We start from the raw sequence: 56,295 nt of genomic DNA, 5'->3' as shown, positions 1-56,295 counted from the left end.
GCTGCGCGAACACCTGGGAGCCGTGCTCCCGTCGTACATGGTGCCCGCCGCGTTCGTCGCCCTGGACGCCCTGCCGCTGACCGCCAACGGCAAGCTCGACCGCAAGGCCCTGCCCGCCCCCGAGGCCGCCGTGACAGCCGGCCGGGCGCCGCGCACCCCCGTCGAGGAGCAGCTGTGCGCGCTCTTCGCCGAGGTCCTCGGCCTGCCGCAGGTCGGCGCGGACGACGGGTTCTTCGACCTGGGCGGCGACAGCATCGTCTCCATCCAGCTCGTCTCCCGGGCCCGCAAGGCCGGACTCCTCTTCACCCCGCGCGACGTCTTCGAGCACAAGACGGTGGAAGCCCTCGCGGCCGTCGCCGGAACCGTGGCCGAAGCGGTGCGCGAGAGCGAGGACGCCGGCATCGGCGAGGTCCCGCCCACCCCGATCATCCGCTGGCTCGCCGAACAGGGCGGCCCCGTCGACCGGTTCAACCAGTCGATGCTGATCCAGGTCCCGGCCGGCGCCGACGAGGAGCGGCTGCTGCGCGCCGTGCAGGCCGTACTCGACCGGCACGACGCCCTGCGGATGCGGCTCGGCCGCACCGAGGCCGGCTGGACGCTGACCGTGCCCGGACGGGGTGCCGTCACGGCCCGGTCCGTGGTCACCCGGGTACCGCTGACCGCCGACGACGCCCATGGGGTGGCCGAGGCCGTCGGCGAGCACGCGGAGGCGGCCTGGGACCGGCTCGCGCCCGAGGACGGCGTGATGGTGCAGGCGGTCTGGTTCGACGCCGGCCCCGACCGCCCCGGACGGCTGCTGCTCGTCGCCCACCACCTGGTGGTCGACGGGGTGTCCTGGCGGATCCTGCTGCCCGACCTCGCCGAGGCCTGGCAGCGCGCCGGAGACGGCGCCGTCCCCGCCCTCGACCCGGTCCCGACCTCGTTCAGGACCTGGGCGAACCGCCTCGTCGAGGAGGCCAGGCGGCCCGAACGGGTCGAGGAGCTGGCCCTGTGGACCGGTGTCCTCGGCAAGCCGGAGGCGCCGCTCGGCGGCAGGCCGCTCGACCCCGCCGTCGACACCCGCGGCACCGCCCGCACGCTCACCCTGGCCCTGGAGCCCGAGCACACCGCGCCGCTGCTCACCACGGTCGCCGCCGCGTTCCACGCCACCGCCAACGACGTGCTGCTCACCGGCTTCGCCCTGGCGGCAGCCGAATGGCAGCGCGGCCTCGGCCGGACCGCCGACGGCGTCCTGATCGACCTGGAGGGACACGGCCGCGAGGACATCGTCGAGGGGGCCGACCTCTCCCGGACCGTGGGCTGGTTCACCAGCCTCTACCCGGTCCGGCTGACCACGGGCCGCCAGGACTGGGACAACCTCTCCGGAGCCCGCCTCGGCGAAGCCCTCAAGCAGGTCAAGGAACAGCTGCGGAAGGTCCCCGACAACGGCATCGGCCACGGCCTGCTGCGCTACCTCAACCCGCGCACCGAGACCGTGCTGGCCGCCCACGCCCACCCCCAGATCGGCTTCAACTACCTGGGCCGGATGGGCGGTTCCCAGACGGCCGCGGAAGGTCCCGCGAGCCGGGACTGGGAAGCGGCCCCCGAGTCCGGCGGACTGGGCGGCGGCGCCGACGACGCGATGCCGCTGCCGCACCCGCTGGAGGTCAACTCGCTCACCCAGGACGGCCCCGACGGGCCCCGGCTGGTGGCCACCTGGACGTGGGCGGACGGGCTGCTGACCGAGGAACAGGTACGCGCCCTTGCCGAGGGCTGGCTGCGCATGCTGCGCGCCCTCGCCGAACACGCCGGCAGCCCGGCCGCCGGCGGCTACACCCCGTCCGACCTGCCGCTGGTCTCGCTGAACCAGCACGAGATCGACGGCCTCGAGGACTTTGACGACGAGTGGGAGATCTGATGACGACCAAGCCGGGGCTCGAAGACGTCCTGCCGCTTTCCCCCCTCCAGGAAGGGCTGCTCTTCCACGCCCTGCTCGACGAGCAGGGACTGGACATCTACACCGTCCAGCTGGTCCTCGAACTGGCCGGGCGGGTCGACGGGGACGTGCTGCACGCGGCCGTCGCGAAACTCGTCGAACGGCACACCACCCTGCGCACCGGATTCCGCCACGAGGGCCTCGAGCGCCCCGTGCAGGTCGTCCGGCGCCGGGTGCCCGTGCCCTACGCCGAGGTCGACCTGACCGGGGTCGCCCCCGACGGGCGCGCCGCCGAGCTGGAGCGGGTGATGGCCGAGGACCGCGCCCGCAAGTTCGACCTCGCCCGCCCGCCGCTGGTCCGCTTCACCCTCGTCCGGCTCGGCGAGCACGAGCACCGGCTGCTGGTGAGCAACCACCACATCCTGCTCGACGGCTGGTCCACGCCGCTGATGGTGAGCGAGCTGCTCACCCTGTACAAGGAGCGCGGCGACGACACCGCGCTGCCCCGGGTCACCCCGTACCGCGAGTACCTGGCCTGGGTGGCCCGGCAGGACCGGGCGGAGGGCGAACGGGCCTGGCGCGACGTCCTCGAAGGAGCCGGCGAGCCCACCCTCCTGGCGCCCGAGGACCCGGCCCGCAAGCCGATTCGGCCGCGGCACCACACCCTGGACCTGCCGGAGGACTTCACCGGCGAGCTCATGGCCCAGGCCCGCAGGCACGGACTGACCGTGAACACCCTGCTCCAGGGCGCCTGGGGGATCCTGCTGGGCCGCCTCACCGGCCGCGACGACGTCGTCTTCGGCGGAACCGTCTCCGGCCGCCCGCCGGAGGTCCCCGGCATCGAGAACATGATCGGCCTGTTCATCAACACCCTCCCGGTCCGGGTCCGGCTCGACCCCGCCGAGTCCCTCATCGGGCTGCTCGCCCGGCACCAGAAGCAGCAGGCCGGGCTGATGAACCACCAGCACCTCAGCCTGTCCGACGTACAACAGCTCGGCGGCTGGAAGGACGGCATCGGCGAGCTCTTCGACACGCTCACCGTCACCGAGAACTACCCCGTCGACCCCTCCGCGCTCGCCGAGGAGAAGACCGACCCGGACGCGATGCGGGTGGTCGGCCTCGACGGACAGGACGCCAACCACTACCCGTTCAGCCTGGCCGCGGTCCCCGGACCCCGGCTGCACCTGCGGCTGAGCTACCGCCCCGACCTGTTCACGCAGGAGACGGTCGCCGCGCTCGGCACCCGCCTGGAAGACCTGCTGCGCCTGGTCGTCGAGGACCCGGAGCGTCCCGTGGGACGGCTGGACGTCCTCACCGGCCCGGAGCGCGAGGCCATCGCCGGATGGTCGGCCGGACGCACCGCGCCCGCCGGCCGGACCCTGCCCGAGCTGTTCGAGGCGCGGGCCGCCGCGGCACCCGCCGCGACCGCGGTCGCCGCGGAGGGCGGCGAACTGAGCTATGCGGAACTGGGCGCCCGCGCCAACCGGCTGGCCCGCGAGCTCGTGGCACGGGGCATCGGACCGGAGCAGGTGGTGGCGCTGCTGCTGCCCAAGTCCGTGGAGATCGTGGTGGCCCGCCTCGCCGTCCTCAAAGCGGGCGGCGCCTACCTGCCGGTCGACCCCGCCTACCCGGCCGACCGGATCGCGTACATGCTCCAGGACGCGGCCCCCGCGCTCGTGGTCACCCTCACCGGGACCGACGTCCCGGCCTCCGGCGCCCCGGTGCTCCTGCTCGACGAGCCCGCCGTCACCGCGGCCGTCGCCGGCCGCCCGGAGGGCGACCTCACCGACGCCGAGCGCACCGCGCCGCTCGACGCGCGCCACCCCGCCTACGTCATCTACACCTCCGGATCGACCGGCCGCCCCAAGGGCGTGGTGGTCCCCCACACGGGACTGGCCGCGTTCGCCGAGGCCTGCGCCGAGGGCTTCGCCGTCGACGCCGACAGCCGGGTGCTGCAGTTCTCCTCGCCCAGCTTCGACGCCTCCGTACTGGAGCTGTGCATGAGCCTCACGGCCGGGGCCGCCCTGGTCGTCCCGCCGGCCGGCCCGCTCGCCGACGAGGCGCTCGCCGAGGCCCTGGCCGAGTGGGGGGTCACCCACGCCCTGATCCCGCCCGCCGCGCTCGCCACCGTGCCGGAGAGCGACCTGCCCCTGTTCCGCTCCCTGGTCGTCGGCGGCGACGCCACCGGCCCCGAGCTGGTCACCCGCTGGTCGCGGGGCCGCCGGATGGTCAACGCGTACGGCCCCACGGAAGCCACGGTCGCCGCCACCTTCAGCGACCCCCTGGCGGCGGGACCCGGCGCCCCGCCGATCGGACGGCCGCTGCCCGGCACCACCCTCCACGTGCTCGGCACCACCCTGCGCCCGGTCCCGCCCGGCGTGCCGGGCGAACTGTACGTCGCGGGGGCCGGCGTGGCCCGCGGCTACCTCGGGCGCCCCGGACTGACCGCCGAACGGTTCGTCGCCGACCCCTTCGGCGAGCCCGGCCGGCGGATGTACCGCACCGGCGACCTGGTGCGCTGGACCGAGGACGGCCAGCTGGAGTACCTGGGCCGCGCCGACGACCAGATCAAGCTCCGCGGCTTCCGCATCGAACTCGGCGAGATCGAGTCCGTCCTGGCGGCCCGCGAGGGCGTCGCGCGGGCGGTCGTCGTGGTCCGCGACGGCGCCGACGGCACCCCCCGGCTGCTCGGCTACGCGGTCCCCGAGGGCCCCGCCCGGCCGGACCCGGCCGAGCTCCGCGCCGAACTGGCCGGACTGCTGCCCGACTACATGGTGCCCGCCGCGATCGTCGTCCTGGACGAACTGCCCCTCACCCCGAACGGCAAGCTCGACCGCAAGAACCTGCCAGATCCCGAAGTCACCGCCGTCGGCGGCACGGGCGCGCCCCGCACCCCGCAGGAAGAGGTCCTGTGCGGCCTGTTCGCGGAGGTCCTGTCGGTGCCCAGGGCCGGCATCGACGACAACTTCTTCGACCTCGGGGGCCACTCCCTGCTCGCCACCCGGCTCATCAGCCGGGTCAGGGCCGCCTTCGGCGTCCGGCTGTCCGTCCGCAGCCTGCTGGAGAACCCCACGGTGGCGGGCCTGGCCGCCGAACTGGCCGCCGGGGAGGAGGACCACGACCCGTTCGACGTCCTGCTGCCCCTGCGCCGGCACGGCGCCAAGCCGCCCCTGTTCTGCATCCACCCGGGCGCCGGCATCAGCTGGGGCTACTCCGGCCTGATGCGCCACATCGGCCCCGACCGCCCGCTGTACGGCCTCCAGGCCCGGGGTCTGGCCGGAGACGCCGACCTGCCCTCCTCCATCGAGGAGATGGCCGAGGACTACCTGGACGAGATCCGCAAGGTCCAGCCGCAGGGCCCCTACCACCTGGCGGGCTGGTCGCTGGGCGGCATCCTCGGACACATGATCGCCACCCGGCTCGAGGCGGCGGGCGAGACCGTGGCGCTGCTCGCGATCCTGGACACCGACCCGCACATCCGTTCCGAGGAGCACGCCGACCTGAGCTACGACGCCCAGGACGTGCTCACCACCCTGCTCGACCTCGGCGGGCACGACCACTCCCGGTGGCCCCGGCCGCTGGTGTACGCGGACGTCATGGAGGCACTGCGCGGCGGGGACAGCGCGCTGGCCGGGCTGGAGGAGCACCGCGTCGAGGCGCTGGCCAGGGTTGGCACCAACATGTCACAGCGCATCATCCACCCGTATTCGCCGGGCAAGCTGGGTGTACTGCGGGCCGATGTGCTCGTGACCGTTGCAGGCCGCGACCACGAGGACCCCGGAGCGATGGTGGACGCCTGGCGTCCCTACGTGACGGGCCGGCTCGACTCGCAGGTGATCGACTGCGGTCACAACGAGCTCACCCAGCCGGGACCGATCGCACAGATCGGGCAGGCGCTGGCCGCCCGCTTCCGCGAGCGCAGGTAACTCCGCCGTACCGCAGCCTCCGTTGCCGCCATCCCGTACGACGCTGGAGAGAACGCAGTGACCACAGCAACACAGAGCCCGGTGCGCGAGGTCGAGGGAGCGGAGCTGGACTCCTTCGACCTCACCGACCCGCGCACCTACCAGGAGACCGACATCCACGCCATGTGGCGGCGGTTCCGTGCCGAACGGCCGGTCCACCGCCACCCGGAGACCGAGGCGGGCCCGGCGTTCTGGGTCCTCTCCCGGTACGCGGACGTGATGGCGGTCTACAAGGACGACGACCGGTTCACCTCGGAGCAGGGCAACGTCCTGGCCACGCTGCTGTACGGGAGCGACTCGGCGGCGGGCAAGATGCTCGCCGTCACGGACGGCCCGCGCCACGCGGCCATCCGCAAGCTGATGCTGAAGTCCTTCTCGCCGCGCGCCCTCTCGCACATCTCGGAGCAGGTGGTCCGGCGCACCCGCCGGCTGCTCGCCGAGGCGGTCGAGCGGGGCGAGGCGGACTTCGCCAAGGACGTGGCGGAGCACATCCCGATCAGCACCATCTGCGACCTGCTCGGCGTGCCCGAGTCCGACCGGGGGTTCCTGCTCGGCCTCAACAAGCAGGCCCTCAGCTCGGACAGCGCCGAGCAGACGGCGCAGGACGCCTGGCTGGCCCGCAACGAGATCCTGATGTACTTCTCCGAGCTGGCCGAGGCCCGCCGGGCCCGCCCGGTGGACGACATCATCAGCGTCCTGGCGACCGGCGAGGTCCAGGGCGAGCCGCTGTCCGAGGACGAGATCGTCCTCAACTGCTACAGCCTCATCCTCGGCGGCGACGAGACCAGCCGGCTGTCGATGATCGGCAGCCTGGTGGCGCTCATGGAGCACCCGGAGCAGTGGCGGCGGCTGCGGCAGCGCGAGGTCACGGTGGAGAGCGCCGTCGAGGAGGTGCTGCGCTGGACGAGCCCGGCGATGCACTTCGGCCGGCGGGCGCTGACCGATGTGGAGATCGGCGGCGAGACCATCGCCGAGGGCGACATCGTGACGCTGTGGAACACGTCGGCCAACCGCGACGGGAGCGTCTTCGAGAATCCCGAGTCCTTCGATCTCGGACGCACCCCGAACAAGCACACGTCCTTCGGATACGGACCGCATTTCTGCCTCGGCGCCTATCTGGGCCGGGTCGAGATCAACGCAATGCTGGACGCACTGCGGACAGCCGTCGCGCACGTCGAAAGGACGGGTCCGGTCGAGCCGGTCTTCTCCAACTTCCTCAACGGTCTCGGAAGGCTTCCGGTGCGGTTCGAACCAGACGCCCAGGGCATGGGTCAATGGCGGTGAAAATCGTCAACTATGCTCGGCGTGAACCGAGTTCGAGTTGCGGGAGGAAATATGGGATCCGAGGGCCGGCAGGTAATTCAGGACACCGTGACGGGAAACCGGACACCTCTTTCGGACAGCGTTCCCGTATCCCGCTGGGAACGCGTGGCCGGCTGGGGCGCGGCCGCCGGAGCCCTGGCCTACGGGCTGCCGCACGCCTGGTGGGGACTGGGCTTCATGTACGGGTACCCCGGTTCCCCGGACACCATTCCGGACGTGGCCTGGCAGCGGGCCGTCGGATTCTGGGGAATGGGACTGCTTTCGGTCGGCGCCGCCGTATTCGCCCTCGCACTGTTCCAGCCGTGGGGCCGCAGGTTTCCCCGCTGGCTGCTGCTCATTCCCGCCTGGCCGGCCGGAATGGGACTCGCACTGTGGGGTCTCGGCTACGCGTACTTGAGGTTCTTCATCGCCACCGGCCGGGTCGAGCCCAGCGCCGAGGTGGCAAAGGCGACCAGCCTTTGGAACTACTACTGGTATCCCGTCTTCCTGATCTGGGGGGTCTCGCTCGTCTTCGCGGCCTACAACCTCCAGCGCAGGCCGCGGGCGCCCAGGACCAACTGACACGGCTCGGTTCGAGCCCGAGGCTTTCCCCGGTGAGGTGGGACAGGTGACAAACGCCATCGAGGCCGAAGGCCTCGTCAAGAACTACAAGACGCACCAGGCACTGGGCGGTGTGGACCTCGCGGTGCCGGAGGGCACCGTGCTCGGCCTGCTCGGTCCCAACGGCGCGGGCAAGACGACCACCGTCCGCATCCTCACCACCCTCCTCCAGCCCGACGCCGGCTCGGCGCGGGTCGCCGGGTACGACGCGGTGCGCAAGCCCAAGGAGGTGCGCCGCCGGATCGGCCTCACCGGCCAGTACGCCGCCCTCGACGAGCGCCTCACCGGCCGGGAGAACCTGCATCTGATCGGCACCCTGCTCCACCTGGGCCGTCGCAACGTACGGGCCAGGGCCGACGAGCTGCTGGAGCGCTTCGCGCTCACCGACGCCGCCGGCCGGGTCGTGCGCACCTACTCCGGGGGCATGCGCCGCCGGCTCGACCTCGCCGCGAGCCTCCTGGTCGACCCGCCGGTCCTCTTCCTCGACGAACCCACCACCGGCCTGGACCCCACCAGCCGCATCATGCTCTGGGGAATGATCAAGGAGCAGGTCGACCGCGGTGTCACCGTGCTGCTGACCACCCAGTACCTGGAAGAGGCCGACATGCTGGCCGACCGGATCGTCGTCATCGACGCCGGCAAGGTGATCGCCGAGGGCACCGCGGACGAGCTCAAGCTGAAGGTCGGCGGCGAGCGCCTGGAGGTGGCCCCCGCGGACGCCGCGAACACCGCGCTGATCGTGTCGGCCCTCGCGGCGGGCAGTGTCTCCCCGCCGGTCGTCGGCGACGACGGCCGCACCGTCTCCGTCCCGCTGACCGGCGGCATGGGCGACATCACCTCCGCCGCCGGAGCCGTGGAGGCACTCGGCATCGACATCGCGGAGTTCGCCGTCCGGCGGCCTTCGCTCGACGACGTCTTCGTGACGCTGACGGGCCAGACGGCCGACAGGGAGAAGCAGACCGCATGATCGAGGCACTCAGCGACACCAGGGCGCTGGTGGGCCGGCACTTCCGGCACATCTTCCGCATCCCCGAGCAGCTGCTCAGCGTCACCGTGATGCCGATCGCCTTCGTGGTCATCTTCGGCCTGCTCTTCGGCAGCGCCATGAAGGTCGAGGGCAGCAGCTACGAGGAGTACATCATGGCCGGCATCTTCATCCAGGTGATGATGTCGAACGTCTCCACCACCGCGCTGGGCGTGGTCGGCGACCTCAGCAACGGCCTGGTGGACCGCTTCCGCTCGCTGCCGATCTCCCGCTCCGCCGTCCTGATCGGCCGGACCACCGCGGACATGGCGCTCGCCGCCTGGTCCTGCGCGCTGATGGCCGGGGTCGGCTACCTGATCGGCTGGCGCATCAACAACGGCATCCTGTCCGCGCTCGGCGGCTTCGCCCTGCTGCTCCTGCTCGGCTTCACCATGTCCTGGCTGGGCGCCCTGCTCGGGCTCGCGCTGCGCAGCCCCGAGGCGGTCAACTCGCTCGCGTTCATGGCCATGATGCCGCTGATGTTCCTGTCCAACGCGTTCGTACCGCTGGACGGGCTGCCGGCCTGGCTGCGCGCCATCGCCGAGTGGAACCCGGTCAGCTCGGTGGTCACCGCCTGCCGCCAGCTGTTCGGCAACCCCACGGTCGGCAGCGGCACCGGGCTCCCCGCGGAGCACCCGGTCATCATGTCGCTGGTCCTGATCGGCGCCGTGCTCGCCGTGGTCGTCCCGATGTCCGGCCGCGTGTACCGCACCGCGGTCGCCCGCTGACCCCCTCGGGCACCCGCCCCGCGCCCCGGCCCGCCGTCAACCGGTGGGCCGGGGCGCGTTCGCCGTCCGGGGCCGGGCCTCAGCGTTCCGGCTTGGTGATGGTGAACAGCACCCGCAGCACCAGCACCGAGCTGACCAGCAGCAGGTTGTAGCCGAAGAACTCGTACAGCCTGATCGAGCCGGACAGCGCCGGGCCGCCCTGCGTCGACAGCAGCATCACCCCGAGCACACCGGTCATCCCGCCGATGAACGCCAGCAGCACGTCCCTGACGATCCGGCGCACGAACCGCCGGTCCCGCTCGTCGGCGAGCAGCCGCACGTTGAAGCTGAGCCTGCCGTGCTCCAGCGCGTTGGTGATCCGCTCCACCCGGCGCGGCAGCCTGCGCAGCATCGGGAGCACCGCCAGCGCCTCCCCGAACAGGGCCTCGGTCAGCTGGGGCGGGCTGAGCCGGCGGGTGACCTCGTCGGCGGCGAAGGTGCGCGCGTGGTCGATGATGTCGAAGCCGGGCACCAGGCGGTCCAGCGAGCCCTCGACCGTGGCCAGCGCCCGGAACGCGGCGGCGATCTCCGGCGGCACGGTCAGCCCGTACCGGGCCACCAGCAGGAAGAGGTCGGCGAACATCTCGCGGTCGGGACGGGTGCCGGGCGTCAGATGGCGGGCCATGAACCGGCCCAGGGCGCGCTTGAGACGCTCCTCGTCTATCTCCTCGGGGCGGTCCACCAGTTCCAGCAGAGCGTCGGAGAGCGCCAGCGGATCGCTGCGGTCGATGGCCAGCAGCAGATTGCGCAGGCTGGAGCGGAGCACCTGGTCGATCCGGCCCACGGAGCCGAAGTCGAGCAGGCCGATGCGCCCGTCGTCGAGGATCAGGATGTTGCCCGGGTGCGGGTCGGCGTGGAAGACACCGCCCGACATGATCTGCCCCAGCAGGCAGGCCAGCAGGTCGCGGGCGAGCGCCTCGCGGTCCAGGCCCCGTTCGTCGATGACCTTGTCCGCCCGGTTGAGGGTGACACCGTCCAGCCACTCCACCACCAGCACCCGCGCCGTGCTCAGTTCCTGGTGGATGGTGGGCATCCGGACACCGCTCCCGGCGGACCCGGCCCCGCCGGAGGAGGCGTCGGCCGCTCCGCCGCGTCCCTCCACGGCCGCGGTCGCGGCCACCACCAGCGTGTTGCGGGCCTCCGTACGGAAGTCCAGCTCCTCCTCCAGCGAGGTGGCGAAGCCCTGGACCAGCTCGACGGTGCCCATGGCGCGGCCCCAGTCGGTGTGCTGCTCCAGCTTGGCGGCCATCCGGAAGAGAATGTCCAGATCCCGCTCCACCACCTGACGGGCGCCGGGCCGCTGCACCTTCACCGCGACCACCTGCCCGTCGCGCAGCCGGGCGCGGTGGACCTGCGCCATCGAGCCGGCCGCCAGCGGCTTGGGGTCGAACTCGTCGAAGACCTCCTCCGGCGGCGCCCCCAGCTCCTGCGTCAGCACCTGCTGCACCTCGGGCCAGTGCTCCGCGGCCACCTCGTGCTGCAGGGAGCTGAGTTCGTCGATGAAGACGTCGGGGAGCAGGTCGTAGCGGGCCGACAGCACCTGCCCCAGCTTCACGAACGTGGCACCCGCCTCCTCCAGTGCCAGGCGCAGCGATCTGGCCAGCGCCGCCTGGCCCTTGGCGTCGGTGGTGCCCCGGCGGGCCTTGCCGCCGAGGAACCGGCCGAGGCCGTGGCGCACCACGATCCGGCTCAGCTGGGTGTAGCGGCGGCCGCGGGCCATCCGCCGGCGCAGCGAGCCCGGCAGCTGGAGCAGGGCGCGCAGCGAACCGCTCGGGACCATGGCCTCCGAGAGCGCCAGGAAGATCATGGCGGCCAGTAGGGCGCTGCCCAACTGGACGCTCACCAGAGGGGTGTTGCCCGCCTCGGGCCCCATCGCGGCGCTGACCACTCCCGCGGTCAGCAGACCGACGGCGCCGGTCAGCAGGGCCCGCAGCTTGCCGATCCGCAGCCCCAGCAGTCTTCGGGCCACCCATGCCATGACGACGAGTCCGAGCACGATGGTGGCGACGGCGGTGACGATGACGAGGACTGGATTCACCTGGCTGATCGTATGCATTGCGTACCGTCCACAAACTGGTCTCGGACATGCGAGTTGGCGTGCCCGGGAACGCGGCACGCCAACTCGCCGGGGCGGGAGTCCGGGCGTTCGGCCCGGACTCCCGTACTGCTCGGCACGGGGTCGCCCGTCGCGCCTACCTCTGCCCGGCCGGCTCGCGCTCGGCCTGCGGCGCGGGCGTCACCTCGGCGGCCCGCTCCGGCCGTCCGCGCCCCGGGCGGCCCGGCAGCCAGGCCCGGTGGCCGAGCAGCGTGGTCACCGCCGGCACCAGCAGCAGCGCCATCACGAACGCGGTGAGCAGGATGCCGAACGAGACGGCGAAGCCCATCTGCTGGAGCATCGAGTTCTGGGCCAGCATCAGGACGGCGAAGGTGCCGGCCAGGATGAGGCCGGCCGTGGCGATGGTCGGCATCGAGTGGGCGACCGCGAGCCGGGTCGCCTCCTTCGGGTCCCGGCCCCGGGCGGCCTCCTCCCGCAGCCGGGCGACCATCAGGATGTTGTAGTCCGTGCCGATCGCGACCACGAACAGGTAGGCCATCACCGGCAGCATGAACAGCAGGCCGTGCTGCCCCTGCACCTTCTGGAAGAGCACGACGGTCGCACCGAGGGTCGCGCTGAATCCGAGGCCGACGGCGGCCATCAGGTACCAGGGCGCCACGGCGCTGCGCAGCAGCAGGCCCAGGATGATCATGATGGCGACGCCTGCGGCCGGGAACACCACGGAGTAGTCGCGGTTGACGGCGTCCCTGATGTCGGCGAGCAGCGCCGTGGAGCCGCCGACCAGTGCCCGGCTGCCCTCGGGCGCCGCGCTGTGGGCGGCGTCCCGCAGCGGGCCCTCCACGAGGGCGAGCGCCTTGTCCTCGGCCGGCTTGTGGTCGAGGATCACGCTGAACTGGGCCACCGAGCCGTCCGGGCTGATCCGCGGCGGGGAGACCTGGCCCACGCCGCCGACCTGGCCGATCCGCTCGCCGAACGTCTTCAGCGCCGCCTCGGGGATCGCCTTGCCGCCCCGGTCCTCCACGTAGACCAGGGTGGGCTCCGTGGCGCCCGCGGCGAAACCGCGCGCGAGGTCGTCCTGGGCCCGTACGGACTCCAGGTGCTTGGGCAGCGAGCTGTTGGAGTCGTACTCGGCGGTGAAGCCGAACAGGCCGATGGTCAGGGCGATCAGGATGCCGCCGGACGCCGCCGTGACCACACCGGGACGACGGGAGACGAGCCGGGCGGTCCGGTGCGACAGGGCGTTCTTCGGCTCGTGCCGCCACGCCTTGGACGGCCAGAAGGCCTTGGTGCCGAGCAGCGCGAACACCGCCGGTACGAGGGTGAGCGAGGCGACCATGGTGACACCCACGGAGATGGCGAGCGCCGGGCCCATGGTCCGCAGCATGCCCATGGAGGACAGCAGCAGCGCGAGGAAGGCGACGATCACCGCACCCGCGGCCGAGGCGATGGTCTCGCCGACCCGTTCCACCGCCTGCGCCATGGCCTGCCGCGCCGGCACCCCGGTGCGCAGCTGCTCCCGGTAGCGGAAGAGCAGGAACAGGATGTAGTCGGTGCCGACGCCGAACAGCACCACGATGAGGATCGAGGAGACGGAGGCGTCGGCCTTGAGCCCGCCGATCTTGCTCGCGGTGGCGATCAGGCCCGTGGCCACCGCGAAGACCAGCGTGATGATGAGCACCGGGAGCAGGGCGATCAGCGGGCTTCGGAAGATGATCAGCAGTAGTACGACGATGAGGCCGAGGGTGGCCAGCATGATCATGGAGTCGGTGTCGCCGGCCGACTCCATGGAGTCCACCGCGGAGGCCGCCTGCCCGGTGATGCCCATCGACAGGGCCCCGCCGCCGAGCATCTCCGTGCCGTCGAGGCGCATCTGCTTGACGGAGTCGAAGACGTCCTGGGTGAAGACGTTCTTCGTCGAGGCGGTGACCGCGGCCAGCATGATCTCGCCGTTCGGCGAGATCATCGGCGGGCCGGTCACGACCTGCTTGATCTCCTTGTAGTTCTTCGCCGTCAGATCGGACGCCACTTTCGTGACGGCGGCCTGATCCGCCTCGGACAGCTTTCCGCCGTCGGACCGCTTGAAGACGATGGTGGCGGCCGGCGGGTCCTCACGCGGAAATGCCCGCTCCTCCACCTTCATAACCTGCACCGTCTCGTATTTCGACGGGAGGAACTCGGCCTGATCGGTCGTCGACGGAAGTTTCGGAGCCAGCATCACCGTGGCCAATGTGACCACGATCCAGGCGGCGATGGTGAGCCATGGGCGGCGTACGGCAAGCCGCCCAATCCCTCGGAACATTGCAGACTCCTTCAGCTGTCCTGTAGGGGGAAATCCCCACGGAGTTTAGAAAAGAGGGAAGCTCTGATTCCTGCCGGTGACAGCTTGTTGACAGTGATCACTCTTGACGTGGCGAGGGATGTCACACAGCACCCGGACGGTTGGCCACAACCTGCCAGCACCCGTTTCCCCGGGCCGCTGTCAGCAGCCTGCAAGCAGCCGAGGAGCCGGTGGCACCATGCTGACAGCACCGTTGTCCGCTGCGTTTCCGATTGCGACTTTATTTCGCGGAAGTGCTCGCCGAGTGCTTCATTCATGATTTCGACCGAGAGGAATTAATCATGGCCAAGAAGGCTGTTTACGAGGCGCCGCTCTTCTCCGCCGCCGGTTCCTTCCGCACGATGACCGGCCTTTGGGGCCCGCGCGGCAACGACTGGCTCATGCCCTACGCGATGGTCTGAGCCGGACCCCCTGGAGTGAAGTGATGTCAGGCCACACCATGCCCTTCTTCTTCGCGTTTCCCGACTGCGAGGCCGCAGGGGCCGTGGCCCGGCGCCTGTGTGCGGACCACCCCGGTCTCGGGGTGGTCCGGCACGACTCCGGACGGCCCTGGATCGTCGGCCACTGGCCCGACGGTGCACCCCTGGTCGTCCGGCACCGCGACACCGCCATCGCTCTCATCGGGTCCTTCGCCGCGGACGAGGCCGAGCTGTCCCGCCGTACCCGGGCGGTCCGCACCCCCACCGACCTCGATCCGGCGTCGGCCGCCCTGCCCGGCCAGTTCCACCTGGTCGCCACGGTCGCCGGAGCCCTGCGCGTCCAGGGCACGGCGTACGGCACCCGGCGGGTCTTCCACGCCCGTACCGGCGGAACCGTCATCGCCGCCGACCGGGCCGCCGAACTCGCCGGCTTCCTCGGCGCACGACCCGACCGGGCCCAGCTCGCGCTGCGCCTGCTGCACCCGGTGCCCGCCCCCCTCGACCAGCGCTCCATGTGGCACGGCGTCGAGGCCGTGCCGCCCGGGAGCTGCCTGGTCGTCACCGACGGCACCACCCCGCGCGAACACCGCTGGCACCGGCCGCCCGAGCCCCACCTCGGGATGGCCGAAGGCGCCGCCGCCGTACGCGCGGCCCTGCTCTCCGCGGTGGCGGTGCGCACCGCCGGCGGTGGCCTGATCAGCGCCGACCTCTCCGGCGGCCTCGACTCGACGTCGATCTGCTTCCTCGCCGCCCGGGAGACCGGGGGCGCGCGCCTGATCGCCTGCACCTCCACCGGCGACGAGACCGAGAACGAGGACGGCCACTGGGCCCGCCTCGCCGCGGACGCCCTGCCCGGCACCGAGCACTACGTCATCCCCGAGCCCGACCTGCCGCTGTTCTACAGCGGGGTGTTCGACGCCCGCGACCGCTGGGACGCGCCCTCGCCGTTCGCCGTCAGCCGCCACCGGGCCACCGCGCTCGTCGCCCGCATGGCGGAGCGCGGCTCCCGGCTCCACCTCACCGGCATCGGCGGTGACCACCTCTTCTTCGGCGGCGCGGTGCACTACCACTCGCTGCTGGCCCGCAAGCCCCTGCTGGCGCTCTCCCGGCTCCGCGGCTACCGCACGCTCTACGCCTGGCCGTGGCGCGAGGTGCTGCGCGAACTCGCCGACCGGCGCGGGCACCGGGCCGCCTTCCGTGGGCTCGGCGTCCGCGCCTCCGGCTCGCTGTCCCTGAGCCGGCCCGGCTTCGGCTGGGCCCACCCGCCGATGGTGCCGCCCTGGCTCACGCCCGACTGCCTGGACACCGTGGAACGCCTCCTGGCCGACGCGGCCGGCTCCGTACGGCCCTACGCCCCCGACCGCGGCCGGCACGTCGAACTCGCCGCCCTGTACAGCGGCACCCAGGACGTGCGGGCCTACGACGACTCCGCCCGGCAGGCCGGTGTCCCCGTCGCCCACCCGTTCTTCGACGACCGGGTGGCGGACGCCGCGCTCAGCGTGCGCCCCGAGGAACGCGTCACCCCCTGGGCGTACAAGCCCCTGCTGGCCCGGGCCATGAGCGGCATCGTGCCCGACCGGAACCTGACCCGCAGCACCAAGGGCGACGGCACCCCCGACGCCGTGGCCGGCCTCCACCGGCACCGCGAGGAACTGGCCGCCCTCTGGGAGGACAGCGCACTGGGCGGCGCGGGCCTCGTCGACGCCGCGGCGCTGCGCCGGCTCTGCCTGGCCCCCGGCGCCGCCGAACTCGCCGACAACGCCCTCTACTCCACACTCGCCGGCGAGGCCTGGCTGCGCACGGCACGACCGGCCAGACCGGCATTCACCGCATCCACCGGGAGCACGACATGAAACTGCGCAACCGCGAGCACCTCAGCGTCGCCGACACCGAGTACGGGGGAGTGCTCCTCGACGCCAGGAGCGGCGAGTACTGGCAGCTCAACCCCAGCGCCGCCCTCGTCGCCCGCACCCTGCTCGACGGCGGCGGCCCGGCCGAGGCCGTCGGCCGCCTCACCGAGGCCTTCGAGGTGGACGAGGAACGCGCCGCCGCGGACGTGGACGCGCTGATCGCGGCGATGCGGGCCGCCGGGGTGGTGCAGGGATGAGCCTGACCACCGCCCTGCCGCCCCGGGACCGGGCCGCCCGCCTGCCGCTGCGGCGGCGCCTGCGGATCCGCGCCCTGATCGGCCTGGCCCGGCTGCTGGTGCTCCTCAAGCCCCACCGGCTGCGCCGGGTGCTCGCCGCCCTGAGCCGGGGGGCCGCCCCGGCGACGGCCGCCCAGGCACTGGAGGCGCGCAACGCCGTGCTGGAGACCAGCCTGGCCATGAACGGCCTGCGCAGCTGCCTGCCGCGGTCGGTCTCCGTCGTCCTGCTCTGCCGCAGCCAGGGCCTCTGGCCGACCTGGTGCGTGGGCGTACGGACCGCGCCGCCGTTCACGGCGCACGCCTGGGTGGAGGCCCAGGGCGAACTCGTCGGGGAGAAGGGCCGCTACGAGAGCTGGTCCCGGCTGATCACGGTCGGCCCCCGGCAGGACTGATCCCCGTACCGCGCAAGAGGCCGGGCCCCACGGGGGCCCGGCCTCTTGCGGTCGTTCATCCGGTCCGGTCATCCGGCGGGCGTGGTGCTCACGCGCAGCCGCGCTGCCAGTTCCAGCCGATGAAGGAGTGCTTCAGCTCGACGTCGAAGCGGCAGGTGGCGGTGCCGTCGGCCTTGAGGTCCACGTACGAGTGGTGCTTGTTCTCGTACCAGCCGCCCGTCGGGTCGAAGATGCCCCGGTACGAGAAGGTGGCGTGCGCCTCGTTGCGGGAGACCGAGCAGTCGCTCACGCAGTCGGCCGACTTCGTGGACGACGCCAGCGACCAGCCGGCGTTCCACGGCTCGCGGTTCCACTGCTGGGTGGCCTCGGTGCTCGCCGAGGTGACCCGGGCGCCGTCGCTGTCCCAGGTGGACGTCGTGTACAGGCCGGTCATCCGGATGTTGCAGCAGTCGTACATCTCCGACCAGCTCTTGAACTGCCGGGTTCCGGCCGCCTGGACACCGGAGGCGCTCAGGGAGGCCGCCGTGGCCTTCTGCGCGACGCCCGCCTTCCCGCCGGCCGCCGGCACCAGCCGCGCGGGACCCAGCTGCGGCTTGCAGTCCGCGCCGATGGTGACCTCCTGCTGCACCGTCATCCCGGCCGGCGGCGCGGGCAGCTCGCCGGACAGCCTGACGTCCGTACAGGCCCGGCCGGCGGGGGCGCCGGTCCCGGAAGCGGCCGCGGGCGCCGGAGCGGCGGTCGCGAGGCCGGCCGACAGGCAGAGCAGACCGGCCGTGAGAGCCGTGACGAGAGACACTCGGTTGCGCAATTCCCCAGCCCTTCAAAGAACTTCGATGATTTCGCCGGTGAGCGTAACCGGATTGTTCCGGGCGGAAGTCGCAGCCGAAAAGGTTGGCAGGAAGCTGACGGTTTCGTGTCACCGGCCCGCCCCGGACCTTACTGGCATCTTCATGTCACCCGGATTGCCCGGCAGTTGCCGCCGGAACGAGAGTGGCATTCCCGTATTCGCGCATTCGTGGCGCGGACGGAGATCAGCCCCGCGACTGAGGGATTTCCCGTGACCGTGAAGCATCTGTACGAGGCTGCGCACGCCCTGCTGGAGCGTCCGGCCGACTCCGGGATCCTGGGGCGGCTGGGCCTTCGCGCGCCGGAGTTCGAGGCACGGGTACAGGAAGCCATGGGCCGCGCGGAGCAGTTGCTGCACCAGTGCGCGCACAGCGCCCCCGACCCACGGATCTCCCTCCTCACCGGACACCTCGCGGCCGCGGGCGGCAAGCGCCTGCGCCCGCTGCTGGTGCTGCTCGGCGCGGAGTTCGGCGAGCCGGAGCGGGACGGGGTCCTCCAGGCCGCGGTCATCGCCGAGCTGGTGCACGTCGCCTCGCTCTACCACGACGACGTGATGGACGCGGCGGCCACCCGGCACGGCGTCCCCAGCGTGAACGCGCGCTGGGGCGAGAAGGCGGCCGTGCTCGGCGGGGACTGGCTGCTCGCCCGGGCCGCCCAGCTGGCGGCCGCCCTCGGCCCGGGCGCGGTCCACCTCAACGCGCAGACCGCGGGCCGGCTGGTCAGCGGCCAGCTGCGCGAACTGTGCGGCCCCGGCCCCGACGAGGACCCGGTGCAGCACTACTTCCGCGTCTGCGAGGGCAAGACCGCGGCCCTCCTTTCCATGTCCCTCGGCATCGGCGCGCTCCAGGCCGTCGCCCCCGCCCCTTACGTGAGCGCGCTGACCGAGTACGGGGAGCAGCTCGGCATCGCCTTCCAGATCGCCGACGACCTGCTCGACCTCACCGCCCCCCAGCACACCACCGGCAAGGAGCAGGGCAAGGACCTGCTCGCCGGCGTACCGAGCCTGCCCGTCCTGCTCGCGCTCGCCGGGGACGACCCCCGCGACGCGGAGCTGCGGGACCTGCTCCGAGCAGGTGCCGCGGCCGGTCCCGCCGCACACCGCCGTGCGCTGGAGCTGTTCCGCCGCTCGCAGGCGCCGGCGCAGGCCGAAGCACTGTTGCACGACCGCCTGGAGCGCGCCCGCACCGCGCTGGAGGCCCTCCCGGCCCTCCCCGCCCGGCGTGCCCTGGCCGCGCTCTGCGACTTCGTCGCGCAGCGGACCGCGTGATACGACAAAGGAGTTGGTCATGACGATGCGCGAGCGGGTGGACGAACTCGCCCTGATGCGCCGGGACGTCCTCGACGGCGAACCACGAGCGACGCAGACGCAGCACGCCAAGGGCAAGCTCACCGCCCGTGAGCGCATCGCGCTGCTGCTCGACGAAGGGTCCTTCAAGGAGGTCGAGCAGCTGCGCCGCCACCGGGCGACCGGCTTCGGCCTGGAGGCCAAGAAGCCGTACACCGACGGTGTGATCACCGGCTGGGGCACGGTCGAGGGCCGCACGGTCTTCGTGTACGCGCATGACTTCCGGATCTTCGGCGGTGCGCTGGGCGAGGCCCACGCCACGAAGATCCACAAGATCATGGACATGGCCATCGCGGCCGGTGCCCCGCTGGTCTCCCTGAACGACGGGGCGGGCGCCCGGATCCAGGAGGGCGTCTCCGCCCTCGCGGGCTACGGCGGCATCTTCCAGCGCAACACCAGGGCCTCGGGCGTCATCCCGCAGATCTCGGTCATGCTGGGCCCGTGCGCCGGCGGCGCCGCGTACTCCCCGGCCCTGACGGACTTCGTGTTCATGGTGCGGGACACCTCGCAGATGTTCATCACCGGCCCGGACGTGGTCCGCGCGGTGACCGGCGAGGAGATCACCCAGAACGGCCTGGGCGGCGCCGACGTGCACGCCGAGACCTCGGGCGTCGCGCACTTCGCGTACGACGACGAGGAGACCTGCATCTCCGAGGTCCGCTACCTGCTGTCGATGCTCCCGGCCAACAACCGCGCCACCCCGCCCGCCGCGCCCTGCGCCGACCCCGTCGACCGCCGCTGCGAACGCCTCCTCGACCTGGTCCCCGTCGACGGCAACCGCCCGTACGACATGCGCGAGGTCATCGCCGAGATCGTCGACGACGGCGATCACATGGAGGTCCACGAACGGTGGGCCACCAGCGTCATCACCACCCTCGCCCGGCTCGGCGGCCAGGTCGTCGGCATCGTCGCCAGCCAGCCCCGGTCGCTGGCCGGCGTCCTGGACATCCACTCCTCCGAGAAGGCCGCGCGCTTCGTCCAGCTCTGCGACGCGTTCTCCATCCCCCTCGTCACCCTCGTCGACGTGCCCGGCTTCCTGCCGGGCGTCGACCAGGAGCACGGCGGCATCATCCGCCACGGCGCCAAGCTGCTGTACGCGTACTGCGACGCCACCGTCCCGCGGATCTCGCTGATCCTGCGCAAGGCCTACGGCGGCGCGTACATCGTCATGGACTCCCAGTCCATCGGCGCCGACATCACCTACGCCTGGCCCACCAACGAGATCGCCGTCATGGGCGCCGAGGGCGCGGCCAACGTCGTCTTCCGCCGGCAGATAGCCCAGGCCGACGACCCGGAGGCCACCCGGCAGCAGCTCGTCAAGGAGTACAAGGCCGAGCTGATGCACCCGTACTACGCGGCCGAGCGCGGCCTCGTCGACGACGTCATCGACCCCGCCGACACCCGTGCCGCCCTCATCGCCGCACTCACCATGCTGCGCACCAAGCACGCCACGACTCCCGCGCGCAAGCATGGCAACCCCCCGATGTGAGGAGTGACAGCCATGTCCGGTACGTCCGCACCCGCACTCCAAGGGCCCCTGGCCCCCACCCTGTTCAAGATCATCAACGGATGTCCCACCCAGGAGGAACTGGCCGCCGTGGCGGCCCTCCTGACCGCCCTCGCGGCGCTCCCCGCCGCCCCGGCGGAGCCCGCCGAGGCCGGGTCGGCCGCCCGGTGGGACCGCGGCGAGATCCTCCCGGCCGCCTCCTGGGCGGCGGCCCGCCCCTGACCGCGGCCCCGCACCGGCGTCCTGACCAGCGCGTACCACCGGACCACGGCTGGCAGTTTGCTGCCGTCCTCGTTGTGGGCCCGCCCGCCGGCCTGTAACTCAGAGCGAAGGCGGCACATCCGCCGTTCTCGCAGATCAACGGCGGAATCGAGGAGGGCAGCCGTGCTTCAGGTGGTGTTCCGGATCCTGGGGCCACTGGACATCAGCGCCGACGGGCGACCCATCGCCCTGCAAGGCGCCCGCCAGCGCACCATCATGTCCATGCTGCTGCTCGCGCCGGGCCGGGTCGTCTCCGTCGACACCCTCGCCGAGGCCGTCTGGCAGGGAAACCCGCCCGCCACGGCCCGCAACCAGATCGCCATCTGCGTATCGGCCCTGCGCAAGACCCTCAGGGCCGCGGTCGGCATCGACGACCTCCTCGTCACCAGCCACCCCGGCTACATGCTCCATACCGGCGAACACCGCATCGACGCCGTCGAGTTCGAGGAGCGGGCCGCCGCGGGACGCGAGGCGGGCCGCCGCGGCCTCACCGAGGAGGCCTGCGCGCACTTCGAGGAAGCCCTCGCGATGTGGCGCGGCCCGGCCCTCGCCGGAATCGTCGCCGAACGCGTCGAAGCCGAGGCCGAGCGCCTGAACGGGCTCCGCCTCGACGTGTACGAACAGCTCACCGCCCTGCGCCTGGACCTGGGCCGGCACAGCGAACTGATCGGAGAGCTCGCCGGCTTCGTACGGGCGAACCCGCTGCGCGAACAGGCCCTCGCCCTGCTGATGCTCGCCCACTACCGCTCGGGCCGCCGCGCCGAGGCCCTGGAGATCTACCGCGACGGGGCACGCCTGCTCGCCGACGAACTCGGCATCGACCCCGGACCCGCCCTCCAGGAACTGCACGAGGACATCCTCGCCGACTCCCCGAAGCTCATCCCGGCCACCGGCGCGCCCCTCCCGGCGGCGCCCGCCACCACCGTGCCCGCCCACCTCCCCCCGGCCACCGCCTCCTTCACCGGCCGCCACCAGGACCTCGCCACCCTCGACCGGCTGCTGGACCAGCTCGGCGGCTCCGCCCTGCCCGTCGGCTCCATCACCGGCACCGGCGGCGTCGGCAAGACCGCGCTCGCCGTCCACTGGTCCCACCAGGTCGCCGCCCGCTTCCCCGACGGGCAGCTCTTCGCCGACCTGCGCGGCTACGACGAGGAGGAGGAGCCCCGCAGGCCGAGCGCCGTCCTCGACCGCTTCCTGCGCGCCCTCGGGGTACCCGGCCCCCAGATCCCCGCCGACCAGGTCGAGCGGACCGCGCTCTTCCGCAGCGTCCTCGACGGCCGCCGGGTCCTGATCGTCCTGGACAACGCCCGCTCCTTCCAGCAGATCCGCCCCCTGCTGCCCGGCACGTCCGGCTGCTGCGTGCTCGTCACCAGCCGGGACAGCATGAGCAGCCGGCTCGCCGGGGACTACGCCCTCGTACCGCTGAACCTCGGCTCCCTCGAACAGGACGAGTCGATCACCCTGCTCTCCCGGGTCGCCGGCGACGACCGGTTCTCCGGCGACCCGGTGGCCGCCGCCCGCCTCAGCGAACTGTGCGACCGGCTGCCCCTCGCCCTGCGCATCGCGGCCGCCCGGCTCGCCGCGAAACCGCACTGGACCGTCCGCACCCTCGTCACCCGCCTGGAGGACCAGCACCGGCGCCTCGACGAGCTGAGCCTGGACGCCCGCGGGGTCCGTGCGGGCCTGCGGCTGAGCTACCGCGACCTGCCCCCGGACACCGCCCGCATGTTCCGGCTGCTCGGATCGCTGAACGTCACCGAGTTCTCCGCCTGGGCCGGCGCCGCCCTCCTCGACATCGACCCGGTCGACGCCGAGGACCTCATCGAGCAGCTCGTCGACGCCCAGCTCCTCGAACCGCTCAGGGCCCACGCCGGCCACGTCCGCTACCGGTTCCAGGACCTTCTCCGCCTCTTCGCTCGCGAATGCGCGCTTGCCGAGGACGGAGAAGGGGAATTGAGGGCCGCCCTGAGGCGTGCCTGCGGGGTGTGGCTCGGACTGGCCAAGGAGGCGCACCGGAGGGTCTACGGCGGGGACTACACCGTCGTGCCCGGCTCCGCGCCCCACCGGGAACTCCCCTCCCACCTGGTCGAATCCCTCGTGGAGAATCCCATGGAGTGGTTCGAGGCCGAACGCTCCTCCATCACGGGCCTCGTACAGCAGGCCGCCCGCGGGGACGAGTCCGGGTACGCGTGGGACCTGGCGATGACCAGCGTCACCCTCTTCCAGAACCGCAACTACCTGGAGGACTGGCGGGAATGCGGCGAGGCGGCCCTGGCCGCCGCGCGCCGCACCGGCGACCGGCTCGGCGAGGCGGCGATGCTGCAATCACTCGGCACCCTGGAGATCATCCAGTACGACCACGACAGCGCTTACGAGCGCCTCGGCCTGGCCCTGCGCCTGTTCGAGGAGCAGGGCCAGGACCAGGGGCGGGCCCTGGTCCTGCGGAACCTGGCGATGTGCGAGCGCCATCGCGGAGACACGGACCGGGCGGTGGAGACGGGCCGTCGCTCGCTGGAGATCTTCCGCGCGGTCGGTGACCCCTACGCCGAGGCACATGTACTGGGCCTGCTGGCGCAGATCGAACTGGAACGGGGCGACGCCCAGGCGAGCCTGATCCTGTCGTCGGAAGCGGTGGCCAGGAGCAGAGGGCTCGGGACAGTACGGGGCGAGGCGCAGAGCACGCTCAGGCTTGCGCAGGCACTGATCCACCAGGGCGACGGGGCGCGGGCCGAGGAAGCGAGCCGGCGCGCTCTGGAACTGGTGCTCGGCAGCGGTGACCGCCGGGGCGAGACGCACGTGCTGCGTGCGCTGGGAGAGGCGCTGTGGCGCCAGGGGAAGCTGGAGGAGGCAGAGGCGGTCGCACGCAGTGCCCTGCAGGCCGCGGAGCAGGTGGCGGACGTCTATCTGCGGGCGCGGGCGGCCGTCGTCCTCGGAAGTGTGCAGGCGCTGCGCTCGGACCGGAGCGGCGCCGCGAGTACGTTCAAGAGTGCGGCGGACCTCTTCGCCGAGGTCGGCGCACGTGGTTGGCAGGCGCGGGCGGAGCAGCTCCTGGTGGCGATCGCGGACGGCGAACCGGCCGCCCTGCAGGGGCTGTTCGCGCTCCAGCCCTGACGGCGGCCCCCCGGGGGCCCCGGCTCACACCCACGGGTCGTCCCGCTGGGCGGAGGCCTTCACGGTCCACGGGTCGTCCCGCAGGGCCGAGGCCCGCACGCTCCACGGGTCGTCGCGGAGCAGGCCGTCGGTGCGCGCCGACCACGGGTCGTCGTGGGTGGGGGCGGCCGCCGCGAGGGCGTCCAATGGCGTCACGCCCTGGCTCACGGAGACCCCGGCGACCGCCGCGAGGAGCAGGCCCGCCGTCGCCATCAGCTTGCCGACAGGCGCGGCCGTCGCGGTGTGGGCGGACTTGCGAGCGGAGAGAATGACGCGGTTCATGGTGTCCTCCCGGACCTTCGTCGTCCGCGGTGGGCCGGTGCCCTGCGGTACGCCATGAACGCTACGGAGACCCCGTTTTCGTGCGCTTTCAAATCCCTTTCGGAACACTGAAATCGATCCGAGAGCGAGAAAAAACCCCAGGTCAATAGCGTTTTCGCGAGTCGGCCCGCGAGCAGACGCGGGCTCGCGGAACGCTGGGGGACCACCATGGACTTCAAGATCCTCGGGCCCGTGTCGGCCCGGCTTGACGGCCGGCCGGTCGCCCTCGACGGCTCCAAGCAGCGCACCGCGCTCGCCGCGCTGCTCCTCGCCCGCGGCCAGGTCGTCAGCGACGAGCGGCTGACCACGCTCCTGTGGGGCTGGGAGCCGCCTGCCACCAGCACCAATCAGCTGTACACGTACGTCTCGCGGCTGCGCACCCGCCTGGGCCCGGGCCACGGCCTGGAGCGCCGCGGCGCCGGATACCGCATGGACATCGACCCCGCCGCCCTGGACTGGGAGCGCTTCCGCACACGCGCCGAGGCCGGCCGCGCCGACCTCCTCGCGGGGCGCCACGCCGAGGCCGAACGCCGCCTGTCCGAGGCACTCGACCTGTGGAGCGGCCCCGCCCTCGGCGACGTCACCGAGCAGCTCGCCGCCGCCGAGGGGCCGCGCATGACCGAGGCGCACCTGGCGGCGACCGAACACCACACCGAGGCCGCCCTCGCGCTGGGCCGTCACGAGGAGCTCGTCCCGGGCCTCACCCGGCAGGTCGCCCTGCACCCCGTACGGGAGCGCCTGCGCGGCCAGCTGATGACCGCGCTGTCCCGCAGCGGCCGGCAGGCCGACGCGCTCGCCCTCTACGAGGACGGCCGCCGCACCCTCGCCGACGAACTCGGCATCGACCCGGGCCCCGAACTGCGCACCCTCCACCACCAGATCCTCACCGCCACCCTCCCCCCACCCGCGACCCGCCCCACCACCACCCTCACCACCCTGGCCCTCACCACCCTGGCCCTCACCACCCCGGCCCTCACCACCCCGGCCCCCGCCGCGCCGGCCCCCGCCATGCACCCTTTCGCCGCCTCGGCGCCTGCCGCCCCGGCCCCCGCCGTGGAGCCTTTCGCCGCCTCGGCGCCTGCCGCGCCGGCCCCCGCCGCGCCGGCCGCCCCGGCGCACGGCGGGCACCTGCCGGGTCGCCCCGTTCCGGCCCTGCTGCCGGCCGCGCCCGGGGACTTCACGGGGCGGGAGGCCGAGGCGCGCGCGGTCGTCGATGCCCTGAACGGCCATCAGGACGTGGCCGTCACCGGAGCCCCCGGCACGGGGAAGTCCGCCCTCGCCCTCCACGCCGCCGAACACCTCCGCCCGGTCTTTCCCGACGGCCAGCTCTACGCCGACCTCCGCGCCCCCGACGGCACACCGCGCACCCCCCGGCAGGTCCTCGGCTGGTTCCTGGACGCCCTCGGGGCCGGCCCGGGCCGGATCCCCGACGGCCTCGACGAGCGCGCCCAGCTCTACCGCACCCTCCTCGCCGGCCGCCGCATCCTGGTCGTCCTCGACAACGCGGCCGACGACACCCAGGTACGCCCCCTGCTGCCCGGCGGCGGAGCCACCCGCACCCTCGTCACCGGCGTCCAGCCGGGCCTCGCCTCCCTGGAAGGCACGCGCCTGGTCCGGCTCGGCCCGATGACCCCCGCCGAGGCGACCCGCCTCCTCGCCCGGATCGCCGGCCCCGACCGGCTGGCCGCCGACCCCGAGGCGGTCGCCCTCATCGCCGAGTACTGCGACCGCCTGCCGCTCGCCCTGCGCATCGCCGCGGCCCGGCTCGCCGACCGGCCGGACCGGCCGCCCGCCCGCCTCGCCGCCCGCCTCGCGGCCGAGCACCGCCGCCTGGACGAGCTCCGTATCGGCAGTCTGGACGTCACCACCGGGCTGCGGCACGCCCTGGACGCCCTCGACCCGTCCACCGCCAGGGCGTTCGCCGCCCTCACGGCCACGGACCTTCCCCTCCTCTCGCCCCCGGACGCTGCCGCCCTCCTCGACGTGCCGCTCCCCGACGCGGAGGACGTCCTGGACCGGCTGGCCGACGCACGCCTTCTGGAACCCCGGCCCATGGACGACGGCGACCCCGTCCCGCGCTACCGCCTGATGCCGCTGGTACGCCTCTTCGCCCGCACCCGCGCCCTCACGGCTGCCTGACCTCGTACTCCAGGCGGGCAGGCGGCACGACGAACCGCCTGCCCGCCTGCCCGCCTGCCCGCCTGCCCGAACTGCCGGCGCCCGGACGGCCCAGCGGGCCCCGGCGCCCCGGCCCCGTCCGCGCACTCATCCGCAGCCGCCGGCGTGCCCCTCGTCCAGTCCGTAGGTGGCGATGTACCCGTTCTCCGCGGTGCCCTGCGCGGCCAATTCGTTCAAGGCGTCGACGTAATCCGCGAGAAGCACCGTCCAGGGAGTTCCACTGCCGCGGAGCGCGATCTCCTGCTCCATTGCCGCATTGCGCTCGATCTCCGTCAGAATTTCCAGGGGGTGCTGAACGCGGGACTTCTCGAACATCATTCCTCCTCTTGGTACCGGGCCCGTTCAGGTCCCGCACCAACAGATTCGGAGCACCCGCTATACACGTTCTCTCGTACGTCTTGACCGCCCGATACAGCCGCCGCATACATTCCGTACAGACACGGCCGCGACCCTCCTCCCATGGACACGAACGCGACCGCGGCCGCACCCGCATCCGCACCCGCCCGCATCAGGAACGCGGTGATCGCCGGCGGCACCCTCACCGCCTGGATCGCCGCAGCCCGGCTGGCCTCCGCCTGCCACGGCACGGTCCGCGTCACGGTCCTCGAAACCCCGCACCACCCCGAGCCGGAGACGACCGCCCTCGCCCCGAACCTCCAGCGCGACCTCTTCGACCGTCTCGGCATTCCCGAGAACGCCTGGATGCGCGCGAGCGGGGCCTCTTTCGACGTGGCCGTCAAATACGCGAACTGGGGCGCCGGCGGGCATCACTTCTACATTCCCCGCGACGGCGCGCCGCCGGACTGCGAGGGATTTCCCCTCTCCGATTTCTGGCTGCTGCGCCGCCGGGCCGGACAGACCCTCGAACCCCTCGACCACGCCTGTTTCCGGGAACCCCCGCTCCTGGACGCCCGTAAATCCCCGCGCTGGCTCGACGGCCGCGCGGCGATGACGTACGGCTGGCACGCGGACACCGGAACGCTGACCCATTTCCTGCGCAGGACAGCCATGGAGAGCTGCGGCGTGCGCATGGTCACCGGCGCTCTCCTCGGCGCCCACCGCGACGAGAACGGCATGCTGACGGCCCTGCACACCACGAGGGGGGACCTGACGGCCGACTTCTTCCTGGACTGCACCGGCTCCGCGAGCCTGCTCATGGCCGGCGTCCTCGGCGAACCCTTCACGGGCGCCGCCGACCGCCTCCTCGCCGACAGCACGCTGTCCCTCACCCTCCCGTACGACAGCGAGCTGCACGGCGTCGATCCGTACACCACCGCCACCGCCCTCCCGCACGGCTGGACCTGGAGCCGCCAGTTGCTCGGCCGCCACACCGCCGGCCTCGTCTACGCGAGCACCGTGACCGCCCCCGACGAGGCCGCCCGCAGCCTGTGCCGGTCAACGGGCCCGCACCGCGGCCGCGTCGAGCCGACCCACACCGCCCTCCGCGTCGGCCACACCCGGCGCACCTGGGTCAAGAACTGCGTGGCCCTCGGCGGCGCCGCCTGGTCCACCGACCCCCTGGCCGACGACCACGGCGTCACGCTCGACCTCCTGGACCGCCTGATCCGCGACTTCCCGTCCCCCGAGAACCGCGAGGCCCCCGCGGCCCGCTTCAACCGGGCGGCCGACGGCCACTACCGGCGCGCCCTACATCTCGCCCAGCTCCGCTACGCCGCCGCCCGCCCGGACGGCCCGTTCTGGACGGCGCAGCGCGCACTGCCCCTCCCCGACGAGGTGCGCGCCACCGTGGAGGCCCACCGGGCCGGCCTGTCCTTCACCCCCGACGAGGCCCCCCTGCGCACCCTCCTGGCCGCCCTCACCCCGCACACGGCGACCCCGCCCCCGGCCCTGGCCCACCACCCGCACGCCCTGCGCACCGCCGAGGACCACTTCACCCGGATCACCCGCCAGCAGCGCATCCTCGGGGAGACCCTCCCGGATGCCCACGCCTACCTGGACCGCCTGCACGGCCGGATCACCCGGCCGCCGCGCGGCGGGAGCGGCGAACGGGGCCGCGCCGCCGTCGGGTTCGAGAACTAGTGCCGTGACCGGCACTAGCCGCCTGTGGCCCACGTCACATCGCGAGTCGGTGTGGCGGCGATGAGTTCCGTCCGGCCCGTCGGTCTTCATTGGCGTACGGACCGCGTACGGACCACGCGAGGAACAACGGGAGCACGTCATGCGCATCGTCATCAGCGAGTTCATCAGCCTCGACGGCGTCGTCCAGGCCCCGGGCGGCCCCGAGGAGGACACCGACGGAGGCTTCGCGCACGGCGGCTGGACGCACCCCTTCTTCGACCCGGAGGTCGTCGGCGGAGCCTTCACCGAGGCGCTGGAGCAGGCCGAGGCGCTCCTCTACGGCCGCCGCACCTGGCAGAACATGGCGGCCGCCTGGCCCGAGCGGGCCGGCGACCCCTTCGCGGACCGGATGAACGCTCTCCCCAAGTACGTGGTCTCCGACACCCTCGCCGAGGACGACCTCACCTGGAACACCGCGCTCATCCCCGGCGACAAGGCCGTCGCCCGCATCCGGGAACTGCGGGACGCCCCCGGCGGCGACCTCCTGGTCATGGGCAGCCCCACCCTCGCCCGCACCCTCCTCGGCGAGGGCCTGGCCGACGAACTGCGTCTGATGATCATGCCGGTACTGCTCGGCCCCGGTAAGTCGATCTTCCCCGCGGACGGCATCCTGCGCCCGCTCGACCTGGTCTCGACGGTCACCAGCCCCACGGGCGTCCAGGTCGCCACCTACCGCCCCCGCCCCCGGGCCTGACCCGCCCCGGTCCCTGTCGTGAGCCCTCCCCCTCCGAGCGAGGGGGAGGGCTTTCTGCGCCCCGTAGCGTTCGCCGCCACCCATTGCAACGAAAGCAGCCGTATGTCGTTGCATTGAAACTCTACCCGATGCAACGATTTCCTCACTCTGACCTGCAGAAATCCAATACGTACGCAACGAAGATGTTGCCACAATCCATGAACGCAACGTAGCTTTCGGGGCATCGGAAACAGCGACCCGAAGGAACAGAACGATGCAGAAGTTCGCCACCGCCGCCCCCGTCTCCACCGTCCTCGACATCCCGGCCGGCCGGATCCAGTTCATCGCCGCCGAGCGCACCGACACCACCGTCGAGGTCCGCCCCGCCAACGCCTCCAAGAGCCGCGACGTGAAGGCCGCCGAGCAGATCACCGTCGACTACCGCGACGGCGTCCTGCGGATCGAGGCCGCCCGGGCCAAGCACCGCCTCCTCGGCAACTCCGGTTCCGTCGAGGTCACCGTCCAGCTCCCGGCCGGCTCCCACATCGAGGCCAAGGCCGCCCTCGCCGAACTCCGCGGCGTCGGACGCCTCGGCGACGTCACCTTCGAAGGCGCCCAGGCCACCGTCAAGCTGGATGAGACCGCCGCCGCCCACCTCACCCTCCAGGCCGGCGACGTCACCGTCGGCCGCATCGCCGGCCCCACCACGATCCGCACCCAGAAGGGCGACATCCAGATCACCGACGCCGTCCGAGGAAAGACCGAACTGCGCACCGAGCACGGCGACATCACGGTCACCGCCGCCCGCGGCGCCTCCGCCACCCTCGACGCCGCCACCGCCTACGGCCGCATCCACAACGCCCTGCGCAACACCGAGGGCCCCGACGCCGGACTCACCATCCGCGCCACCACCGGCTACGGCGACATCACCGCCCGCAGCAACTGAACGACAGCCGCATGAGCCGCTCAGGCGTCGTGGTCGTCGTGGCGGTGCAGACGGCGGTCGACGCCGTCGGCCCACCGCCGCGCCCAGGCACGCAGGTCGGCCTCGGTGAGGTTCACGCGGCGGCGGAGCCCGCGGACGCGAGTTCGGGGCAGGCGTCCTCCCAGACCGGACGGTGCGTTAGAGGCCCCTGCGCAGGCGCGGCCGGTCCAGGTCGTAGGCGCGCAGTCCGGACCAGGCGACGTGCAGCGGCAGCTCGACCACGCCGTGCCGGGGACCTGCGAGTTTCTCCGGAGAGGCGGGCAGCCTGCCCGCGTACCGGGCGTGGAGCACCGCGGCTGCCGAGGGGCCCGCGCTGCCGGAGGGGAGTCCCGGGTACCGCAGGCGGGCGGGCGGCGGGGCCCGACGCCGCTCGGCGCTCCCACCCGGGGGGACCGTACCTCCGTCAGCCGGGGAAGGCGAGGCCCTCGATGACTTCCGCCCCCGGGAGCTGCGCGAAGAGCTCGCCGGGGGCGATGAGCTTCCCGCGCCGGCGCCCGCTGCCCACCAGTACGTACGGCATGCCGACGACGGCCCGGTCCACCAGCAGCGGCCAGTCCGCCGGCAGTCCGATCGGGGTGATGCCCCCGTACTCCATGCCCGTGAGCTCCACGGCCGTGTCCATCGGCGCGAAGGACACCTTGCGCGCGCCGAGCCGCCTGCGCACCGCGCCGTTGACGTCGGCGCGGGCGCCCGAGGGGACCAGGCAGGCCGCGAGCGTGGTCGCGCCGCCGCGCTTGGCGGCCACGACCACGCAGTTCGCCGACCGGCCGAGGAGCTCCTGCCCGTAGTGCTCGACGAAGGCCGCCGTGTCGGCGATGGCGGGGTCGCTGTCCACGTAGACGATCCGCTCCGCCGGGACGCCGCCGCCCCACGAGCGGATCGCGTCGGCCACCGGCCGGGTGAGCTCGTCGAGGCACTCGGGGGCGGGACGGACCTGCTCGAACGGGCCGATGGGAGCGCGCATGCGGGCCATTGTGCACCAGGGAGGCGCAGGGCCGGTCAATGCCCCATGTGACGACGCCGGAGGCCGGTGCGTCGTACCGGGTGACCGCCTCGGCCGTGATCCAACAGGGCCGGTCGAGCGCGACGTACCGGTGGAACGCCACGTCGAAGTGGCAGCACCGTCCCCGGGATGTGGTCGTGCGGGTGGTCGAACAGCACGGTGTTCGAGGTGTCGACCCGCGACTGCCAGTGCCCCGGCCGGTCGGTGGCGGCCAGCGCGACGTCCTGGACGCGGGTCCGGCCGAGCTCGCTGATGTTCACGGAGAGCCTGCGCCAGAGGCCTGCTCCCGGAATCCGGTGAGCGGCGGTGGACATCGATTTTCCCCTGGAAACAGCGGTGTTGGCCACGCGGGCGCGGGTCTGCGAGCCGAGGTACTCTACGCAATAAAATAGAGAGTATTCTTTTTTGTCGAGGTCCGGAGGAGACGCGGATGCCCGAACTGACCGGTAGGCGAGATGTGAAGCAGGAGCGGGCCTTGCGTACGCGCGCGGCCCTCGTACGGGCCGCGGCCGAGGTGTTCGCCGAGTGCGGGTTCGCCGGAGCCAGCGTCTCGAAGATCACCGAGCGGGCCGGCCTGACCCTCGGCGCCATGTACTTCCACTTCAAGAACAAGGAAGCGCTCGCCCGCGAGATCGTCCGCTCCCAGCCGGGCCTGGTGTCCCCGCCGATCGACGCGAAGGGGCTGCAGCACGGCATCGACATCACCCTCACCTGGGCGTACCAGATGCTCGACAACCCGCTGCTGCTCGCGGGCGCCCGCCTGGTCACCGACCAGGAGCTGTTCGTCTCCTCCGAGGAGAACTCGCACACGCAGTGGGCCGAGCTGCTGGCGGACGTCTTCGCCGATGCCGTGCAGCGCCGTGAGCTGCGCTCCGGGGTCGACGTGGGCGCCCTGTCGCGGCTGGTGGTCAACGCGTGCACCGGCGCCCAGATGCACGCCCAGATGGAGACCGGCCGCGCGGACCTGCCGGACCGCGTCGAGGAGATGTGGCGCTGCCTGCTCCCGGCCATCGCCACGCCGAGCGCCGTGGCGCGCGTCGAGTTCGGTCCCTCCCGGGGGAGGGCCGCGTCCTGACACCGGGCACGGCGGCGACGCCGAGAATAGTGGTGACCGGCGCGACCGGAGCCGTCGGGCGCCACGTGGCCCGCATGCTGCCCGCCGGCACCGACGTACGCCTGTTCGTCCGGGACGTCGCCAAGGCGCGCCGGACCGGGCTGCGCGGAGAGCCCGTCCCGGGCGACTACCAGGACCGGCCGGCCCTGGACAGGGCCCTGGCGGGAGCCGACGCCGTCTTTGTGGTGACGGCGAACCCGCTGCGCCCCGCCGACGACGAGAACATCCTCGCCGCGGCCCGGGCCGGTGGCGTCCGGCGCGCGGTCAAGCTGTCCTGGCTGGGCGCCGCCGACCCGGCCGCGGACGATCTGATCGCCCGCTGGAACCGCGACGCCGAAGCCCTGCTGCGCGGTTCGGGGCTCGACCGGACGGTGCTGCGCATGGGCATGGGCCTGGAACCGGCGGTCCACCAGGCCTGAGACTGGCTGACCCCCACCGGGCCGGCCCGGGAATCAGCCGGCCCGGACGGCCCCGCGCACCTCGCACGGGCCGCCTCCTGACCCCGCCCCGGCACGGACGGAGCCCGGCTCGAACCGAGCCGGGCTCCGTCCGTTCGTCCGCCGCCACCCTGGGCGGTCAGCGAGCCGACGCCGGTGCTCCGGCCCGGTGGCCGGTGTCCGCCAGCACGGGGTAGTCGGTGTACCCGGCCTCGCCGCCCACGTACATCAGGCCCTCCTCCCGCAAGGGGTTGAGCGGTGCGCCGAGGCGCAGCCGTTCCACCAGGTCGGGGTTGGCGAGGAACGCGCGGCCGAGGGAGACCAGGTCGGCGCCCGCGGCCAGCAGCCGCTCGGCTTCGGCCCTGCCGCCGTCGGCGGGCAGCGGTCCGGGCCACGGGAGCATCGGGTTGGCGATCAGCGAGCCCGCCCAGTGCTTCCGGACGTGGCGGAAGAGGGGCTGGTCCGGCTGGGCGAAGACCACGTGCAGGTAGGCGAGGCCGCTGCCGGAGAGCGCGTCGACGAGCGCCGGGTAGATGCTGTCGACGTCGTCCTCCCGCATGGCGTTGGCCGTGACGCCGGGGGCGATGCGCAGGCCCACCCGGTCCGGGCCGACCGCTTCGGCGACGGCGCCGACCACCTCCCGTACGAACCGGATGCGGCCGGCCACCGAGCCTCCGTACCCGTCGGTGCGGCGGTTGGTGTCCGAGGCGAGGAACTGGTGGAGCAGGTAGCCGTTGCCGCCGTGCACCTCCACTCCGGCGAACCCGGCGTCGATCGCCCGGCGGGCGGCGGCGGCGAAGTCGGCCACGGTGGACTCGATCTCACCGAGGGTCATCTCGCGCGGTACGACGGCAGGACGGTGCCCGCCGGGTGTGAAGATCGTGTCCGGAAGTGCGACCGCCGACGGCGCGACGGGCCACAGCCCGCCGCTGTTGTCGGGGTGCCCGATCCGGCCGCCGTGCTGGAGCTGCAGGAACATCCGGCCACCCGCGGCGCTGACCGCCCCTGTGACGCGCCGCCACCCCGCGACGTGCGCGTCGTTGTGCATCGCGGTGATGTTCGGATACGTCTGTCCGACGGCGTTCGGCGTCGATGCTTCGGCGATGATCAGCCCCGCCGAGGCGCGCTGCGCGTAGTAGTCGGCCATGAGGGGCGTCGGGACGCCGTCGGCGGTGGCCCGGTTGCGGGTCATCGGAGCCATGACCAAGCGGTTGGGCAGGTGCAGCGCGCCCAGCCGGGCGGGCTCGAAAACGGTGGTCAGGGTGATCGCCCCATCACGAAGGGACGCCCCGCCGGGACGGCGCGGGCGTCGCGGGCAGTGAGTGTCAGGGCCCGTGGGGCCGGATCCACTCTCGTACGCCCGGGCGGGCCGAACAAGATCGAATTTGACTACCATCGGTGCTCCGAACTCACCGATGGGGGCGAAGGTGGAGCGGCACGAGATCGAGGCGTTCCTGACCCTGGCCGAGGAACTGCACTTCAGGCGCACCTCGGAGCGGCTCGGGCTGGCCCAGGGGCGAGTGAGTCAGACCATCAAGAAGCTGGAGCACCGCCTCGGTGTGCCGCTGTTCGAACGCACCAGCCGGCGCGTCGCCCTGACCCCGGCGGGGCGGCAGTTGCGGGAGGACCTGATACCCGTCCGCCGCCAGCTGCGGCGCGCGATCGACCGTGCGGTGGCGACCGGACGGGGCATCACAGGTGTGCTCCGCGTCGGGTATTCGAGCCCCATGGTCGCGGAGATCCTCCTGAGGGGAGCAGAGGCCTTCCGTGCCGGCTATCCGGACTGCGAGGTCGAGATCCAGGAGGTTCAGCTCTCCGATCCGTTCGGCCCGGTCCGGGCCGGGCGGGTCCATCTCCAGGTCAGCGAGCGCCCGGTGAGCGAACCGGACCTGGTGCTCGGTCCCCTCGTGCTGTCCCAGCGCCGCGTGCTGATGGTTCCCGCCGGGCACCCCCTCGGCCGGCGCGCGTCCGTGTCACTGGAGGACCTCGCGGAGTCGACGCTGCTCCCCGTGACCGGCGCCGTACCGCAGCACTGGCTGGACCACCACTACCCCCGTCGTACCCCCCGGGGCAGGCCCGTCCCGCACGGCCAGGCGAGTTCGTACTGGACGGAGCTGATGAACCTCGTCGGCGCAGGCCAGGGCGTCTCGCCGTCGTGCGAAGACGCGGAGCGCTACTACGGCCGCCCCGACATCGTCTGGGTCCCCTTCAGCGACGCGCCTCCGGTCGAGTACGGGTTCCTCTGGCCGAGGGCCGGCGAGACCGCCCGGATCCGCGCCTTCGTGGACACGGTTCAGGAGACGGGACAGCGTTGAACGTGTTCAGAAAATCTGGCAGCATGGCGTCCGAAAGAGCCTGCTGGACCGGGGGGCATGGCTGCGTCCGCCCTCGGCACGAGCCGGCCACGATGTCCGGAGGTCGGTACACATGATCATCGCCCTGCTCGTCTTCGCCCTCCTGGGCCTGGCCGCGGCCGTGACACCGGGCGTGATCATCGGTTACGCCGCTGTCGCGACGACCCGCCGGCTCTCGCTCGGCGCCAGGATCCCGGCGCTGCTGCTCCTCGCGGCGGGGACCGGCGCCCTGTGGCTGGGTGTGCCGGGCGCCGCCGACCTCTGGCTGGTGACGGCGATGGGCCTGACGTTCCTCTCGGCCGTCGCCTCGGGAGCCGCGTTCCTCGGGCTCGAAGCCGCCAGGCGCCGTGTCCGCCAGTACCCCCACCCCCAGTGGCCCGGCTGGTACCCGCCCGCCCCACAGCGGTAAAGCCGCAGGTCGGCGCGTACCCTCCCCGCCAGATCAGCCTCCCGGCCCGCCGCTTAGAGTACGTCTGATCAACCCATCGGCTGATCAGGGGATCAGGGGATCAGGGGTCGGGGGAGACCGATGAACAGCGCGACCGACGTGTTCCAGCCACTGCACCCTGACGACCCGACCGCCATGGCGGGCTACCGTCTCGCGGCCAGGCTCGGTGCGGGCGGCATGGGCCGGGTCTACCTGTCGCACACCCAGGGCGGCCGCCCGGTCGCCCTCAAGGTGGTCCGCCCGGAACTGGCCGAGGACCCCGAGTTCCGGCGGCGGTTCCGCCGGGAGGTCGAAGCGGCCAGGCGGGTCCGGGGGGCCTACACCGCCGAGCTGATCGACGCCGACGCGGACGGTTCCCCGCCCTGGCTTGCCACCCTGTACGTGCCCGGCCCCGCCCTGTCCGAGGCCGTCGCCCGGCGCGGACCGCTGCCGGTGCCCGCCGTGCTGTGGCTGATGGCGGGGGTGGCCGAGGCCCTGGAGGTCATCCACGCCGCGGGCGTCGTCCACCGCGACCTGAAGCCCTCGAACGTCCTCCTGGCCGCCGACGGGCCCCGCGTCATCGACTTCGGCATCTCCCTCGCCTCCGGCGTCACCGCCTCCACCGCCATGGGCGCCACCATCGGAACGCCCCAGTACATGGCTCCCGAACAGGCGGAGGCCGGCGAAGTCACCACCGCCACCGACGTCTTCGCCCTCGGCCAGACCGCGGCCTACGCGGCGCTGGGCGAGCCGCTCTACGGCTCCGGCCCCGGGGTCAGCGTGCTGTTCCGCATCGTGCACTCCGCCCCCGACCTGTCCCGCCTGCCGGAGGAACTGCGCCCGGTCATCGCCCGCTGCCTGGCCGCGGATCCGGCGCAGCGGGCCACCCCCGCGGAGATCGTGGCCTGGTGCCGGCGCCACCTGCCCGGCGACGCCGAGGACGGCCCCGCCGTCTGGCGGGAGTTCGCGGGACCCGAGGTCCGCGTCCCGGCCCCCGTCCCGAACCCGACCGCGCAGCACACCTTCCCCCTGGCCTGGCGCCCGCCGCTGGAGCCCGAACGGCAGAGCCGGCCACCCCGCGGACGGCGCCGTACGGCACTGATCGCCGCGGCCGCCGTCACGGCCGCAGCCCTGCTCGTGACCGGCCTGGTCTGGGCGTCCAGGGGCACGGCGGGCCCGCGCGGCCCGGAGGCGTCGAAGTCGAAGCGGCCCTCGGCATCCGCGTCCGACCCCGCCCGCTCGTCCGCGCCGGCCGGCCACTCCGCCGCCGGCCACTCCGCGGCCGGCGGCTCCGCGGCCGGTGCCACCCCCGCCCCGGCCGCACCGGCACCGTCAAAGCCGCCCGCGCCCGTTCCGTACGCCGGCCTGGAGCTGGCGGAGGACAACTCGGTCGGCATCAAGGAACCGGCGCAGCGCGCCGACCGCACGGGTGACCTCCGTCTGAAGTGCGAGTACGGCTCCTGCGACCTGGAGAGCGGCGAGAGCGTGATCACCCTGCTGGACGGCAAGCAGAGCGGCACCCTCGACACCTGCCGGGACGCACTGCGGTACGCCGAGGAGCGCAAGGAGCGAAAGGTCGCCATGTCCCTGGCCGCGGCCGGCAGCCGGTTCTGCGTCAAACACCCTTCCGGTGACATCGCGTTGTTCGTGCTCCAGCTCAAGCAGATCACCCCGATGGGCGACGGACCGCACTGGGTGACCGGCGACCTGACGGTCTGGCGAGCCTCCTGACGCGGCCGGGTGCCTCCCGGCGCGGTCCGTCCCGTGATCCGGGCGTGTCGGTACACGCTGTTAGGGTGGCATGCGCCCGTCAAGGCGGGCCTTTTCAGTCACTGACACACCAACGGGGTCCGAACGTGAAGCTTCGCCATGTCCGCGCAATCGCCGTATTCGGCATCGCCATCGTCGCCCTCACGGGAGCCCGCGGCTCCCACGGCGGCAGCTGCGGTGGCGGCCACAGCTCCAGCTCCAGCCACAGCTCCAGCGGCGGTTCCAGCGGCGGCAGCCACGACAGCAACAGCAGCAGCAGCACCACCTCCGGCGGCACCTCCGTCCCCGGCGGTTCCAGCAGCGCCAACAAGGCCGAGCGCGACATCCGCATCGACGCCTGCAAGCTGGACGCCACCGGCAAGAACCTGGTCGCCAAGCTCACCGTCACCAACAGCGGTTCGCTGGACTACACCTACAACATCACCATGAAGTTCCGCGGCAGCACGGGCTCCACCGTGACCCCCGCCCAGGCCCAGGTCACCAACCTCAAGGTCAAGGCGGGCGCGTCCCAGCAGGCCGAAGCCACGGCGCCGTACACCGGCAAGGGCGACGGCAGCGAGTACAAGGAGTGCGTCGTCTCCACCGCGTCCCGCAGCTGACAGCGGCGCGGATCGCACCAACGGGCCCCCACGCGAACGTGGGGGCCCGTTCGCGTCCCGGACCGGCCTGCGGGCCGTGGCCGGTTGACAGACGGCCCACCTCTGCACCACCCTTTCACTACTTACCTAGTGAAAGGGTGGTGCTGGTCCGTGCTGGAATACCGGATCGACCGGCGCAGCGGCATCGCCACGTACCTGCAGATCGTCCAGCAGACCAAACAGGCCCTGCGCCTGGGCCTGCTGGAGCCCGGCGACAAACTGCCGACCGCACGCGAGGTCGTGGAAGCCACCGCCATCAACCCCAACACCGTCCTCAAGGCCTACCGCGAGCTCGAACGCGAAGGGCTCGTCGAGGCGAAAAGGGGCCTGGGCACCTTCATCCGCAAATCCCTGGGCAGCGGCACCGCCCCGGCCGACTCCCCGCTGTACGGCGAACTCGCCGACTGGGCGCGACGTGCCCGTGACGCCGGCCTGGAACGGGACGACGTGGCCGCGCTCTTCACATCCGTACTGGAACGACACTTCAAGGGGGACGGTGACGCATGACGCGAACCGTGATCGAGGCGGAAGGCCTCGGCCTGCGCTACGGCCGCCGGGGGAGCTGGGCGCTGCGCGACTGCTCGTTCCGGCTGCCCGAAGGCCGGGTGTGCGCCCTGGTCGGCCCGAACGGCGCCGGGAAATCGACCCTGCTGATGCTCGCGGCCGGACTCGTGGCCCCCACCGAGGGCACCCTGCGCACCGTGCCCCGCGAGGAGCTGGGCTACGTGGGGCAGGACAAGCCCCTCTACCCGCAGCTCACCGTGGCTGAGACCCTGCGGATGGGCCATGAGCTCAACCCCGGCCGCTGGGACGCCGCGACGGCTCAGCGCATCGTCGACGCCGGGGCGCTCGACCCGCAGAGCAGGGTCCGCGCGCTCTCCGGCGGCCAGCGCACCCGCGTCGCCCTGGCCCTCGCCCTCGGCAAGCGCCCCGGCCTGCTCCTCCTCGACGAGCCGATGGCCGACCTCGACCCGCTCGCCCGGCACCAGCTCATGGGCACCCTGATGGCCGACGCCGCCGACCACGGCACCTCGGTGGTGATGTCCTCGCACATCCTCACCGAGCTCGACGGCGCCTGCGACCACCTCCTCCTCGCCGACGGCGGCCGCATCCGCCTCTCCGGCCCCGTCGACGACATCGGTGCGGCCCACCGGCTGCTCACCGGCCCCGTCACCGCCTCCGCCCAACTCGCCGCGCACACCGTCGTCGAGTCCCGTACGACCGGCCGCCAGCTCACCGCACTCGTGCGGCCGCGGGGCCCCGTCGACAGCGGGACCTGGCAGACCGCGCACCCGTCCCTGGAGGAACTCCTGCTCGCCCATCTCCGCTCCCCCGACGCCCCGCCCTTCACCGCCGAGGGCTCCCCGGCCGTCGAGGGGGTGCGGGCATGAGCGCGCTCACCCTGAGGGGCCCGTACTGGGTCACGGTCCGTCAGCACCGGCGCGCCCTGTGGACGGTCCCCGCCCTGGTGGTGGCCGGCCTTGCCGCCGTGCTCGCCCTGCGGACGTGGGCCACCGACCCGCAGGACGGCGTCCTGTACTCGCACCACGCGTACAGCGCCCTGCGCCTGTTCATGGAGTACGCGGGCCTGGGGCTGCTGTTCCTGCCGCTGCTGGTCGGGGCGTTCGTCGCCGGCCCGATGACCGCCCGGGAACTGGAGAGTGGCACCTGGCGGCTCGCCCTCACCCAGTCCACCACTCCGAAGGCCTGGCTCGGCGCGAAGGTGCTCGTGGCCGCGACGGTGGTGGCGCTCGGCTCGGCCGCCCTGGCCGGCGTCTACCGCCTCGGCTGGGTCCGGGTGTCCATGACCTACCGGTTCCACTGGGCCGACCGCGTGACGTACGAGGTCACCGGCCCCGTCCTCGTCGGATACTGCCTGCTCGGCGTCGCCCTCGGGGTCCTCGTCGGCCAGCTGGTCCGGCGTACGGTCGTCGCCATGGCGGTCACCGGCTTCCTCACGGGCCTGATCCTGCTGGCCCTGGGCGCTCTGAGGTGGTCCTTCCTCCCCACGGAGACCGGCACCGTGCCCTACCCCGGGGGCCGCACCCAGCTGACGCCGTACTCCGCCCTGCTGATGGACTCGGGATACCTCACCGCCTCGGGCGAACGCGTGTCCTCCGACGCCTGCTTCGCAGGCGGGCTGAGCCTTGACGACTGCCTGTCGGACATGAACGTCACCGCCCGGTACGCGGAGTTCCACCCGGCCTCGCACTACTGGCCGACGCAGCTCATCGAGACCTCCGTCGTCCTGGCCCTGGCCGCCGCGGCCCTCTACGCCGCGTTCCGGATCGTCCGGGCCCGCCGCGGCTGACGGAAGCCGCCGGCACCCCGCGCAACGGCCGGGGCCGGCACCCCCCAGGGGGTGCCGGCCCCGCGCCGTGAACAGTCCTCGGGCGGATCAGGCGGCCGTCACGACCTTCTCCTCGGGAGCGGACGCCGGGGCCGTCTCCTTCCCGCCCCGCATGACCACCAGGGCCAGCACAGCGGCGGCCAGGACACCGATCGCGCTGACGGTAAGCGTCGTGGACATCGAGGCGGTGAAGGCCTCCTTCGCGGCCTGGACCAGCCCCGCGTCGCCCCCGGCCACGGCCAGCGCGCCGCCGATCGACTGCTTGGCCTGCTCGGGGGCGCCGGCCGGCATCTCCGCGGAGAAGGTGCTGGTCAGCAGCGAGCCCAGGATCGCGATACCGAGCGCCGTACCGGCCTGCTGGATGGTGTCGTTCAGCGCGGAGCCGACGCCCGCCTTGTCCGCCGGGATCGTCCCCATCAGGGCGCCCACCGCCGCCGGCATGGCCATACCGGCGCCGAGGCCGAGCAGGCCGAGCGAGACCGCCGGGACGGTGAAACCGCTGTCCGCGCCGACGGTGGTCAGCAGGCCGAAGGAAGCTGCCATCAGGAGCATCCCCGCCAGGATCAGCCACCGGTGGCCGACCTTCGCGGCGAGCTTCGCACCGGCCCCGTTGCCGATCAGCGCGGCCACCGCCAACGGCGTGAAGGCCAGACCGGCCTTGACCGGCGAGTACCCCAGCACCGACTGGAGGTACTGCGTGAGGACCAGTAGCAGCCCCCCGTTGCCGATCTGGACCAGGGCCAGCGCGACCGAACCGCCCGTGAAGTCGCGGTGCTTGAAGAGGGCCAGCGGCACCATCGGCGAGGAGGTGGTGTTCTCCCGGACCACGAAGCCGGCCAGCGAGACGACGGCGACGGCGAGGGTGACCAGACCGCGGCCCTGGAAGGCGCCGTGCTGCGGGATCTCGATGATCCACCAGACCAGGGAGGTCATGCCGACGGCGGACAGGACGGCGCCCAGCGGGTCGGGCTTCTGCCAGGGGGCCTTGGACTCTGGCATCAGCAGCAGACCGGCCGCCACGGCCAGGACGACGACGGGCACGTTGATGAAGAAGATCGAGTGCCAGGAGAAGCGGTCGATCAGCACCCCGCCGAGAACCGGGCTGCCGACCAGGCCGAGCATCGACACCGAGCCCCAGGCGGCCATCGCCTTCGGGCGCTCCTCCTCGTCGAAGACCGTGATCAGGATCGACAGGGTCGACGGCATGATCAGCGCGCCGCCGATGCCCATGGCCGTGCGGACGGCTATGACCTCGCCCGGGGTGGTGCAGTACACCGCGGCCAGGGACGCCGCCCCGAAGAGCAGCAGACCGATGACCATCACCTTCCGGCGGCCGAACCGGTCACCGAGGCTTCCCGAGGTCAGCAGCAGACCGGCGAAGACCAGTACGTAGGAGTCGAGGATCCACTGGATCTGCTGGGGGCTCGCGCCGATCGACTCCGTCATGGCCGGCACGGCGACGGTCAACGCCATGCTGTCGACCACCAGGACCAGCGTGCTGAGGCACAGCACGATCAGGATCCACCAGCGGTGCGGACTGCGGGCCGGGGCCCCTGCGTCTGTCATCGGTCTTTCCCCCTCCTCGTGCGCACACTGTTCCGCGTGATGCGCACACTGTTCCGGCGTTGCGAACACCGTACGCGCCTGCGCACACTGTTCGCAACCCTTGAAACCTGTACGCTCAATGCGCACGCCGTACGCAAAAGGAGAGAGCCGATGGCCGCCGAGACGAAGCCGCAGCCCCTTCCCTCCGTCTGGACCCGCCGCCCGCGCGAGGCGGACCAGCCCGCGCTGTCCCGGGACGCGATCGTCCGGGAGGCGATCGCGAGGCTGGACGCCGAGGGCATCGAGGCCCTGAGCATGCGAAAGCTGGCCGCCCGGCTGAACGCCGGAGCCACCTCCCTGTACCGCCACGTCGCCACGAAGGACGAGCTGATGGAGCTCGCCGTGGACGAGGTCTTCGGGGAGACGGCCGTGCCGCCCCCCGGCTCCGCGGACTGGCGCACCTCGGCCGCCGAGGCCGCCGAGGCCTTCCGCGCGACCGCCCTGCGCCACCCGTGGCTGTCCTCGGTGCTGGGCCAGGCCGGCCTGGCCTACCTCGGCCCCAACCTGATGTCGTACTCCAGCCGGCTCGCGGCCCTGTTCGTCGAGGCGGGCTTCCCCGAACCCCCGCGGGCGATCGAGACCCTGCTCGCGTACGTGATCGGCATGAGCACCACCGAAGCGGCCTGGCTGACCACGGTGGCCCGCTCCGGCGAGACGGAGGCCGGCTTCATCTCCCGTCTGATGCCGGCCGCCCAGCAGGCGGCCGAGGGGCACGAGCACCTCACCGACTCCTACGCCGCTGCCGCCACCGAGGTGTCCGTCACCGACCCGGCCGCCATGCGCGACGCCAAGTTCGCCTACGGCCTCCAGGTCGTGCTCGACGGCCTGGCCCTGCGCCTCCCGGCCGCCACCCCGCCCGCGGAGTAGGGCTCACGCCATCCGGTAGCGGGCCCCGATGCCCGCGATGACGAGCGCCAGGCCCTCCTCGAACCCCTCGTCGTAGTTCTGGAAGAGGTCGGCCCCGGCGGCCGCGGCGAGCGGGAACCCGTCCATCCGCGCGGCCCGCTCCTCCACGTCGTACCCCTCCCTGCGGTCACCGGGGAGGGGCTCGACGCCCTGCTCCTCGGTGACGAACCCGAGGGTGAAGAAGTACGCGGTCGTCGTGGCCCGCACCGCCTGCGGCAGCGTGAAGCCCGCCTCGGTGAGCGCCCTGAGGTCCTCCTCCATCCGGACGGCGTGCTCGGTGCCGGTGAAGCGGGTGCCGCTGAAGACCTTCGCGCCGTCGCGGTAGCCGAGCAGCGCCGCGCGCAGACCGCGGTTGCCGGCCGCGATCCGTTCCTGCCAGGTGGCGCCCGCAGGGAGCTCCGAGCCCGCGGCCATCCTGCGGTACATCTCGGTGGCCATCTCGTCCAGCAGCTCCTGCTTGCCCTGGAAATGCCAGTACAGGGCCGGTGCCTGCACCTGCAGGTCCTTCGCGATCGCCCGCAGCGTCAGGCCCTCGAGGCCCACCTCGTTGAGCAGCCGCAGCGCCGTGTCCACGACTTGCTTCTTGTCGAGCCTGGGGGATCTGCGCGCCGTCACGCTTGACAGCTTAACACCGTTAAGGGGATCCTCCCGGAGGCGGCAACTTAACAGCGTTAAGGAGAACGGGACATGATCATCGAACGAGACGTACTGATCGTCGGCGCGGGCCCCACCGGCCTCACCCTCGCCGTGGACCTGGCCCGCCGCGGGGTGCGCGCCCTCGTGGTGGAGCGGGCCGACGGCCTCTTCCCCGGCTCCCGCGGCAAGGGCATCCAGCCCCGCACCCAGGAGGTCTTCGACGACCTCGGCGTGGGCGAGGCGATCCGGGCGGCCGGCAGCTCCTACCCGGTCGGCATGATCTGGCAGGACGGCCGGCGCCTGGGCGAACACCGGATGTTCGACGAGTCCGACCAGGGCAGCGCGGACTCCCCCCACCGCGAGCCCTGGATGGTGCCCCAGTGGCGCACCCAGGAGATCCTCGCCGCCCGCCTCGCGGAACTGGGCGGCGACATCGCCTTCGGCCGCGAACTGGTGACCCTGGACCAGGACGCGGACGGCGTGACCGCCGGCTTCACCTCGGGCCCGCCGGTCCGCGCCCGCTACGCCGTCGCAGCCGACGGCGGCCGCTCCACGGTCCGCCGCGTCCTCGGCATCGCCATGACCGGCGAGACCGTGGACCCGAGCCCGATGCTCGTCGCCGACGTCCGCATCGACCACCTCGACCGCGACAACTGGCACATCTTCCCGCCCGCCGGCGACACCGGCTTCCTCGCGATCTGCCCCCTCGCCGGGACGGAGGACTTCCAGCTGGTGGCCCAGTTCCCCCCGGGCACCACCGTCACCCCCTCCCTCGCCAAGGTCCGCGAGGTGGTGGCAGCCCGCTCCCACCTCTCACCCGACGACGTGACCGCCATGAGCTGGGCCTCGGACTTCCGCCCCCGCGCGGCCCTGGCCGACCGCTTCCGTGAGGGGCGCGTCTTCCTCGCCGGGGACGCGGCGCACGTCCACTCGCCCGCCGGCGGCCAAGGGCTCAACACCAGCGTCCAGGACGCCTACAACCTCGGCTGGAAGCTGGGCGCCGTACTCCACGGCCGGGCACCCGAGTCCCTCCTCGACACCTACGAGGAGGAGCGCCTGCCCGTTGCCGCCGACATGCTGGGCCTCTCCACCCGCATCCACCGCGGCGAAGCCCGCCGCGGCGCGGCCACCCAGCAGCTGGACCTCAACTACCGGGGCTCCTCACTGGCCGTGGAAACCCGCACGGACCTCCCCGCGAGCGCCCTGCGCGCAGGCGACCGGGCCCCGGACGGCACCCCCGCCACCCGCCTCTTCGACGAGTTCCGCGGCCCTCACTGGACCCTCCTGGCCATCGGCCCCACCGCCTCGGCCGACCTCCCCCCGCTCCGCACCGTCCGCCTGCCCTCCTGCGAGCCCTACGGCGACGGCCTCTTCCTCGTCCGCCCCGACGGCTACATCGGCTGGGCCGGCGACTCCCCGGCCGACCTCACCCCGTACCTCGCCCGCACCGGCGTCTGACGCCTCAGATCATCAGCAGCAGCCGCGTGTTCGGCACCAGCTTCCTGTTCACACTGGTGCTCTGCACGAAGATCGTGAAGTCGTCGTTGTGGTCCGGCTTGACGCGGGCCTCCGCGTCCGGCAGCCCGAGCAGGGCACGGGCCTCCGGCCCCGTGTACACCCGGTCCGTCTTCTTCTCCAGGACCGCGATCTGCTTCCGCGCCTGGATCTTCTCCGACTTGCTCAGCTGATAGAACGCACAGCCGGTGCGATACGTGTGACCGCATTCGATGACCCATTCACGTATGGACGCATCCCGGGCCACCGGAATCAGCTGGTATTCCGACGGCTTCACGGCGGTGAGACCGGCCGCCTCGATGGTGTCCTTGTTGACCGCGTCCGCGCCGGTGGAGAAAACCGCCCGCGATCCCCGGATTCCCTGGCTCCGGCCCACCATGAATTTCTCGGTGGCCTGCCGGATGACCTGCCCGGCCTCTTCCAGACCCTGTGTGCTCGTGGCGTCCCAGATGGCGATGTTGTCCTTCGGGAAACCGCACTGCATGGCCTCGCGCTTGCCCATCTGGTCCGGCACGAGCACCGCCAGGGTCCAGTTGTCCTCCTGCGTCTCGAACATCTTGGCCACGGCCTGCACCAGCTGCCGCGGGTTCCTGCTGAAGGCCTCCGGGCTGCGATGACTGGCGTTCTCCTGCCCGTCGGTCAGCACGAACGTCAGGAAGCTGTGGTCACCGTACAGCTGCGCCGTCTGCGCCAGCTCCCGCTGCGACTTCAAGGTGGCCGCCAGCAGAGCCGTCATTCCGCCGACCCGGTAGAGCTCCTTCAGGGACGGCATCCGCAGCACGTCCTTGTCGTAGATGACGCATTCCACGTCCTGCGCGAACACGTACACCGTGACCCGGGTTTCCTGGTCCAATTCCTGCGACCGGCGGGCCAGATAGGCGATCTGCTGGTCCGCGACCTCGATGACCTTGCCGCTCAGGTGCGACATCGAAGAACTGGCATCCAGCACAAGGGCGACGTGATTGATGTAGTTCTGGTTTCCGGACATGACGGCTCCCCCTCTTCCGGACTTCTCCGAATCGATACTCAGATCCTCGCACCCCCCACTGACAATCGGTTCCGGACTCAATGCTCCTTGAGCAGCGCGCAGGCGAAGTCCTCCTGGACCGTCCGGAGCCGGGCGAGCAGCGCGGGCTTCACGCCCTTGCTGGTCTGGGTGTTGACGGAGAACGTCAGCGACCGCGTGCCGTCGGGGGTCGTGGCGGCGAGCTGCGTGTAGCCGGGGAAGTTGCCGCTGTGCCCGTGGAGCACACCGCAGCGGGTCGTGTACTGGAAGATCGCGAGCCCGGCGGCGTTCGTCCCGGGACCTTCCGGCTCGGAGGAGTCGCCGGGCCGGAAAGCGAGCTGCTCCTCACGGGTCTTCTCCGACAGCAGGGCAGGACCGCCGTACGCGCGGATGAAGGCCCCCAGTTCCCGGGGAGTGGACACGATGCCGCCCGAGGCCCAGACCCCCGAGGCCCCCAGCGCCTCGCTGATGTCCTCGGGCGCGGCCGGCGGGACGACGTCGTAGCCGTGCAGGAACGGACGCGGCAGCCGGTACCCCAGCGGCAGACTGGTCCGCCGCAGCCCGACGGGCCGGTACACCAGCTCCCGCAGCAACTCCTCGTACCGCCGCCCGGTCACCGCCTCGGCCATCAGCGCGACGGCGATGTTGTCGGAGTTGGAGTACTCGTACAGCGCACCCGGACGGAAGAGCAGCGGCTCCCCGGCGACGAAGTCCAGCAGCGTCCGCGGATCGAACACATGGCGCGGATCGGCCTGGAGGATCCTCAGGAAATCCGGATCCGCCGAATAGTCGGGCAACCCGCTGGTGTGCTGCAGCAGCTGACGCAGGGTCACCGCATGCCAGGCGGCGGGCTGCGCCGGCAGCACGTCGCCGATGGTGTCGTCGAGCGAGAGCACCCCCTCGTCGACGAGCCGCAGCGCCACGGCCCCGCTGAACGCCTTCGCGATGCTGGCGATGCGCATGTGATCGTCGATGTCCGGCCGACGGCCCGTCGCGACGTCCCCGACCCCGGCCGTGTACACCTCCGTCCTCCCACCCCGGGTCAGTACGGCGATCACCCCCGGCGGGCCGTCCCCCTGGGCGACGAGCCGTTCGAGCTGCCGCTGGAGGTGCCCCTCGCGCTCAGGGCTCCCGCCGGCCGCGTGCGCGGGCTGCAACAACGCCCCGACCGCGGCGGCGGCAAGGGTGACGGCGGACAGAACGCGGGCGCGGGAGGGCACAGACGTCTCCAGGGGAGCAGCGGGGCGGCCGAAGAGGCCCTGCCTAGCAGCCGTGCACGCCGCCCGCGCCCGCGACGCGCGCACGCGGGGCCGGTCGGCGCACACCACGTACTCCCGCCGGGGGCGGCCCCGTTCGTATGACCTTTCCCCGAAGAGGGGTTCCGTCCTGCCATTGGAGTGAAGTGGCGTTCCCCGTTGCCGGGACGTGATGTTGAACGGGGCACACGCACACGCACTTTCCCGGCGTGTGATCGAGTTATAGGAGAATCATGCGTATTCGCTCTGCTCTCACGTCCTCCGTCCTGGCCGCCGGCATCCTGCTGGGCGGCGCGGGCGCGGCCCTGGCCGACGACGGCGTCGAGATCGGCAGCTTCTCGGGCGGCCACTCGCAGTACGCCCGCACCTGCGCCTCGGCCGCGGCGGTCCCGGCGGTCGTCGGCCCGGTCTACACCTCGAACTGTGCCGCCGAGGGCGAGAAGGAGTGGGCCGACGCCGCCCACCTGGGCGCCAGCTGACGCCCGGCACGAGCTGAAGGGGCGGTCGACCCCACACGTCGACCGCCCCGATCCCGGCCGTCCGATGCGGCGATACGCAATGCTCGTCAGCGGCTGCGCCGACGCGGATCCGGCGCAGATGGGACCGCGAGGCACGCCGCCAGGATGGCCGACGCCGGCCCAGCCAGAAGTCAGATCGTGACCACGCCATTGGCGGTGGCGAACTCGACGGAGACCAGCCCCGGTTCCTCATCCTCGACCCAGGTGACGTCGATCTGGTCGAGGGGGTGGTCGGCCGGTTCGCCGAGGAATTCGGCGATGGAGGCGGCGTCGCCGGCGATGGAGACCCCGTGGATGGTGGTGGAGGTACGCGGGTCGGCGCTCGGGCGCTCCTCGACGGGGACCAGCCACTGGAGGAAGTAGGGCAGCTGCGGGTCCTCCATCAGTTCCAGCAGGCCGATCTGCTTCCACCTCAGGTCGAACCCGTCAGGGCGGACCCGGTGACCCTCGGCCGCGGTCCGGCCGAGGCGGGCCTCGACCGGACCGATGTCGTCGACGGAGACCACCCAACCGAGCCAGCCGCCACCCTCGGCGGCGCGCCGCGCGACCGCCTGGCCGAAGGGCGCGCGGTCGGCGGCGGGGTGGTCGAGGGTGGTGACGACCTCGACGTAGGTGCCGCCGCTCAGCGGCAGAATGAAATTGCGGGTGCCGAACCGCGGGTGCACACCACCGTCGACGAACCCGGCGCCGAGGGCCGATCCGATCCACTGGACGGTCGAGACGAAGCTGTCGCGGGCCACCGCATAGGACACGTGATCAAGTCGCACCGCACCATCATCACCCCACGCCCCACCCAAACCCCGACGCCACGCCCGATCAACGCAGCGGCTCGAACGCTGACCACCACGAGACGGCCGGCGTGTTCTGCAGGGAAGCCAGACACGGACCATGCGGGAGGCCTTTGTCACCGCCTTCCGTGTCGGGTGCGGCTGTTGAGGATGTGACGGATGATGGATGCGGTGTCGTCTGGGTGGTGGTCCAGCCAGACGCTGAGGTGTCTGCTGACGACCTCGTGGACGTAGGTCTTCGCTTCGGGGTTGCCGAGTCTGGTCCTGGTGGAGCCCTCGAAGACGGGCCGGGCGAGTTTGACGGAGAGAACCGCGGTCAGTCCGTCTTGTGCGGCTTCGGCTGTGATGCTCTCGTCGTCTGTGGACAGCTGGCCCAGCCGGCGCGCGTAGTCGTTGACGAGGCCCGTGAGGCCGGTACGGAAGCCCTCTTCGTGGGCGCCGCCCTCGTGGGTGCGGGTGCTGTTGGCGAAAGAGCGAAGCTCCCCGGGGGACCAGGTGTTCCACTGCATGGCGACCTGTACGGAGATTGTCTGCTCCTCGTTCTCGGCCTCGAAGGCGATGGCGGGGGAGTGAACGAGACTCGGGGGGTAGGGGTTGAGATGGGCGACGTAAGCACGAAGGCCGTCCGTGTGGTGGTAGCGGACCGGCCGTTCCGGCCGTTCGTCGGTGAGTGAGATGGCCAGGCCCCCGTTGAGGAAGGCCAGTTCCTGCAAGCGTTCGGAAAGTGTGGCGAACGAGTAGTCGGTGGCCTCGAAGATGTCGGCGTCGGGCAGGAACGCGATCGTCGTGCCGTGCCGGTCCGTCTCCTCGTTCCTCGTCAAGGGGGTGATCGGGGTGCCCTTCTCGTATTCCTGGGTCCAGCGGTGGCCGTCCCGGTGGGCCTCGACCGTGAGACGGCTCGACAGCGCGTTCACCACGCACAGGCCCAGGCCGCTGAGTCCGCCGGAGACCCAGTAGCCGGTGGGGGCGTTGGAGCCGAAGGACAGCTCCGTCAGTTCGCGTTCGATGGCCGACTTGCCGGCGAGCTCATCCGTCTCGACGGGCAGGCCCCGCCCGTTGTCCGAGACCCGGATGCCGCCCTCCGCGGTGATCGTGACGTCGATGGCGTCGGCATGGCCGGCCAGGTGCTCGTCGACCGCGTACGAGACGACCTCGTACACCATCTGGTGCAGGCCGCGTTCGCCGACCGAGCCGATGTACATGCCGGGACGCTTGCGTATCGCCGCGTGACCTTCGAGCACCTCGATGTGGTCTGCGGTGTACTCCTGCACGTTCGAGGGCTGGCTGGGGTTGACGGTCTCCGTCATGAAGCATCCTCCTTGGGCCGTCCTGGGCATGTCCGTGAGCGGGTGTCACCGAAGCGGCCGCAGCTGCCTCCACGACGTCGCCCGTGCAGGCCCATCCTAGGTATCTGGAGGCATATGCGCAGGTCAGGACCTATCTGGTGAGTTCTCAGGCAGTCGCGTGGACGGCTTCGCCGAGGCCACCGTTCTGGAGGGTCGCAACAGGGAACCGGAGCAGCGTGAAGGACCCGTCGGAGGCGAGGAAACGGCATTCCCGGACGGCCCTGAGGTGCCTTTCCCACGAACTTTTCCGGCGGAGGCGCGACCTTGCTACTGCGCCCAGCCGATGCCCAGTTGTCGCAGGGCGGCGAGTCGGTCGGCGGTGAGTCTGTGGCGGCGGGTTCCGGTGTTGGTGACCCATACGCCGAGCTTCACGGTCACCGGCTCTGCCTCGCCGTCGACCGTGACCTCCTCGCCGCGGGTCCCTGGGCCTGGCCGGTGGGCGCCTTCCCGCAGCCGCGCCCCGATGGCCGGCTGCTTCTGCTGCTGGTGCCACCTGCCGATGTCGTCGCCGTCGAAGACGACGCCCGGCGCGATGTGGGGCAGGACGCCGTCGGCGTCGACGAGATCCGCCATGCCTCGCCGGGCTCCCACACCATCCCGGCCTCCGGCGCGTCCAGCAGCTCCTTGCGCCGCTCCTCCAGCTCGCTGCCCGGAGTGCTTCGTGCTGGTGGTGTACCGCCCGCCACCGACCAGGGCCTGGCAGGAGAAGCGGGCCTCCCGATGCCCGTCGACCGACGGCCGACGGGCATCGGCAGGCCCTGTACGGACATGCCTCACGGGCGCGGCGCCGCGCCGGTCAGAGTTGTCCCTGGTCTTTCAGGACGCGGCGGGCCTGGGCGAAGAGCATGCCCACGTTCACCGTCTTGCGGCAGACCACGACGGCCACGACCTCGTCGTCGCTCTCCACCCTGAGGAAGAGGTGCGTGAGGTTGTCGCTGTTGACGAGGATCTCCTGGAAGTAGTGGCGGTCGCTGACGACCCCGCGGCGCTCCTTGAAGATGCCTTCGATCATCAGCACGTTGCGGCCCTGGAACAGGTCGAGGGTGGCCGCCGCCAGCATGTCGAGCACCTCCGGCGGATGCGAGTCGACCGTCTCCACCGACAGCAGCATGCCCGTGGACATGTCGATGACTCCCGCGGCCACACAGTCCGGTACGTCGGTGCGCAGGGCCTTGACGATGCTCGCGACCCGCCCCGCCATGGTCTGAGGCCCTCGCGGTTCCGACCCGCTCATCATGCTCCTTCTTCGGTGCCGTCGGTCTGTCCCGCTGCTCCGTGTCGCGGAGCGTCCGCGTCCGCGGCGGGCTCGGTGAGCAGGGTGGTGATGCGCTGCGCGGAGGCCTGCGCCTCGGTGTGCAGGCGGGTGATGTCCATGCCCGCGTCACCGAGCACCCCGATCAGCGCCATCTCGCCGAGGGCGTGGGTGACGAGGTAGCCGTCGGTGAACCGGGACACCGTGTGGTGGAGCATGCCTCTGCTGGTCATGGAGCCTGCCCGGCGGGCGATGTTGAGGGTCGCGGCGGTGAGGGCGGCCAGGCTCTCGGGTTCCGCGGTGTCGTCGGTCTCCGCGGTGATCAGCAGGCCGTCGACCGAGGCCACCACGACGTCGGTGACACCGACGACCTGGTTCCTCAGCGTCCTCACCTCTGCTGCCAGCTGGGCTTTCCTGGTTGTCACTGCTCTCCTGTCGTGTTCGTTCATGTGCGCGTGCCGCCGACGGCGCTCGAAGGGGTCCGTCGCCGGCACGTCCTGCGCGCCGCCCCGCGGGAGGCCCTAGTGACCGGCCGCCGGCCTGAGCGGCAGGATGTCGTTGACGCCGCTCGCCCCTGGCAGCCGGCGCGGCAGGCCGCCCGCAGTGGTGGCGGGTCCGAAGAGGTGGTCCTTGGGCCGGGCGGGTACTACCGCTTCGACCAGCCCTTCCACCAGCAGCCGGGACACCTCCACCGTGACGGCGTACAGGCTCCGGCCGAGGAGGAACGCGATGTCCCGGGCGCTGCGCCGCCCGTTGAGCCGGAGCAGGATTTCCCGACGCTCACCGGCTGCTGCGTTGTCCAGGGCCGCGGTACCGGCCTCGGTCCGGCCCAGCCGGGTGCGGAAGGGCGAGAAGGGGTGCCGGCGCGAGGCGAGGGCCCGGATCCGCCGTTCCGCCTCACGTACCAGCCAGTCGGGTTCGATGGCCTCGGGCGCGGCCAGTCGACAGCCGTATGCGTCCCGTTCCAGGTTGAAACCGTCGATCCTGCCCATTCCGACGGCGAGGGCTCCATCCAGCGCGGCCGCCACGCATATCAGCTGTAATTCCGCGGCGCCGACCAGTTTCCGGGCGACGAGCTCGGCTCCGATGGGACGTCCTGCGGTACTGGACGTCGTTGCGGAGGCCCAGTCCGCCTCACGGATACGGCCGGATCGCAGGAGCAGGGTCTCCGCCGTGGGCGCACCCGGAGAGACCACCTCGACGATTGCGCCGCCGATGAGATGGAAGGATCCGCCGGGATCCCCGGCCACCAGCAGCGTCCCGGAAATCCGGTCCAGCGGTGCCTCGGTCAAAGCCCTGGCGAGTTCCAGCCCCATCACCTGCGACGGTTTCCTGAAGGCCGGTCCATCAATTTCTGACATTCCCCTGCAATCGGCCGCACTTTCCATGGATCCCCGTGACTGAAAACCCTGATCCGTCACCCCGGGATGAGATGGTCAGCCTAAAGGGTTAACAGTTGGCAGGCGGCTTGACGCCCGTTTATTGGTGGCAATTGAACCGTTGCGATCTGTTCAAATCCTCTTGGTTTCGAATGTGTCTGAATTGGCCGGGGCCGGGAAGGTCGCTACGGCGCTACCAGTGCTGACGGCGCAACAGAAACAGCCGAAACTGTTCGCCCAGCTCAACGCCCCGCCCTGGGCCGACGCCCCAGGCCGTGCACGGGAACGCAGCCGGGAGCCACGGCCGCAGCGAGCACCGCGCCGTCCTCGCGCTCACAGTCCCAGCCGACCCACGCGGCTCAGACGTTCCATATCCGCCCGCACCGTCCGCCAGGACTCCGCGCACCGCCGCGAGCAGGCGACCGGCCCACTGCGCGGAACGGTCGGCGCGGCGGCACCAGTGACCGGCCTCCACCGCTACACCGTCGGCGAGGCCGGAAACGGTGCGTGGGGGCGGGGTAGTCCTGCCCAGTCGCGGCTGCGCGTCGTGCGCGAGCACGGATTGCACCTGGGCTGACATGGCCCTACAGGCACGCGACCGGGCCCCGACCCGGGGGAGAGGGTCGGGGCCCGAATGGGGCAGCGCGCCAGGGTCTGCCCGTATCAGTGGCGGAAGGTGTCCTTGATGTCTTCCTTGACCTGGCGGGCGTTGCCCTTGGCCTGCTCCGTTTGGCCTTCGGCGGTCATCCGCTCATTGCCGACGGCCCGGCCCAGCATCTCCTTGGCCTTGCCCTTGGCCTGCTCGGCGTGTGCCTTGGACTTCTCCTTGCCCGACATCGGGACCTCCTCGTGCAGTACCGGATTGGTCGTGACCGCTCGCCTGCTCCCGATCAGCGGCCGTAAACCCCTCTTGTTGCCATCGGCCGGGCGAACCGCATCCCGCACTCCGCGGCGGCTGCCGCTCCTACCCGGCTGCGCGCGTAGGAACCGGGTAAAAGTCAGGTGCATGACCGTCGCGGAGGGGGGCAGCCGAGGCTTCGGAGGTTGATAACTATGGTTCCCCTGCTTCTCGTTCTGCTGCTCATCCTGATCCTCTTCGGCGCCGGGTTCGCGGTGAAGATCCTTTGGTGGATCGCGATCGCGCTGCTGGTGCTGTGGCTCATCGGGTTCGTGGCCCGGCCCAAGAACAGCAGCGGCCGCTGGTACCGCTGGTAGCGGCCGGCAGCGCCCGGCGCCGCGCCACGGTGGGCCGCTCCCCGGAAGCGGGAAGCGGCCCACCGCCGTGCGCGATGCTGGGCGTGGGGGTGAGGACTGTCGCAGGGGGTAGGTGCGCGTCAGCCGGGCCGGCCGTCGTGACGCAGCAGGGAACCTGCTCACCTCCAAAGATCGGCGGCCGTCCCGGTCCTGCCGTCCCCGGGCCGGCAGGGACCCAAGAGACCGGCCTGGACAAGTTCCTGACAGCGCAGCCTCGTCCGTGCCGACGGCAAGACGGTCCATTCCCGGCAGGCGCCCACCCGCGCATTGGCGCGGGGGCCGCGCCGGTTTCCGGGGTGTGGCTCACTGTCATGGGTGTGAGAGATCGGGGCGACTCCACTGGCACGGGGCGGTATTCGTGCAGGTGGTGCACTGACACGAAACCGAGAGATCTCAGTTGGAGACGAGCTCCCAACGTCAGACGCCCGCCCTTTGTCTGCGGGCCGAGGACGAAGGGCGGGCGCGGTTTCTCGTAGCGGCGCTCATCGACGAGCGGGGACGGGTGATGCGATCGTGGCAAGGGCCGCACGCGGTGCGATCTCGCGCTGCCCTACCCGCGGATCACGTGCGACCCGCGTCCCCCGTGGTCAGGCCGCACTGGCCTAGTAGCCGGTGACGTAGGTCCAGTCGCCGCTCTGGGAGTAGGGGACGGAGACGTGGGTTCCCCAGCTGTAGCTGTTCTGGCAGTTGTAGCTGTTGTACGCCTTGACCGTGAGGTCGCCCCGCCACCACCAGCCGGAGATGTAGGTGGTGCCCCCCGAGTTGATGTTGAAGCAGCCGAGGCTCTCCTCACCCTTGTGGTTGTATCCGTAGAGCTCGATCGAGTGCCGGTAGCCGGGCGTCGCGTGGTCCGTGTAGACGATCTGCTGCCCGCTGGAGCCGGCGGAGGCCGTACCCGCGCCGGCGAGGACTCCGGTCGCGGCCAGGGCGAGGCTGCCGGCGGCCGCGGCGGCGCGTGTGGCGATGTTCTTGGACATACGAGAATGTCCCCCGTTCGGTCGATGGCATCGTGCATCCGGAGAACTTGTTGATCTCCGAACTTTTCATGATCAGGGTACTCGCTCGTATAAATGGTTCAACTAAGTTCCTTCGACAGGGCGTTGGGGCCACAGCTGCATGCGGGTGCGCCACGGGCCGAACACCGCGATCAGCCTGCGTACGGCACTGTTGATGGACGAGAGCACGAGCAGATGAACCCTGCCGCCCCCTCGGGGTTCACCGGGGACTTCGCAGCTTCACCGATTGATGGGCGTCGTGTGATGTGCACTGGGTGTGCGTCATCGGTTTTCACTGGTGCTGGGTTGGGGCGGGGCGGTACTGGGGTGTCGTTTTGCCGGTGAAGGCTGTTGTCGTTTGGTGTGTGGGGTTCTGTCGCCCCCTGTGGGTGGGTGCGGCGGAATGCTGGGTGGGGGCGTGTCGTGTCTGGCTACGCTCGGTGGATGCCGTCGTTGGCGGGTGATCCGCGTCATGAGCGTCTTGTCGCTGTGTTGGTGCCGTTGTTGCGTCGTTCGTGTCCGCCGGGTGGGGGTGGCTTCGGCGGGTCGTATGAACTCCGGCTCGGGGTTGACGAGGCCGAGGAGTTGGGCGGGGTTGAACTGATCCGCGGCGGGCCCTGAGGGGCCGCACCCGAGCTGCGGGCCGGTCGCTGGGCAGCGACGTGCGCCCTGGTGGCGTTGGAGCAGCGCGGCGTGGATCTGGCGGAGGTGACGCTGCACGGCCAGCGCCTGTTTGGCCGGGAGCAGCAGGCCGAGCGTTGTTTCGTCGATCTGGGGTGGAACGGCTTCGGATACATGGGCCGTCTCCTGGACGGCGGAGTGACCTGGCTGGAGGTCTTGCGTCCGCATCGCAGCAGGCCCATGGACGCATTGCTCATTGAGCCCTTTCAGAGTGCCCACTGATTGAGTGGGCCAGGCCGAGTCAGGATGAGGACCGCAACGCACAAGGCTCCCGCGCCGTTGAGGGAGGTGTTCGAAGTCTCAACCCATCGGCACAGGAGCCCTGTTGGTTCCCGATCCTGCCGCACTCGACCTGCCTCATGCTCTGGTCGAGTGGGTATCCTTGCTCATCGTCACCCGCGAGGGTGACCGCCGCTGCAAGCTGCCGCCCCACCAGCGTGCCCTCGTGGGCCTGGTCTACCTTCGCCGGCACGACACGCTCGCGCAGATCGCCGCCGGCTTCGGCATATCCGTCGGCACCGCCCACGCTTACGTCCAGGCCGTCGTCCAGCACCTGTCCGGCCGGGCGCCGGGCCTCCTGCGGGTCCTGCGCGAGGTCGATCCGGATTACGTCCTGCTCGACGGGACGCTCGCCGAGTGCGACCGTGTCGGCGACAGCCGGGCGGACTTCTCCCAGAAGTACCGCCGTCACGGTGTGAACGTGCAGGTCATGGCCGATCCCGCGGGCAACCTGCTGTGGATCTCACCCGCCCTGCCCGGCCGCACGCACGACCTG

The 56,295-nt window shown here is 71.9% G+C and carries 52 protein-coding genes and 1 pseudogene (1 of these 53 only partly in view); 33 read left to right on the top strand and 20 right to left on the bottom strand.

Annotated features, from left to right (window positions below; genetic code table 11):
* The 6 genes from ACZ6Y1_RS31540 to ACZ6Y1_RS31515 form a co-directional block, all read left to right on the top strand.
* On the top strand, positions 1–1,897 hold the 3' portion of the coding sequence (locus ACZ6Y1_RS31540; RefSeq protein ID WP_469637737.1) for an amino acid adenylation domain-containing protein. Its footprint begins 12,236 nt before the window's first position; only the last 1,897 of its 14,133 coding nucleotides appear in the window; the start codon falls outside the window, past its left edge; its stop codon occupies positions 1,895–1,897.
* Entirely contained in the window at positions 1,897–5,841 is a 3,945-nt protein-coding gene (locus ACZ6Y1_RS31535; protein ID WP_469637734.1) for an amino acid adenylation domain-containing protein, read from the top strand. Before ACZ6Y1_RS31540 ends, ACZ6Y1_RS31535 begins: the two co-directional genes overlap by 1 nt.
* Positions 5,842–5,898: 57 nt before the next feature.
* Positions 5,899–7,164 carry a cytochrome P450 gene (locus ACZ6Y1_RS31530; protein ID WP_469637731.1) on the top strand — a complete coding sequence of 422 codons (1,266 nt, stop codon included), beginning with the start codon at positions 5,899–5,901 and terminating at the stop codon, positions 7,162–7,164.
* A gap of 144 nt (positions 7,165–7,308) precedes the next feature.
* Positions 7,309–7,764, top strand: a complete 456-nt coding sequence (locus ACZ6Y1_RS31525; protein WP_469637728.1) for a DUF3995 domain-containing protein — start codon at positions 7,309–7,311, stop codon at positions 7,762–7,764.
* Positions 7,765–7,810: 46 nt separating this feature from the next.
* The gene (locus ACZ6Y1_RS31520; protein WP_469637725.1) at positions 7,811–8,770 is read left to right on the top strand and encodes an ATP-binding cassette domain-containing protein; all 960 of its coding nucleotides are present in this window, start codon (positions 7,811–7,813) and stop codon (positions 8,768–8,770) included.
* Positions 8,767–9,555, top strand: a complete 789-nt coding sequence (locus ACZ6Y1_RS31515; protein ID WP_469637722.1) for an ABC transporter permease — start codon at positions 8,767–8,769, stop codon at positions 9,553–9,555. The genes ACZ6Y1_RS31520 and ACZ6Y1_RS31515 overlap by 4 nt, the downstream gene beginning before the upstream one ends.
* 79 nt (positions 9,556–9,634) lie before the next feature.
* Here the strand turns inward: ACZ6Y1_RS31515 and ACZ6Y1_RS31510 are convergent, their stop codons facing one another.
* A complete protein-coding gene (locus ACZ6Y1_RS31510) occupies positions 9,635–11,632 on the bottom strand; it encodes an ABC1 kinase family protein (protein ID WP_469637718.1) in 1,998 nt (665 codons plus the stop codon).
* A 154-nt stretch (positions 11,633–11,786) separates the two neighbouring features.
* Positions 11,787–13,949, bottom strand: a complete 2,163-nt coding sequence (locus ACZ6Y1_RS31505) for an MMPL family transporter (RefSeq protein WP_469637715.1) — start codon at positions 13,947–13,949, stop codon at positions 11,787–11,789.
* 320 nt (positions 13,950–14,269) lie between these two features.
* Here ACZ6Y1_RS31505 and ACZ6Y1_RS31500 point away from each other — a divergent pair, with 320 nt between their 5' ends.
* From ACZ6Y1_RS31500 to ACZ6Y1_RS31485, 4 genes are read left to right on the top strand one after another with little or no spacing between them, the layout of a single operon-like run.
* Positions 14,270–14,389 (top strand): keywimysin-related RiPP, encoded by a 120-nt coding sequence (locus ACZ6Y1_RS31500; RefSeq protein ID WP_469637713.1) that lies wholly within the window; start codon positions 14,270–14,272, stop codon positions 14,387–14,389.
* 23 nt (positions 14,390–14,412) lie between these two features.
* Positions 14,413–16,260, top strand: coding sequence for an asparagine synthase-related protein (locus ACZ6Y1_RS31495; protein ID WP_469637710.1), 1,848 nt, complete (start codon positions 14,413–14,415; stop codon positions 16,258–16,260).
* The gene (locus ACZ6Y1_RS31490; protein ID WP_469637707.1) at positions 16,257–16,514 is read left to right on the top strand and encodes a lasso peptide biosynthesis PqqD family chaperone; all 258 of its coding nucleotides are present in this window, start codon (positions 16,257–16,259) and stop codon (positions 16,512–16,514) included. The genes ACZ6Y1_RS31495 and ACZ6Y1_RS31490 overlap by 4 nt, the downstream gene beginning before the upstream one ends.
* Complete coding sequence (locus ACZ6Y1_RS31485; protein WP_469637704.1) at positions 16,511–16,945, top strand: lasso peptide biosynthesis B2 protein; 435 nt, start codon at positions 16,511–16,513, stop codon at positions 16,943–16,945. Before ACZ6Y1_RS31490 ends, ACZ6Y1_RS31485 begins: the two co-directional genes overlap by 4 nt.
* A gap of 88 nt (positions 16,946–17,033) precedes the next feature.
* Here ACZ6Y1_RS31485 and ACZ6Y1_RS31480 read toward each other — a convergent pair whose 3' ends face one another.
* Positions 17,034–17,741, bottom strand: a complete 708-nt coding sequence (locus ACZ6Y1_RS31480) for a hypothetical protein (protein ID WP_469637701.1) — start codon at positions 17,739–17,741, stop codon at positions 17,034–17,036.
* Between the two features lie 261 nt (positions 17,742–18,002).
* Here ACZ6Y1_RS31480 and ACZ6Y1_RS31475 point away from each other — a divergent pair, with 261 nt between their 5' ends.
* From ACZ6Y1_RS31475 to ACZ6Y1_RS31460, 4 genes are all read left to right on the top strand, one after another.
* Positions 18,003–19,058, top strand: a complete 1,056-nt coding sequence (locus ACZ6Y1_RS31475; protein ID WP_469637698.1) for a polyprenyl synthetase family protein — start codon at positions 18,003–18,005, stop codon at positions 19,056–19,058.
* Between the two features lie 25 nt (positions 19,059–19,083).
* On the top strand, positions 19,084–20,625 hold the full coding sequence (locus tag ACZ6Y1_RS31470; RefSeq protein ID WP_469637850.1) for an acyl-CoA carboxylase subunit beta: 1,542 nt from the start codon (positions 19,084–19,086) through the stop codon (positions 20,623–20,625).
* 12 nt (positions 20,626–20,637) lie between these two features.
* Entirely contained in the window at positions 20,638–20,865 is a 228-nt protein-coding gene (locus tag ACZ6Y1_RS31465) for an acyl-CoA carboxylase epsilon subunit (protein WP_469637695.1), read from the top strand.
* A 162-nt stretch (positions 20,866–21,027) separates the two neighbouring features.
* Positions 21,028–24,015, top strand: coding sequence for an AfsR/SARP family transcriptional regulator (locus tag ACZ6Y1_RS31460; RefSeq protein WP_469637692.1), 2,988 nt, complete (start codon positions 21,028–21,030; stop codon positions 24,013–24,015).
* Positions 24,016–24,039: 24 nt separating this feature from the next.
* Here the strand turns inward: ACZ6Y1_RS31460 and ACZ6Y1_RS31455 are convergent, their stop codons facing one another.
* Entirely contained in the window at positions 24,040–24,336 is a 297-nt protein-coding gene (locus ACZ6Y1_RS31455; RefSeq protein ID WP_469637689.1) for a hypothetical protein, read from the bottom strand.
* A 207-nt stretch (positions 24,337–24,543) separates the two neighbouring features.
* On the opposite strand from ACZ6Y1_RS31455, the gene ACZ6Y1_RS31450 reads away from it, so the two are divergent.
* On the top strand, positions 24,544–26,514 hold the full coding sequence (locus tag ACZ6Y1_RS31450; protein WP_469637686.1) for an AfsR/SARP family transcriptional regulator: 1,971 nt from the start codon (positions 24,544–24,546) through the stop codon (positions 26,512–26,514).
* Positions 26,515–26,640: 126 nt separating this feature from the next.
* Here the strand turns inward: ACZ6Y1_RS31450 and ACZ6Y1_RS31445 are convergent, their stop codons facing one another.
* Entirely contained in the window at positions 26,641–26,871 is a 231-nt protein-coding gene (locus tag ACZ6Y1_RS31445) for a DUF6269 family protein (protein ID WP_469637683.1), read from the bottom strand.
* 141 nt (positions 26,872–27,012) lie between these two features.
* Here ACZ6Y1_RS31445 and ACZ6Y1_RS31440 point away from each other — a divergent pair, with 141 nt between their 5' ends.
* From ACZ6Y1_RS31440 to ACZ6Y1_RS31430, 3 genes are all read left to right on the top strand, one after another.
* On the top strand, positions 27,013–28,593 hold the full coding sequence (locus ACZ6Y1_RS31440; RefSeq protein ID WP_469637680.1) for a tryptophan 7-halogenase: 1,581 nt from the start codon (positions 27,013–27,015) through the stop codon (positions 28,591–28,593).
* 139 nt (positions 28,594–28,732) lie between these two features.
* A complete protein-coding gene (locus ACZ6Y1_RS31435; protein WP_469637677.1) occupies positions 28,733–29,326 on the top strand; it encodes a dihydrofolate reductase family protein in 594 nt (197 codons plus the stop codon).
* Positions 29,327–29,579: 253 nt separating this feature from the next.
* Complete coding sequence (locus tag ACZ6Y1_RS31430) at positions 29,580–30,251, top strand: DUF4097 family beta strand repeat-containing protein (protein ID WP_469637673.1); 672 nt, start codon at positions 29,580–29,582, stop codon at positions 30,249–30,251.
* A gap of 180 nt (positions 30,252–30,431) precedes the next feature.
* On the opposite strand, the pseudogene ACZ6Y1_RS31425 reads toward ACZ6Y1_RS31430, so the two are convergent.
* Positions 30,432–30,632 (bottom strand): annotated as a pseudogene (locus ACZ6Y1_RS31425) (hypothetical protein); the annotation flags it as partial.
* A gap of 61 nt (positions 30,633–30,693) precedes the next feature.
* The gene (locus tag ACZ6Y1_RS31420) at positions 30,694–31,254 is read right to left on the bottom strand and encodes a YbaK/EbsC family protein (protein ID WP_469637670.1); all 561 of its coding nucleotides are present in this window, start codon (positions 31,252–31,254) and stop codon (positions 30,694–30,696) included.
* A 514-nt stretch (positions 31,255–31,768) separates the two neighbouring features.
* On the opposite strand from ACZ6Y1_RS31420, the gene ACZ6Y1_RS31415 reads away from it, so the two are divergent.
* On the top strand, positions 31,769–32,368 hold the full coding sequence (locus ACZ6Y1_RS31415; protein ID WP_469637665.1) for a ScbR family autoregulator-binding transcription factor: 600 nt from the start codon (positions 31,769–31,771) through the stop codon (positions 32,366–32,368).
* Positions 32,369–32,400: 32 nt separating this feature from the next.
* Positions 32,401–32,826, top strand: a complete 426-nt coding sequence (locus ACZ6Y1_RS31410; protein WP_469637662.1) for an NAD(P)H-binding protein — start codon at positions 32,401–32,403, stop codon at positions 32,824–32,826.
* Between the two features lie 157 nt (positions 32,827–32,983).
* On the opposite strand, the gene ACZ6Y1_RS31405 is transcribed toward ACZ6Y1_RS31410, so the two are convergent.
* Positions 32,984–34,111 carry an alkene reductase gene (locus tag ACZ6Y1_RS31405; protein WP_469637847.1) on the bottom strand — a complete coding sequence of 376 codons (1,128 nt, stop codon included), beginning with the start codon at positions 34,109–34,111 and terminating at the stop codon, positions 32,984–32,986.
* A gap of 148 nt (positions 34,112–34,259) precedes the next feature.
* Between ACZ6Y1_RS31405 and ACZ6Y1_RS31400 the strand changes: the two genes are divergently transcribed.
* The 7 genes from ACZ6Y1_RS31400 to ACZ6Y1_RS31370 all read left to right on the top strand — a co-directional run bounded on the left by ACZ6Y1_RS31400 (position 34,260) and on the right by ACZ6Y1_RS31370 (position 40,344).
* Positions 34,260–35,159, top strand: coding sequence for a LysR family transcriptional regulator (locus ACZ6Y1_RS31400; RefSeq protein ID WP_469637659.1), 900 nt, complete (start codon positions 34,260–34,262; stop codon positions 35,157–35,159).
* Positions 35,160–35,271: 112 nt separating this feature from the next.
* Complete coding sequence (locus ACZ6Y1_RS31395; RefSeq protein WP_469637656.1) at positions 35,272–35,607, top strand: hypothetical protein; 336 nt, start codon at positions 35,272–35,274, stop codon at positions 35,605–35,607.
* A gap of 120 nt (positions 35,608–35,727) precedes the next feature.
* Positions 35,728–37,356, top strand: coding sequence for a serine/threonine-protein kinase (locus ACZ6Y1_RS31390; RefSeq protein ID WP_469637653.1), 1,629 nt, complete (start codon positions 35,728–35,730; stop codon positions 37,354–37,356).
* Between the two features lie 125 nt (positions 37,357–37,481).
* On the top strand, positions 37,482–37,994 hold the full coding sequence (locus tag ACZ6Y1_RS31385; RefSeq protein ID WP_469637650.1) for a hypothetical protein: 513 nt from the start codon (positions 37,482–37,484) through the stop codon (positions 37,992–37,994).
* 150 nt (positions 37,995–38,144) lie between these two features.
* On the top strand, positions 38,145–38,540 hold the full coding sequence (locus ACZ6Y1_RS31380; RefSeq protein ID WP_469637647.1) for a GntR family transcriptional regulator: 396 nt from the start codon (positions 38,145–38,147) through the stop codon (positions 38,538–38,540).
* A complete protein-coding gene (locus tag ACZ6Y1_RS31375) occupies positions 38,537–39,424 on the top strand; it encodes an ABC transporter ATP-binding protein (RefSeq protein WP_469637644.1) in 888 nt (295 codons plus the stop codon). Before ACZ6Y1_RS31380 ends, ACZ6Y1_RS31375 begins: the two co-directional genes overlap by 4 nt.
* Positions 39,421–40,344, top strand: a complete 924-nt coding sequence (locus tag ACZ6Y1_RS31370; RefSeq protein ID WP_469637640.1) for an ABC transporter permease — start codon at positions 39,421–39,423, stop codon at positions 40,342–40,344. The genes ACZ6Y1_RS31375 and ACZ6Y1_RS31370 overlap by 4 nt, the downstream gene beginning before the upstream one ends.
* Positions 40,345–40,431: 87 nt before the next feature.
* Here the strand turns inward: ACZ6Y1_RS31370 and ACZ6Y1_RS31365 are convergent, their stop codons facing one another.
* Positions 40,432–41,949, bottom strand: a complete 1,518-nt coding sequence (locus tag ACZ6Y1_RS31365) for an MFS transporter (protein ID WP_469637637.1) — start codon at positions 41,947–41,949, stop codon at positions 40,432–40,434.
* Positions 41,950–42,099: 150 nt separating this feature from the next.
* On the opposite strand from ACZ6Y1_RS31365, the gene ACZ6Y1_RS31360 reads away from it, so the two are divergent.
* Positions 42,100–42,855 carry a TetR/AcrR family transcriptional regulator gene (locus tag ACZ6Y1_RS31360; protein ID WP_469637634.1) on the top strand — a complete coding sequence of 252 codons (756 nt, stop codon included), beginning with the start codon at positions 42,100–42,102 and terminating at the stop codon, positions 42,853–42,855.
* A 3-nt stretch (positions 42,856–42,858) separates the two neighbouring features.
* Here ACZ6Y1_RS31360 and ACZ6Y1_RS31355 read toward each other — a convergent pair whose 3' ends face one another.
* Entirely contained in the window at positions 42,859–43,509 is a 651-nt protein-coding gene (locus ACZ6Y1_RS31355) for a TetR/AcrR family transcriptional regulator C-terminal domain-containing protein (RefSeq protein ID WP_469637629.1), read from the bottom strand.
* A gap of 72 nt (positions 43,510–43,581) precedes the next feature.
* Between ACZ6Y1_RS31355 and ACZ6Y1_RS31350 the strand changes: the two genes are divergently transcribed.
* Positions 43,582–44,988 carry an FAD-dependent oxidoreductase gene (locus ACZ6Y1_RS31350; protein WP_469637626.1) on the top strand — a complete coding sequence of 469 codons (1,407 nt, stop codon included), beginning with the start codon at positions 43,582–43,584 and terminating at the stop codon, positions 44,986–44,988.
* A 4-nt stretch (positions 44,989–44,992) separates the two neighbouring features.
* On the opposite strand, the gene ACZ6Y1_RS31345 is transcribed toward ACZ6Y1_RS31350, so the two are convergent.
* A complete protein-coding gene (locus tag ACZ6Y1_RS31345) occupies positions 44,993–46,033 on the bottom strand; it encodes a vWA domain-containing protein (protein WP_469637623.1) in 1,041 nt (346 codons plus the stop codon).
* Between the two features lie 77 nt (positions 46,034–46,110).
* The gene (locus tag ACZ6Y1_RS31340; protein WP_469637621.1) at positions 46,111–47,271 is read right to left on the bottom strand and encodes a serine hydrolase domain-containing protein; all 1,161 of its coding nucleotides are present in this window, start codon (positions 47,269–47,271) and stop codon (positions 46,111–46,113) included.
* Between the two features lie 269 nt (positions 47,272–47,540).
* Between ACZ6Y1_RS31340 and ACZ6Y1_RS31335 the strand changes: the two genes are divergently transcribed.
* Positions 47,541–47,786, top strand: a complete 246-nt coding sequence (locus ACZ6Y1_RS31335) for a hypothetical protein (protein WP_469637619.1) — start codon at positions 47,541–47,543, stop codon at positions 47,784–47,786.
* A gap of 170 nt (positions 47,787–47,956) precedes the next feature.
* On the opposite strand, the gene ACZ6Y1_RS31330 is transcribed toward ACZ6Y1_RS31335, so the two are convergent.
* From ACZ6Y1_RS31330 to ACZ6Y1_RS31300, 7 genes are all read right to left on the bottom strand, one after another.
* On the bottom strand, positions 47,957–48,592 hold the full coding sequence (locus ACZ6Y1_RS31330) for a VOC family protein (RefSeq protein WP_469637616.1): 636 nt from the start codon (positions 48,590–48,592) through the stop codon (positions 47,957–47,959).
* A gap of 137 nt (positions 48,593–48,729) precedes the next feature.
* On the bottom strand, positions 48,730–49,920 hold the full coding sequence (locus ACZ6Y1_RS31325) for an ATP-binding protein (protein WP_469637613.1): 1,191 nt from the start codon (positions 49,918–49,920) through the stop codon (positions 48,730–48,732).
* 306 nt (positions 49,921–50,226) lie between these two features.
* Positions 50,227–50,532 (bottom strand): hypothetical protein, encoded by a 306-nt coding sequence (locus ACZ6Y1_RS31320; protein WP_469637610.1) that lies wholly within the window; start codon positions 50,530–50,532, stop codon positions 50,227–50,229.
* A 223-nt stretch (positions 50,533–50,755) separates the two neighbouring features.
* On the bottom strand, positions 50,756–51,160 hold the full coding sequence (locus tag ACZ6Y1_RS31315) for a hypothetical protein (protein ID WP_469637607.1): 405 nt from the start codon (positions 51,158–51,160) through the stop codon (positions 50,756–50,758).
* 32 nt (positions 51,161–51,192) lie between these two features.
* Positions 51,193–51,636: a roadblock/LC7 domain-containing protein gene (locus ACZ6Y1_RS31310; protein ID WP_469637602.1), complete on the bottom strand. Its 444-nt coding sequence runs from the start codon at positions 51,634–51,636 to the stop codon at positions 51,193–51,195.
* A 96-nt stretch (positions 51,637–51,732) separates the two neighbouring features.
* Positions 51,733–52,572 (bottom strand): MarR family transcriptional regulator, encoded by an 840-nt coding sequence (locus tag ACZ6Y1_RS31305; RefSeq protein ID WP_469637599.1) that lies wholly within the window; start codon positions 52,570–52,572, stop codon positions 51,733–51,735.
* A 681-nt stretch (positions 52,573–53,253) separates the two neighbouring features.
* Positions 53,254–53,427: a CsbD family protein gene (locus tag ACZ6Y1_RS31300; protein WP_469637596.1), complete on the bottom strand. Its 174-nt coding sequence runs from the start codon at positions 53,425–53,427 to the stop codon at positions 53,254–53,256.
* A 216-nt stretch (positions 53,428–53,643) separates the two neighbouring features.
* On the opposite strand from ACZ6Y1_RS31300, the gene ACZ6Y1_RS31295 reads away from it, so the two are divergent.
* Positions 53,644–53,805 carry a DUF5670 family protein gene (locus ACZ6Y1_RS31295; RefSeq protein WP_469637591.1) on the top strand — a complete coding sequence of 54 codons (162 nt, stop codon included), beginning with the start codon at positions 53,644–53,646 and terminating at the stop codon, positions 53,803–53,805.
* Positions 53,806–54,446: 641 nt separating this feature from the next.
* On the opposite strand, the gene ACZ6Y1_RS31290 is transcribed toward ACZ6Y1_RS31295, so the two are convergent.
* Entirely contained in the window at positions 54,447–54,821 is a 375-nt protein-coding gene (locus tag ACZ6Y1_RS31290) for a hypothetical protein (RefSeq protein ID WP_469637588.1), read from the bottom strand.
* Positions 54,822–55,511: 690 nt separating this feature from the next.
* On the opposite strand from ACZ6Y1_RS31290, the gene ACZ6Y1_RS31285 reads away from it, so the two are divergent.
* Positions 55,512–55,742, top strand: coding sequence for a hypothetical protein (locus tag ACZ6Y1_RS31285; RefSeq protein WP_469637585.1), 231 nt, complete (start codon positions 55,512–55,514; stop codon positions 55,740–55,742).
* A 103-nt stretch (positions 55,743–55,845) separates the two neighbouring features.
* Positions 55,846–56,295: helix-turn-helix domain-containing protein (locus ACZ6Y1_RS31280; RefSeq protein WP_469637582.1), on the top strand; the 450-nt coding region annotated here is incomplete at its 3' end.

The sequence above is a fragment of the Streptomyces sp. NPDC053432 genome (assembly GCF_055585365.1).
The sequence above is the reverse complement of the archived record's forward strand: the minus strand, read 5'-3'. Positions and strand labels throughout refer to the sequence as shown.

Coding starts and splice junctions, on each gene's coding strand:
- ACZ6Y1_RS31535 (WP_469637734.1), top strand. CDS start 1,897: ATGACGACCAAGCCGGGGCTCGAAGACGTCCTGCCGCTTTCCCCCCTC.
- ACZ6Y1_RS31515 (WP_469637722.1), top strand. CDS start 8,767: ATGATCGAGGCACTCAGCGACACCAGGGCGCTGGTGGGCCGGCACTTC.
- ACZ6Y1_RS31505 (WP_469637715.1), bottom strand. CDS start 13,949: ATGTTCCGAGGGATTGGGCGGCTTGCCGTACGCCGCCCATGGCTCACC.
- ACZ6Y1_RS31500 (WP_469637713.1), top strand. CDS start 14,270: ATGGCCAAGAAGGCTGTTTACGAGGCGCCGCTCTTCTCCGCCGCCGGT.
- ACZ6Y1_RS31495 (WP_469637710.1), top strand. CDS start 14,413: ATGTCAGGCCACACCATGCCCTTCTTCTTCGCGTTTCCCGACTGCGAG.
- ACZ6Y1_RS31490 (WP_469637707.1), top strand. CDS start 16,257: ATGAAACTGCGCAACCGCGAGCACCTCAGCGTCGCCGACACCGAGTAC.
- ACZ6Y1_RS31485 (WP_469637704.1), top strand. CDS start 16,511: ATGAGCCTGACCACCGCCCTGCCGCCCCGGGACCGGGCCGCCCGCCTG.
- ACZ6Y1_RS31470 (WP_469637850.1), top strand. CDS start 19,084: ATGCGCGAGCGGGTGGACGAACTCGCCCTGATGCGCCGGGACGTCCTC.
- ACZ6Y1_RS31465 (WP_469637695.1), top strand. CDS start 20,638: ATGTCCGGTACGTCCGCACCCGCACTCCAAGGGCCCCTGGCCCCCACC.
- ACZ6Y1_RS31455 (WP_469637689.1), bottom strand. CDS start 24,336: ATGAACCGCGTCATTCTCTCCGCTCGCAAGTCCGCCCACACCGCGACG.
- ACZ6Y1_RS31450 (WP_469637686.1), top strand. CDS start 24,544: ATGGACTTCAAGATCCTCGGGCCCGTGTCGGCCCGGCTTGACGGCCGG.
- ACZ6Y1_RS31445 (WP_469637683.1), bottom strand. CDS start 26,871: ATGATGTTCGAGAAGTCCCGCGTTCAGCACCCCCTGGAAATTCTGACG.
- ACZ6Y1_RS31440 (WP_469637680.1), top strand. CDS start 27,013: ATGGACACGAACGCGACCGCGGCCGCACCCGCATCCGCACCCGCCCGC.
- ACZ6Y1_RS31435 (WP_469637677.1), top strand. CDS start 28,733: ATGCGCATCGTCATCAGCGAGTTCATCAGCCTCGACGGCGTCGTCCAG.
- ACZ6Y1_RS31430 (WP_469637673.1), top strand. CDS start 29,580: ATGCAGAAGTTCGCCACCGCCGCCCCCGTCTCCACCGTCCTCGACATC.
- ACZ6Y1_RS31420 (WP_469637670.1), bottom strand. CDS start 31,254: ATGCGCGCTCCCATCGGCCCGTTCGAGCAGGTCCGTCCCGCCCCCGAG.
- ACZ6Y1_RS31400 (WP_469637659.1), top strand. CDS start 34,260: ATGGGGGCGAAGGTGGAGCGGCACGAGATCGAGGCGTTCCTGACCCTG.
- ACZ6Y1_RS31395 (WP_469637656.1), top strand. CDS start 35,272: ATGATCATCGCCCTGCTCGTCTTCGCCCTCCTGGGCCTGGCCGCGGCC.
- ACZ6Y1_RS31390 (WP_469637653.1), top strand. CDS start 35,728: ATGAACAGCGCGACCGACGTGTTCCAGCCACTGCACCCTGACGACCCG.
- ACZ6Y1_RS31375 (WP_469637644.1), top strand. CDS start 38,537: ATGACGCGAACCGTGATCGAGGCGGAAGGCCTCGGCCTGCGCTACGGC.
- ACZ6Y1_RS31370 (WP_469637640.1), top strand. CDS start 39,421: ATGAGCGCGCTCACCCTGAGGGGCCCGTACTGGGTCACGGTCCGTCAG.
- ACZ6Y1_RS31365 (WP_469637637.1), bottom strand. CDS start 41,949: ATGACAGACGCAGGGGCCCCGGCCCGCAGTCCGCACCGCTGGTGGATC.
- ACZ6Y1_RS31360 (WP_469637634.1), top strand. CDS start 42,100: ATGGCCGCCGAGACGAAGCCGCAGCCCCTTCCCTCCGTCTGGACCCGC.
- ACZ6Y1_RS31350 (WP_469637626.1), top strand. CDS start 43,582: ATGATCATCGAACGAGACGTACTGATCGTCGGCGCGGGCCCCACCGGC.
- ACZ6Y1_RS31345 (WP_469637623.1), bottom strand. CDS start 46,033: ATGTCCGGAAACCAGAACTACATCAATCACGTCGCCCTTGTGCTGGAT.
- ACZ6Y1_RS31335 (WP_469637619.1), top strand. CDS start 47,541: ATGCGTATTCGCTCTGCTCTCACGTCCTCCGTCCTGGCCGCCGGCATC.
- ACZ6Y1_RS31325 (WP_469637613.1), bottom strand. CDS start 49,920: ATGACGGAGACCGTCAACCCCAGCCAGCCCTCGAACGTGCAGGAGTAC.
- ACZ6Y1_RS31320 (WP_469637610.1), bottom strand. CDS start 50,532: ATGGCGGATCTCGTCGACGCCGACGGCGTCCTGCCCCACATCGCGCCG.
- ACZ6Y1_RS31315 (WP_469637607.1), bottom strand. CDS start 51,160: ATGGCGGGGCGGGTCGCGAGCATCGTCAAGGCCCTGCGCACCGACGTA.
- ACZ6Y1_RS31305 (WP_469637599.1), bottom strand. CDS start 52,572: ATGTCAGAAATTGATGGACCGGCCTTCAGGAAACCGTCGCAGGTGATG.
- ACZ6Y1_RS31300 (WP_469637596.1), bottom strand. CDS start 53,427: ATGTCGGGCAAGGAGAAGTCCAAGGCACACGCCGAGCAGGCCAAGGGC.
- ACZ6Y1_RS31295 (WP_469637591.1), top strand. CDS start 53,644: ATGGTTCCCCTGCTTCTCGTTCTGCTGCTCATCCTGATCCTCTTCGGC.
- ACZ6Y1_RS31290 (WP_469637588.1), bottom strand. CDS start 54,821: ATGTCCAAGAACATCGCCACACGCGCCGCCGCGGCCGCCGGCAGCCTC.